Source organism: Ensifer sp. VA4 (assembly GCF_055710065.1).
Genome location: NZ_JBVQPO010000012.1, coordinates 114499 through 170814, shown reverse-complemented (window position 1 = coordinate 170814; position 56316 = coordinate 114499). Strand labels below are relative to the sequence as shown.

General features: G+C 64.1%; 51 protein-coding genes and 1 other RNA gene (1 of these 52 only partly in view). 19 read left to right on the top strand and 33 right to left on the bottom strand.

All coding sequences use genetic code 11. The features are described 5' to 3' along the window. Positions 1-273: 273 nt before the first annotated feature. Positions 274-1551 carry an MgtC/SapB family protein gene (locus tag AC0C6X_RS21690; protein ID WP_472955063.1) on the top strand — a complete coding sequence of 426 codons (1278 nt, stop codon included), beginning with the start codon at positions 274-276 and terminating at the stop codon, positions 1549-1551. A gap of 123 nt (positions 1552-1674) precedes the next feature. On the opposite strand, the gene AC0C6X_RS21685 is transcribed toward AC0C6X_RS21690, so the two are convergent. The 7 genes from AC0C6X_RS21685 to AC0C6X_RS21655 form a co-directional block, all read right to left on the bottom strand. Further along, positions 1675-2061 (bottom strand): ACT domain-containing protein, encoded by a 387-nt coding sequence (locus tag AC0C6X_RS21685; RefSeq protein WP_173517138.1) that lies wholly within the window; start codon positions 2059-2061, stop codon positions 1675-1677. 6 nt (positions 2062-2067) lie between these two features. Beyond that, a complete protein-coding gene (locus AC0C6X_RS21680) occupies positions 2068-2253 on the bottom strand; it encodes a DUF2065 domain-containing protein (RefSeq protein ID WP_173517139.1) in 186 nt (61 codons plus the stop codon). A 7-nt stretch (positions 2254-2260) separates the two neighbouring features. Next, positions 2261-3184 carry a protease modulator HflC gene (hflC, locus tag AC0C6X_RS21675; RefSeq protein ID WP_173517140.1) on the bottom strand — a complete coding sequence of 308 codons (924 nt, stop codon included), beginning with the start codon at positions 3182-3184 and terminating at the stop codon, positions 2261-2263. Next, positions 3181-4284, bottom strand: a complete 1104-nt coding sequence (hflK, locus tag AC0C6X_RS21670) for an FtsH protease activity modulator HflK (protein ID WP_173517141.1) — start codon at positions 4282-4284, stop codon at positions 3181-3183. The genes hflC and hflK overlap by 4 nt, the downstream gene beginning before the upstream one ends. Before the next feature lie 155 nt (positions 4285-4439). Next, complete coding sequence (locus AC0C6X_RS21665; protein ID WP_472955060.1) at positions 4440-4976, bottom strand: dihydrofolate reductase; 537 nt, start codon at positions 4974-4976, stop codon at positions 4440-4442. After that, positions 4969-5574, bottom strand: coding sequence for a glutathione S-transferase (locus AC0C6X_RS21660; protein WP_173517143.1), 606 nt, complete (start codon positions 5572-5574; stop codon positions 4969-4971). Before AC0C6X_RS21660 ends, AC0C6X_RS21665 begins: the two co-directional genes overlap by 8 nt. Positions 5575-5733: 159 nt before the next feature. Next, positions 5734-6528, bottom strand: coding sequence for a thymidylate synthase (locus AC0C6X_RS21655; protein WP_472955056.1), 795 nt, complete (start codon positions 6526-6528; stop codon positions 5734-5736). Between the two features lie 331 nt (positions 6529-6859). On the opposite strand from AC0C6X_RS21655, the gene AC0C6X_RS21650 reads away from it, so the two are divergent. Continuing rightward, positions 6860-7303, top strand: a complete 444-nt coding sequence (locus AC0C6X_RS21650; RefSeq protein ID WP_247958705.1) for a DUF2267 domain-containing protein — start codon at positions 6860-6862, stop codon at positions 7301-7303. Positions 7304-7368: 65 nt separating this feature from the next. On the opposite strand, the gene AC0C6X_RS21645 is transcribed toward AC0C6X_RS21650, so the two are convergent. Continuing rightward, complete coding sequence (locus AC0C6X_RS21645; protein WP_173517145.1) at positions 7369-7677, bottom strand: DUF2853 family protein; 309 nt, start codon at positions 7675-7677, stop codon at positions 7369-7371. A 144-nt stretch (positions 7678-7821) separates the two neighbouring features. Between AC0C6X_RS21645 and ssrA the strand changes: the two genes are divergently transcribed. From ssrA to AC0C6X_RS21620, 5 genes are all read left to right on the top strand, one after another. Beyond that, positions 7822-8181: a transfer-messenger RNA gene (ssrA, locus tag AC0C6X_RS21640) on the top strand. A 134-nt stretch (positions 8182-8315) separates the two neighbouring features. Then, a complete protein-coding gene (locus tag AC0C6X_RS21635) occupies positions 8316-8828 on the top strand; it encodes an SspB family protein (RefSeq protein ID WP_472955053.1) in 513 nt (170 codons plus the stop codon). A gap of 121 nt (positions 8829-8949) precedes the next feature. After that, positions 8950-9162 carry a DUF4169 family protein gene (locus AC0C6X_RS21630; RefSeq protein ID WP_472955052.1) on the top strand — a complete coding sequence of 71 codons (213 nt, stop codon included), beginning with the start codon at positions 8950-8952 and terminating at the stop codon, positions 9160-9162. A gap of 221 nt (positions 9163-9383) precedes the next feature. Then, positions 9384-9620: a ribbon-helix-helix domain-containing protein gene (locus AC0C6X_RS21625; protein WP_472955050.1), complete on the top strand. Its 237-nt coding sequence runs from the start codon at positions 9384-9386 to the stop codon at positions 9618-9620. 187 nt (positions 9621-9807) lie between these two features. Further along, complete coding sequence (locus AC0C6X_RS21620; protein ID WP_173517149.1) at positions 9808-10596, top strand: hypothetical protein; 789 nt, start codon at positions 9808-9810, stop codon at positions 10594-10596. A gap of 80 nt (positions 10597-10676) precedes the next feature. Here AC0C6X_RS21620 and AC0C6X_RS21615 read toward each other — a convergent pair whose 3' ends face one another. The 3 genes from AC0C6X_RS21615 to AC0C6X_RS21605 form a co-directional block, all read right to left on the bottom strand. Beyond that, positions 10677-12014 (bottom strand): TadE/TadG family type IV pilus assembly protein, encoded by a 1338-nt coding sequence (locus AC0C6X_RS21615; protein ID WP_173517150.1) that lies wholly within the window; start codon positions 12012-12014, stop codon positions 10677-10679. Between the two features lie 370 nt (positions 12015-12384). Continuing rightward, complete coding sequence (locus tag AC0C6X_RS21610; protein WP_472955048.1) at positions 12385-16140, bottom strand: AsmA family protein; 3756 nt, start codon at positions 16138-16140, stop codon at positions 12385-12387. Between the two features lie 208 nt (positions 16141-16348). Next, on the bottom strand, positions 16349-17755 hold the full coding sequence (locus tag AC0C6X_RS21605) for an FAD-binding oxidoreductase (protein WP_472955046.1): 1407 nt from the start codon (positions 17753-17755) through the stop codon (positions 16349-16351). A 514-nt stretch (positions 17756-18269) separates the two neighbouring features. Between AC0C6X_RS21605 and AC0C6X_RS21600 the strand changes: the two genes are divergently transcribed. Beyond that, positions 18270-18704, top strand: coding sequence for an anthrone oxygenase family protein (locus tag AC0C6X_RS21600; protein ID WP_173517153.1), 435 nt, complete (start codon positions 18270-18272; stop codon positions 18702-18704). 95 nt (positions 18705-18799) lie between these two features. Here AC0C6X_RS21600 and AC0C6X_RS21595 read toward each other — a convergent pair whose 3' ends face one another. Then, complete coding sequence (locus AC0C6X_RS21595) at positions 18800-21937, bottom strand: efflux RND transporter permease subunit (RefSeq protein WP_472955044.1); 3138 nt, start codon at positions 21935-21937, stop codon at positions 18800-18802. Further along, positions 21934-23115: an efflux RND transporter periplasmic adaptor subunit gene (locus AC0C6X_RS21590; RefSeq protein ID WP_472955042.1), complete on the bottom strand. Its 1182-nt coding sequence runs from the start codon at positions 23113-23115 to the stop codon at positions 21934-21936. Before AC0C6X_RS21590 ends, AC0C6X_RS21595 begins: the two co-directional genes overlap by 4 nt. A 308-nt stretch (positions 23116-23423) precedes the next feature. On the opposite strand from AC0C6X_RS21590, the gene AC0C6X_RS21585 reads away from it, so the two are divergent. From AC0C6X_RS21585 to AC0C6X_RS21575, 3 genes are all read left to right on the top strand, one after another. Continuing rightward, a complete protein-coding gene (locus tag AC0C6X_RS21585) occupies positions 23424-24245 on the top strand; it encodes a cyclase family protein (RefSeq protein ID WP_173517156.1) in 822 nt (273 codons plus the stop codon). Positions 24246-24302: 57 nt separating this feature from the next. Further along, complete coding sequence (locus tag AC0C6X_RS21580) at positions 24303-24710, top strand: carboxymuconolactone decarboxylase family protein (protein ID WP_247958365.1); 408 nt, start codon at positions 24303-24305, stop codon at positions 24708-24710. Between the two features lie 188 nt (positions 24711-24898). Further along, on the top strand, positions 24899-27505 hold the full coding sequence (locus tag AC0C6X_RS21575) for an ATP-dependent helicase (RefSeq protein ID WP_472955192.1): 2607 nt from the start codon (positions 24899-24901) through the stop codon (positions 27503-27505). 55 nt (positions 27506-27560) lie between these two features. On the opposite strand, the gene AC0C6X_RS21570 is transcribed toward AC0C6X_RS21575, so the two are convergent. The 4 genes from AC0C6X_RS21570 to AC0C6X_RS21555 form a co-directional block, all read right to left on the bottom strand. Next, entirely contained in the window at positions 27561-27902 is a 342-nt protein-coding gene (locus tag AC0C6X_RS21570; protein WP_472955040.1) for a hypothetical protein, read from the bottom strand. A gap of 319 nt (positions 27903-28221) precedes the next feature. Continuing rightward, a complete protein-coding gene (locus tag AC0C6X_RS21565) occupies positions 28222-28683 on the bottom strand; it encodes a GNAT family N-acetyltransferase (protein WP_173517160.1) in 462 nt (153 codons plus the stop codon). 41 nt (positions 28684-28724) lie between these two features. Then, positions 28725-29360 carry a cysteine hydrolase family protein gene (locus AC0C6X_RS21560; RefSeq protein ID WP_247958368.1) on the bottom strand — a complete coding sequence of 212 codons (636 nt, stop codon included), beginning with the start codon at positions 29358-29360 and terminating at the stop codon, positions 28725-28727. 170 nt (positions 29361-29530) lie between these two features. Continuing rightward, positions 29531-30199, bottom strand: a complete 669-nt coding sequence (locus AC0C6X_RS21555) for a phosphoribosyltransferase (RefSeq protein ID WP_472955038.1) — start codon at positions 30197-30199, stop codon at positions 29531-29533. Positions 30200-30598: 399 nt separating this feature from the next. Here AC0C6X_RS21555 and AC0C6X_RS21550 point away from each other — a divergent pair, with 399 nt between their 5' ends. Both AC0C6X_RS21550 and AC0C6X_RS21545 read left to right on the top strand, forming a co-directional pair. Beyond that, positions 30599-31843, top strand: a complete 1245-nt coding sequence (locus AC0C6X_RS21550) for a GGDEF domain-containing protein (protein WP_173517163.1) — start codon at positions 30599-30601, stop codon at positions 31841-31843. A 164-nt stretch (positions 31844-32007) separates the two neighbouring features. Next, positions 32008-32505 (top strand): CreA family protein, encoded by a 498-nt coding sequence (locus AC0C6X_RS21545; RefSeq protein ID WP_472955036.1) that lies wholly within the window; start codon positions 32008-32010, stop codon positions 32503-32505. A gap of 138 nt (positions 32506-32643) precedes the next feature. On the opposite strand, the gene AC0C6X_RS21540 is transcribed toward AC0C6X_RS21545, so the two are convergent. From AC0C6X_RS21540 to AC0C6X_RS21530, 3 genes are all read right to left on the bottom strand, one after another. Beyond that, a complete protein-coding gene (locus AC0C6X_RS21540) occupies positions 32644-32943 on the bottom strand; it encodes a hypothetical protein (RefSeq protein ID WP_173517165.1) in 300 nt (99 codons plus the stop codon). A gap of 346 nt (positions 32944-33289) precedes the next feature. Then, the gene (locus AC0C6X_RS21535; protein WP_113540693.1) at positions 33290-33754 is read right to left on the bottom strand and encodes a chemotaxis protein CheW; all 465 of its coding nucleotides are present in this window, start codon (positions 33752-33754) and stop codon (positions 33290-33292) included. 2 nt (positions 33755-33756) lie between these two features. Beyond that, complete coding sequence (locus AC0C6X_RS21530; protein ID WP_472955032.1) at positions 33757-35859, bottom strand: methyl-accepting chemotaxis protein; 2103 nt, start codon at positions 35857-35859, stop codon at positions 33757-33759. A gap of 363 nt (positions 35860-36222) precedes the next feature. Here AC0C6X_RS21530 and AC0C6X_RS21525 point away from each other — a divergent pair, with 363 nt between their 5' ends. The 4 genes from AC0C6X_RS21525 (at position 36223) to AC0C6X_RS21510 (ending at position 41063) form a co-directional block, all read left to right on the top strand. Next, positions 36223-36381: a hypothetical protein gene (locus tag AC0C6X_RS21525; RefSeq protein ID WP_472955029.1), complete on the top strand. Its 159-nt coding sequence runs from the start codon at positions 36223-36225 to the stop codon at positions 36379-36381. 445 nt (positions 36382-36826) lie between these two features. Continuing rightward, positions 36827-37426: an SCO family protein gene (locus tag AC0C6X_RS21520; RefSeq protein WP_247958372.1), complete on the top strand. Its 600-nt coding sequence runs from the start codon at positions 36827-36829 to the stop codon at positions 37424-37426. A 175-nt stretch (positions 37427-37601) separates the two neighbouring features. Then, complete coding sequence (locus tag AC0C6X_RS21515; protein ID WP_173517169.1) at positions 37602-38477, top strand: 50S ribosomal protein L11 methyltransferase; 876 nt, start codon at positions 37602-37604, stop codon at positions 38475-38477. A gap of 750 nt (positions 38478-39227) precedes the next feature. Further along, positions 39228-41063, top strand: a complete 1836-nt coding sequence (locus AC0C6X_RS21510; protein WP_173517170.1) for an aminopeptidase P family protein — start codon at positions 39228-39230, stop codon at positions 41061-41063. Between the two features lie 243 nt (positions 41064-41306). On the opposite strand, the gene AC0C6X_RS21505 is transcribed toward AC0C6X_RS21510, so the two are convergent. From AC0C6X_RS21505 to AC0C6X_RS21470, 8 genes are all read right to left on the bottom strand, one after another. Beyond that, positions 41307-41546 carry a hypothetical protein gene (locus tag AC0C6X_RS21505; RefSeq protein ID WP_173517171.1) on the bottom strand — a complete coding sequence of 80 codons (240 nt, stop codon included), beginning with the start codon at positions 41544-41546 and terminating at the stop codon, positions 41307-41309. Between the two features lie 184 nt (positions 41547-41730). Then, entirely contained in the window at positions 41731-42045 is a 315-nt protein-coding gene (locus AC0C6X_RS21500; RefSeq protein WP_173517172.1) for an AzlD family protein, read from the bottom strand. 2 nt (positions 42046-42047) lie between these two features. Continuing rightward, a complete protein-coding gene (locus tag AC0C6X_RS21495) occupies positions 42048-42764 on the bottom strand; it encodes an AzlC family ABC transporter permease (RefSeq protein WP_173517173.1) in 717 nt (238 codons plus the stop codon). 213 nt (positions 42765-42977) lie between these two features. Further along, the gene (gene panB / locus AC0C6X_RS21490) at positions 42978-43799 is read right to left on the bottom strand and encodes a 3-methyl-2-oxobutanoate hydroxymethyltransferase (protein ID WP_472955026.1); all 822 of its coding nucleotides are present in this window, start codon (positions 43797-43799) and stop codon (positions 42978-42980) included. A 1-nt stretch (position 43800) separates the two neighbouring features. Next, positions 43801-44676, bottom strand: a complete 876-nt coding sequence (gene panC / locus AC0C6X_RS21485; protein WP_472955024.1) for a pantoate--beta-alanine ligase — start codon at positions 44674-44676, stop codon at positions 43801-43803. 256 nt (positions 44677-44932) lie between these two features. Then, complete coding sequence (locus tag AC0C6X_RS21480) at positions 44933-45316, bottom strand: VOC family protein (RefSeq protein ID WP_472955021.1); 384 nt, start codon at positions 45314-45316, stop codon at positions 44933-44935. Positions 45317-45393: 77 nt separating this feature from the next. Further along, positions 45394-45993: an NADPH-dependent F420 reductase gene (locus AC0C6X_RS21475; protein ID WP_173517177.1), complete on the bottom strand. Its 600-nt coding sequence runs from the start codon at positions 45991-45993 to the stop codon at positions 45394-45396. Between the two features lie 122 nt (positions 45994-46115). Continuing rightward, a complete protein-coding gene (locus AC0C6X_RS21470; RefSeq protein WP_173517178.1) occupies positions 46116-46865 on the bottom strand; it encodes a 3-oxoacyl-ACP reductase family protein in 750 nt (249 codons plus the stop codon). 110 nt (positions 46866-46975) lie between these two features. Between AC0C6X_RS21470 and AC0C6X_RS21465 the strand changes: the two genes are divergently transcribed. Both AC0C6X_RS21465 and AC0C6X_RS21460 read left to right on the top strand, forming a co-directional pair. Continuing rightward, a complete protein-coding gene (locus tag AC0C6X_RS21465; RefSeq protein WP_173517179.1) occupies positions 46976-47905 on the top strand; it encodes a LysR family transcriptional regulator in 930 nt (309 codons plus the stop codon). A gap of 235 nt (positions 47906-48140) precedes the next feature. Further along, positions 48141-48548, top strand: coding sequence for a VOC family protein (locus AC0C6X_RS21460; RefSeq protein WP_173517180.1), 408 nt, complete (start codon positions 48141-48143; stop codon positions 48546-48548). A 150-nt stretch (positions 48549-48698) separates the two neighbouring features. On the opposite strand, the gene ligA is transcribed toward AC0C6X_RS21460, so the two are convergent. The 5 genes from ligA to ftsZ all read right to left on the bottom strand — a co-directional run. Then, positions 48699-50852, bottom strand: a complete 2154-nt coding sequence (ligA, locus tag AC0C6X_RS21455; protein ID WP_472955018.1) for an NAD-dependent DNA ligase LigA — start codon at positions 50850-50852, stop codon at positions 48699-48701. 72 nt (positions 50853-50924) lie between these two features. Further along, positions 50925-52598 (bottom strand): DNA repair protein RecN, encoded by a 1674-nt coding sequence (gene recN, locus AC0C6X_RS21450; protein ID WP_173517182.1) that lies wholly within the window; start codon positions 52596-52598, stop codon positions 50925-50927. Positions 52599-52635: 37 nt separating this feature from the next. Continuing rightward, positions 52636-53502, bottom strand: a complete 867-nt coding sequence (locus AC0C6X_RS21445) for an outer membrane protein assembly factor BamD (RefSeq protein ID WP_472955015.1) — start codon at positions 53500-53502, stop codon at positions 52636-52638. Between the two features lie 173 nt (positions 53503-53675). Beyond that, positions 53676-54629 carry a UDP-3-O-acyl-N-acetylglucosamine deacetylase gene (gene lpxC, locus AC0C6X_RS21440; protein ID WP_173517184.1) on the bottom strand — a complete coding sequence of 318 codons (954 nt, stop codon included), beginning with the start codon at positions 54627-54629 and terminating at the stop codon, positions 53676-53678. 334 nt (positions 54630-54963) lie between these two features. Continuing rightward, positions 54964-56316, bottom strand: partial view of a cell division protein FtsZ gene (gene ftsZ / locus AC0C6X_RS21435; protein WP_247958380.1) — the 3' portion only. 432 nt of this gene lie beyond the right edge of the window; 1353 of the gene's 1785 nt are visible here — the last part of the coding sequence; the start codon falls outside the window, past its right edge; it ends in the stop codon at positions 54964-54966.

Genomic DNA, 56316 nt, shown 5'->3' with positions numbered 1-56316 from the left:
CGCCTACGGCGTTGAGACGCCATAGGACTTTGATTCTTCGCATAATTCTGCGTCGATCGGAACCGGCAGGAACGCTTATGCGGTACGAACCGTCGACGCAATCCGCAAACCGCGCGACATCCGATCTTATCTGAAGATAAGGCGGAATTCGGAAGCGTCCAAACACGATTTCCTGATCCCGGCGCAAGTGCTGCAGCAAGTCGCTGGTGGCGGAATAGATGGCCGATCTGGGGCGGACCTTGTCCAGCTGAGCAGGAAGCCTATCCTTTACGCATGGACTTTGTCGATATCTTCCCACGCCTCGGCGTGTCCCTCGCAATCGGCCTGCTCGTGGGCTGCGAGCGAGGTTGGCAGGAGCGTGACGAGCCATCCGGCGGTCGAACCGCGGGCATCCGCACGTTTGGGCTCTCGGGTTTCCTCGGCGGGCTTGCCGGCTATCTCCAGACGCTCTCCGGCCCCGTCGTGCCGGCGGTGCTGCTGTTGCTCTATGGCACTGCCTTCATCATTTTCAGACAGCGCGAGGCGAAGGAATCGGATGACTATGGCGTAACGACCGTCGTCGCGAGTTTTGTCGTTTTCGCGCTGGGTGCGCTGGCCGTTCTCGGCGACTTGCGGCTCGCCGCGGCCGGCGGGGTCGCGACCACGGCACTGCTTGCGGCCAAACGCAGCCTGCATGGTTTTCTGCGGCAATTGACCTGGCTGGAGGTCCGGGCAGCCCTCGTTCTTCTCGCCATGACCTTGGTGGCGCTGCCGCTCCTGCCAAATGAGACCGTCGACCCCTGGGATGTGCTGAACCCCTTCGAGTTGTGGCTTCTGACAATCACGATCGCCGCCATCTCGTTTGCCGGTTATGTCGCCATCCGGGTTGCCGGGCCCAGCCGCGGGATCCTGTTTGCCGGTGCCGCCGGCGGACTGGCCTCCTCCACGGCGCTGACACTTACCTTTGCCCGCTTTGCCGCCGAGGCGCCGAAGAGTGCCCGACAGCTGGCGTCCGGCGCTGCGATCGCCGGGGCCCTGTCGCTTATCCGTGTCGGCGTCATTGCGGCCGCGTTGGCACCCGTCCTCCTCCTACCGCTGGCGATTGCATTGACGCCGGCCGTGCTGGTCTTTCTGGCAGCCAGTGCCATGATCGTCTTCCGCAGCGATGAAAAGCAGGACGCGCCGGATCTTCAGCTGGAAAATCCATTCGAACTTGGCGAAGTGCTGCGCTTCGGCGCCCTGCTCGGTGGCGTGATCGTGGTGTCGAAGGTATTGGTCGACAGGATCGGCCAGACCATGCTCTTTGTCGTCGCCGCGGTATCTGGCCTGATGGATCTCGACGCTATCACGCTCTCAACGGCGCAGCTTACTGGGACGACCGTCGACATCGCCACTGCTGTGACCGCGATCCTGATCGCGGTGGTCGTCAATCTGTTGACGAAAGTCGTCCTGGCCTTCACCGCTGGCGGCAAAGGCCCCTACGCGATCACGCTCGCCCTGGCGACGCTGGTTGCAATCGCGGCGGGCGCGCTCGCCCATTTCATCCTGGGTTCCATCTTGCCGGTAACCTGAGCACTTTTCTGACAGCGCCGCGCGCCTTATCAGACGCGCAAAGGTCTTATCCTTAAATCGGCAACGATTTAAGAAAACATGCAAGCAGAGCGTCCTTTGTACGAACGCACGCCGCTCTCTCGCTCAGGTGGTGAGGTCGTGCCCGTGTTCCTTCAAGGCCTGGACCGCCTTGTCGAGATCGGAACCGGCAACAAAGACGTAGTCGGTGCTGAAGGTCGAGTTGGCGAAGACGCCGACGCCGGCGGCCGAAAGCGGCCGGAGCACGGAAGACAACACGCCGGGTACATCGAAGGCAAAATGCTGTTCGACACGGAAGCAGCGCCAGCCGAGCGAACTCTGGACGTTGGAAGGCACGCGGGCGGCACGGCAGACCAGCGTCATTTCTTCGCGCGAGCTCGATACGGTCCAGAAGCCTGGCCCCGGCAACCATTCGGGTATGCTGGAGCCGATATTGAGGCGGGTGATGGCGTATTCGGCATCGACCAGCCGGATCAGCAGTTTATGTGGCATTTCGCATTATCCTCGAAGCAACCATACAAGTCCGACCCCGGCAGCCACGGAAACGACCCCCGCCAGTCGAAGCTGATGTTCGGGGACATACGGCAAACGCTTCGCCATTTCCACCAAAACCAAAGGGGCCAGTGCGTACACTAGCCCCTCGATGATCAGGAAGAACGCGATTCCCATCAGGAAATCTGACATCTCTCGCCTAGTTCCCAGTCGTTGGTTGCGGCGCGGGACCGGCCGGTGCAGCGCCCGTGGACTCGTTGAAATAACGGAAGAATTCCGAATGCGGCGAAAGCACGAGCGTCGTGTCCGCGCTACCGATCGACTGGGTATAGGCCGCCATAGAGCGGTAGAATTCGAAGAACTGCGGGTCGCGCGCAAAGGCGTCGGCAAAGGTCTTCGTGCGTTCGGCTTCGCCCTCACCGCGCAGGATTTCCGAATCGCGCTGTGCGTCGGCGACGATCTCGACGACCTGGCGGTCGGCGATGGCGCGGCGGCGCTGGCCCTCTTCGTTGCCGCGGGCGCGGATCAGTTCGGCTTCCGCCAGACGCTCCGCCTTCATGCGGTCGTAGGTCTGCTGCGAGACCTCCTGCGTCAGGTCGGTGCGACGGATGCGAACGTCCGCGATGCTGAGCCCAAGCGATTCGGCGTCGGTCTTCAGATCGGCGCGAACCTCCCGCATCATCGATGCGCGCTCGTCGGACAGCGCCGCTTCGAAGCCACGCAGACCGTAGACGCGACGCAGCGATGCGTCGAGACGGGTGCGCAACCGGGCTTCGGCCGAGTCGCGGTCGCCCGAAACGGTTTCGCGGAAGCGGCGGGGATCGGCGATCTTGTAGATCACGAAGGCGTCGACCTCGTAGAACTTGCCGCCCGAGACCTGGACACGGATGTTGTCGAGGTCGAAGCGCAGAGCCTGGTCTTCGACATATTGGACACGATCGGCATCCATGAAGGCGAAGGGCAGCTTGAAGTAGAGGCCCGGCTCGCGCTTGACGTCCTGGATCTCGCCGAAGCGCACGACGATCGCCTGCTGGCGCTCGTTGACCACGAAGATCGAGGAATAGAGACCGACAAAGACGAAGGCGAGCAGGATCAGGATGATTGAGGTACGATTGTTGATCACTGTGCTGCTCCCGACTGTGCTGCTGCTCCCGACTGGGCAGGACGGCCGATTTCGTTCAGCGGCAGATAGGGTAGAACGCCCTGCCCGTTCTTCTCGTCGATGATCACCTTCTTCGACTTGCCGAGAACGCCCTGCATCGTTTCGAGATAAAGGCGCTTGCGGGTGACGTCGGGCGCCTTGGAATATTCGTCGTAAACGGAGATGAAGCGCTGCGCCTCACCCTGTGCTTCCTTGACGACGCGGCCCTTGTAGGCGGCTGCCTCTTCGCGGATCTGCGCGCCCTGACCGCGGGCCTTGCCGAGTACCTGGTTGGCATACTGGTTGGCTTCTTCGACGAAGCGGTCCTCGTCCTGTTCGGCGCGCTGCACCTCGTCGAAGGCGTCGGCCACTTCGCGCGGTGGCGCCGCATCCTCGATCGCGACCGTGTTGACGGAAACGCCGGCACCGTAGGTGTCCATCGTCGCCTGGATCGTGCTCTTCACGTCGGCGGCGATCGCCTGACGGTTGTCACGGAAGATGTCCTGCGCCGGACGGCGGCCGACGACCTCGCGCATGGCGCTTTCGGCCACCCGCTGCAGCGTGTCGGACGGGTTCTCGACGTTGAACAAATAGGCCTTCGGGTCGGTGACCGAGAACAGCACCGAGAACTGCACGTTGACGATGTTCTGGTCGCCGGTCAGCATCAGGCCGGAATTCGACTGGCCGCTGCCGCGCCCGCCGATGTTCTGCTGCTGCTCGGTGATCTTCACGAACTCGACGGTCTCGAACGGCCAGAAGTGGTAGTGAAGCCCAGGCATCGAGATCTCGTCCTTCGGCTTGCCGAAGCGCATCTCGACGCCGCGCTCGTCCGGCTGGACGGTGTAGATCGAATTGATCAGGATGAAGCCGACGATCAGCAGGCCGACAATGGCAAAGACGCCGCCGTTGAAGCCGCCGGGAACGACGTTCTTAAGCTGATCCTGGCCGCGGCGAATGATCTCTTCCAGATCCGGCGGGCCGCCCTTGCCGCGCGGCCGGTTTGGCCCCTGGCCCCATGGCCCCTGATTGCCGCCGCCGCCGCCCCACGGGCCGCCGCCGCCATTCTGATTGCTCCAGGGCATCAAAACCTCTCTATTGAAACTTCCCACGCCAAACGGCCGCGCCACCGCACGGTCGTCTACGATGTCAAACCGTTATAGGTATCACCCGCACCGCTTTCAACGCGATAGGACCGAGTTCACCGTAAATGGTTCAAAATAGTTGACGATCCGGCGCATCAGGCCGTCACACGCCGCCTAAAGGTGACGAAATGCATGGCGTGGCTGTCCTTTTCGCCCTGCGGCAGGTCTTCCTCGAACACCTTTTCGAAGACTTGCGCGTCGATATCCGGGAAGCGCGTGTCGCCCTCCACCGTCGCCTGGACCTCGGTCACATGCAGGATATCGGCCACGCCGATCGACTGGCGATAGATCTCGCCGCCGCCGATCACACAGATCTCGTCGGCGCCCGTCGCCTGAGCCTCACGCTTCGCGAGCGCGATCGCAGCCTCGAGCGACGGCACGACGCTCGCTCCCTCCGCGACAAAATCCGCGTTGCGGGTGATGACGATATTTGCGCGCCCGGGCAGCGGTCGCCCCAGGGAAGCCCAGGTCTTGCGCCCCATGATCACGGGCTTGCCCATCGTCAGCGCCTTGAAGCGCTTGAGGTCGGTCGAAAGCCGCCAGGGCAGATCGCCGTCGCGGCCGATGACGCCGTTGGCGGCAACCGCCACGACGATCGATATCTTCGGGTGTGTGCTCTTCGTCTCAGTCATGGAATCCGTTCGGTTTGCTGTCGATTTCCCGTGCCCGGTCATAGGCCGCCCGGTCCGTCACCACGCGAATGTAGCGGTCGACCACGGTGCTCTCGGGCAGGATCTTGCGCATCCATTGCAGCGCGCTTGCCAAGAGCAGGTCGGCCGCGCTCATCGTCTCGCCGAGCAGATAGGTCTGGCGGGTGAGCACGTCGATCACATGCGCGCACATGTCGTTGTAGAGCCGTGCCTGGGCCGGATTGTTGATGGTGGCGCCGGAAATATGGGCGAGCGCCGTCGGCTCGATCACGCCGGCATAATAGGCAAGCCAGGAGAGGTAGGCGCCGCGATCCTTGTGGCCCGGCGGGCGGCCGAGGCTGCAATCGGGATAGAGGTCGGTGAGATATTGCACGACGGCCGCCGACTCCCAGATCAGCGCGCCGTTGTGCAGCAGCGCCGGCACCTGCTTGTGCGGATGCGGATTGTTGTCGTCTGGCGCGCCGGAGCCATCCCAGCGGCGGATCGAGACGTAACGGATCTCGTATTCGGCGCCCAGTTCCTCGAGCAGCCAGACGATGCGCGACGACCGCGACAGGGGCGCATGGATCAGTGTGAGCACATCATACCTCCCTTGGACGGCGAGCCCTCCCCGGCCACTCGTCGCCGCTGCCATGACCGACGAGGCTTCACGGCCGCTCCGGTGCCTGCCGCCGCGACGACGCCGAACTGAACATGCAGACATATCTGTGCGGACAGGGTACCGCCGCGCTCGATTGCCTTAGACCGCGATCGGCGCCTTGATCGTTGAATCAGCTTCGTAGCCGACGAGCGTAAAGTCTTCGAAGCGGAAAGAAAACAGGTCCTTCACGTCAGGATTGATCTCCATCCGCGGCAGTGCCTTCGGCGTGCGGGCGAGCTGCAGCCGGGCCTGTTCGAAATGGTTGTGGTAGATGTGCGCGTCGCCGAGCGTGTGGACGAAATCGGCTGGTTTGAGGCCGGTCACCTGCGCCACCATCATCGTCAAAAGCGCGTAGGAGGCGATGTTGAAGGGCACGCCCAGGAAGATATCGGCGGAGCGCTGATAGAGCTGGCAGGAAAGCTTGCCATCCGCCACGTAGAACTGGAACAGGCAATGGCAGGGCGGCAGCGCCATCTCGTCCACCAATGCTGGGTTCCAAGCCGAAACGATGTGGCGGCGCGAATTCGGATTGGTCTTGAGGCTTTCGACGAGCCCGGCGATCTGGTCGATATGGCGTCCATCCGGCGCCGGCCATGAGCGCCACTGGTAGCCGTAGACCGGGCCGAGGTCGCCGTTCTCGTCGGCCCATTCGTCCCAGATGGTGACGCCGTTTTCCTTGAGGTAGGCGATATTGGTATCGCCCTTCAGGAACCAGAGCAGCTCATGGATGATCGAGCGCAGGTGCAGCTTCTTGGTGGTCAGCACCGGGAAGCCCTCGGCGAGATCGAAGCGCATCTGGTGGCCGAAGACCGAGCGCGTGCCCGTTCCCGTCCGGTCGCCCCGGTCGGTTCCGTTGGTCATCACATGATCGAGAAGGTCGAGATATTGCCGCATGGTTCTTCGCTGCCGATTCGTCACGATCCTGAAAATAGAACGAACCGCGCGCCGAACCAATGCTTGGCTGCCTGTTTCCCCGCGATTTGCCGAGATGAGGAGCGTTGTCCGCCGGGCAGAGGCCGATCAGCACCCGCTCATTTGGCCGGGCGGCGATTGGCGGCGTGATCCTCAAATCAAAGTGCTACAGCGATCTTTGCGCGTCTCAGAAGACGCGCGGCGCTGTAGGCGCCTCGTTTTGTTCGGCGAGGAGGAAACAATCTCGGAGGACGGTTGTTGGGCACTCGGAAGCGAATCGAATGTTCAGAAAAAAACGGAAAGGGAAGCGGCCATGAGCGCAACAGGTCTCGACGTCTTCGACAAGACCCTGCAAACGACTCATATCTGGCTCAGCGAAATCATGGAGCGGCACGGGCCCGATCGGAAAGAGGCATGGCACATATTGAGTGCCGTGTTGCATGCCTTGCGCGACAGGCTCCCGCCAGAATTGGCCGCCCATCTCGGCGCAGAACTGCCGCTGCTCATCCGCGGCGCCTATTACGATCAATACCGCCCCTCTCTGCCGGACAAGTCCGCGCGTTCGCTCGATGACTTTCTCCACAAAGTCGAGGAAGGATTGAAAGGCAGCCGCCCTGTCAACCCGGCTGCGGTCACGCAATCGGTGTTCCGGGTGCTCGCGCGCCATGTCGATCTCGGCCAGACGGCAAAGATCCGCGATGCCTTGCCGAAGGACATCCGCGCACTCTGGCCGGAAAGCCTCGGCGCCAAGGAGTAGAACCGCAGTCGCGCGGCTAAAGGCGCGCGCCGCTGCGGCGCGAACCACTGGCCGAAGCCAGGGAATCAGAGCGCCTGCAGCTTTCCGAGTTCCTTGGCCACCAGATAATAGAAGGTCACGCGCGATTTCGAGCGGTCGGCGGCCATCGTCTTGGCCGTGGCGGCAATGGCCGCATCCGCTGCCGCGCCCTCGACCCCGAACTTCTTCTCGCACCAGTTTTGCTTGATGCGCTCGAGCTCCTTCGGGTCGGTCACCGACACGAGCGAGGAGTCCTTGTTGCGCAACGCAATGCCGAGGTGGCGCACGATCTTGTTCACGATCGCCTCGTCGGCACCGCCGTCGTATTTCAGCACATCTGCGAGGTAGTCCGCCATGATGCCTCCAGGTTGCTCTTGCTTCAGAAACCGCGGCCGGAATTGGCCGGCCCCGTACAGCCGCGGGAGTCTTTCATGGCCGTCGGGCAAGTCAACCCGGTCGAGGGAAAGCGATCGAAGAGAAAGTCATATATCCGACACATCCCCCTTTTCTTGGAGGCCGGAAAGACCTATATGAACGGTGCCGTCTTCGGGCGGCTATGGCAATAAACGGGCGATGAAATAAACCCATTGGACCCGGGGGCGGTACCCGGCGCCTCCACCAAAAACCGATCTTTCGAGGATCGGCTTTTGATGGGGGCGAAATAGGATCGACAAGGGCGTAAAGATCGACTTTTTGCTCGGCATTGTACCACCGTTATCGGGCTAAACTTATAGTTGCAAACGACAACTATGCTGAAGCACGTCTCGCTGCCTAACGGCGGTGCGGCACTTCAAATCAAGCCCTTCCGGGTAGCACCGTAAGGCGGGGTCCGAAGGCACCTGGCAACAGAAGCCTTCACCTTCTCCCCCGGCTCGAAATGGTCTATAGATGCTCAAATAATTGACTCGTTCCTTGTGGATGGGCAATGAAAAGTCGACGGCGGATCGCCGACGGAAAAGCAGTAAGATTGAGTTCGAGGAAAGACGGGACACCCATGGGCCAGGACCACATCCGCTACGACATTCTGGCACAGGACGCGCTCCGCAGCGTCATCCGCAAGGTCCTGACCGAGGTCGCCACGACAGGCCATCTGCCCGGAGAGCACCACTTCTTCATCACCTTCCTGACCGGCGCGCCGGGCGTGCGCATCTCGCAGCACCTCAAGGCGAAGTATCCCGAGCAGATGACCATCGTGGTCCAGCATCAGTTCTGGGAACTGAAGGTAACCGAGACCGGCTTCGAGATCGGGCTTTCCTTCTCCGATACGCCGGAACGGCTGGTCATCCCGTTCAACGCCATCCGCGGCTTCTACGACCCCTCGGTCAATTTCGAGCTGGAGTTCGATGTCGCCGCCGGCGAGGAGGAAGAAGTGGAATCGGCCGAAATCACCGCCTATCCGGTCCCGGAGGAAAACGGCGAGGCCGCGGCCAAGGAAGACAAGCCGACCGAACCGAAAAACGGCGGCGGCTCCGTCGTTTCGCTCGATTCCTTCCGCAAGAAGAACTGATCACCACCGACTGCATGTTTCCTTTGATCGCAGCCGGCTGAAGGACAAACATGCAGCCACTCAAAGAGCTACAGCGACCCTTGCGCGTGCAAGACGCGTGGCGCTGAAGGAGCCTCGGGTCATGACCGGCGACGTCGTCAATCTGCGCCAGTTCCGCAAGCGCCGTGAGCGCACGGAAAAGGAAAAGCAGGCCGAGCAGAACCGCATCTCCTTCGGCCGCACCAAGGCCGAAAAGTCCCTGACAAAGGCGCTGAACGACAAGGCGGACGCCCGCCTCGACCAGGGCCGCCTGGAGCGGCCGGTCGAGGGCGAAGGCGGCGACGGCAAGGACTGAGCCGCCCTCCTCGAAGAAAAACGATTCCGGAACAAGGAGTTGCGGCCGTTTTCCGAATCGAAATGCCAACCGACGCATGTCGCGCAAAGGCGCGCGGCGGCTTGCGATAACGACATGCGATTTGGGAGCGCCGCGGGTGGCGGTTTTCCGCCGGCGTCCCGCTCCAACTCATAGGGCGTGCGCAATCCGCCCCAAAGTCATTCTGATCCAGAGACCGGACGATGATCCGTAAGCACTCCGCGACCCTGCACGGCCACCGCACCAGCTTCTCGCTCGAGGATGCCTTCTGGCAGGAGCTGAAGGAAATCGCCGTGGCAAGGGGGATGCCGCTTGCGCAGCTCATCGCCGAGATCGACGACCAGCGCGGCCCCGACAGCAATCTTTCCTCGGCTCTGCGTGTCTATGTGCTCGAATGGTTGAAGGCGAAGATCCTGGCGTCTTCGCCGGGCGAGGCCTGACAGCGATAAATCGCCTGCGCGCACGGCCTGCCCGCACGGCCTGATTGTGTGCGCCCTGCAACAGCCCGGCGGGTTTTGTCCTTCACGACCCCCATCGTCGATCGAAATCAGTTGTTTTCGGGCAGGCTTATATAAAAATGTCCCATAGAGAGACGGCTTGTGCTGCCGTCTCAGAGGGGAGCGTTTCATGAGTATCTCTACGCGACTGGGCCTTGCGGCCTGCCTGAGCCTGGTGCCCTTTCTGTCGGCCAATGCGGCAGACATCACACCGCTGATGGCCCCTTCGGCACCGGTCCAGGAAACCGAGAGCGGCTGGCAATTCACTTTCGCCCCCTATTTCTGGATTGCCGGGCTCTCCGGCGACACGGCACAGTTCGGCCTGCCGACCGTCCACATCGATTCCGACTTCGGCGACATCTGGAGCAATCTCGATTTCGCCGCCATGGCGATCGGCGAAGCGCGGAACGATCGCTTCAGCATCTTCACCGATCTGATCTACTCAAAGCTTTCCGGCGACGGTAAGGCGCGCGGGATTTTCACCGACACGGTGGATGTCGACTCGGAGACCTTCGTCGGCCTCGCCGCCGTCGGCTACACGGTGTTCCAGGATCAGCAATCAAACCTGGACGTGATCGGCGGCGTGAAGGTCTGGTCGGTCGATACCACCATCTCCTTCCATGGCGGTCCGCTTGACGGTGTCAGCCGCGAAGACGGCAAGACCTGGGTCGACGGCATGGTGGGCCTGCGCGGCGCCTATTATCTGACGCCGGAAATCTACCTGACCGGCTGGGGCCTCGTCGGCGGCGGCGGTGCCGACATCGACTGGGATGTGGCCCTCGGCCTCGGCTACCGCTTCAACGACACGATCTCGGCGATTGCCGGCTACCGTGCACTCGGCGTCGACTACGACAATGACGGCTTTATCTTCGACGTGGTTCAACAGGGCCCGATCCTCGGCCTTTCCATACGCTTCTGAAACGGCTTGAGCCTTCGCGCAAAAAGAACCCGGTTGCCATGCAACCGGGTTTAACGTCGTATGGCGAGATTGGTCGCGACCTATCTGACCAGACGAATGGCACCGGGGTTGTTGATGGTGTTGTTCGCGAGCTCCGCCTTGCAATCCAGCTTGAAGCTGCTGTTGCCGATCATGGTGATCTCCTGCGCGACGATGCGCACGCATTCGCCGCCGGTGGAGCCACTGCCGGCATACTGGATCTCGCGTGATGCCGGCATGTAGATGATGCCCGCAAGCGACGAGGCGCTGTTGCCGTTGATTGTCGCGGTCGCCGTATTGTTCCGGGCGGCGACGATCGCGAAACCTGCCCAGTCCCCCGTCAGGGATGGCGTGATGTTGAAGGTCGAGCCGCCGTGAATGTCGAGCTGGGCGCCGTTCATCAGGAAGAAGGTGACGCCCTCACCCGTGAGCACCGACTGGCTGGCAAGTTTCAGGACACCACCGTCGATGATGTAGGAGCCCGGCCGCAAGAGGACCTTGCCCTTGATCTCCAGACCGCCATAGGTGCCCGGCTTCAATTCGACGGTGTAGCCGACGGGTGCGTTGTTCGGCGTTTTGCTGGTGCCATTGCAGTCGCCATTGCCGCCACCGCCGGCCACGAAGTTCTGTCCGCATCCGGCGAGGTTCACCCAGCTCCCCGTCGTCGGCATTTTCCTGAACCGGAACGGGTCGAGGATCGGCGGAACATCCTCCACCGCCTTGCCGCAGGCGAGCTCGAGATGGGCCAGTGTCGCCGATACCTTGCCGGTGGCATAAAGACACTCGGCCTTCAAGCTGGCCGAACCACTGAGATAGATCGACTGGGCATCGCTCGAATTCGACGTGATGGTACAGCCGGACGTATCGACGCTGGCACTGCCGCTCACTTCGAACGCCCGGGTTGCGGTCGGATGAAGCGCCAGAATGCACGCTTCCCTTCCCGGCATGCGCGCCGCGACGCTTGCGCGGTCGATCGTATAGGGTTGCAGGCCCCAGAAGAGCGGAGCGTATGTGAGCTCATAGGTGGCCGTAGCCGTGCTCTCCACGCCGGCCGTGCCGAAAGCGACCGTGATTGCCTGTGCCGCCGCCGGTGTCGAACTTTCCCCCGACCCGATCTCGTCGACGATCTCCGGCATGCCGAAATTGGCAAAGAAGGTGTTGTTCGCCAGATCCTTCGCCTGGGCTTCATCTTCCCCTTCTCCATAGGACTTGACCGCGGAGAAGGCGGCCGCATCGAGCGCGTCCTGCATCTTGGCGGACTCGAGATTGATGCGGGCGAGATTGATGGCGATGGAAGCAGCCGTAAACAGCGGTATCATCACCAGGGCTGTCATGACGGCGAAGTTGCCGCTTTCGTCCTCGAGCATGCGGACGAGCTTGTTCTTCCGTTTGTTTAGCATCTTGCTTCGTTGCCCCTCAACAGATCACGACGACTTCGGAGCCACATGGCCCCAAAGCAAGAGACGTCATCGATTCCAATGAGTTGAAGCTAGAAGCGGCCAATCGGCCGCGCCCCTCCCTGCGCTCCAAAACATCTTGCTAATTTAGCGAGAAAACGTAGCGAAATGGCTTCAGAAATCGTTAAACTTTGTCGAAATCGCTGCTGTGAGGGCCTTAATCCCCAGCGGCGTCCGAAAGCATCGACGAAATTCATCCGCAAGCGCATGTCCGGACATAGGAGGCCCGCCACGCAACGCCGGATTGGCGCGCGCGCAGGGGCGTGAAAGGCGCCGCCGAGGGCGCGCAGATCGGTTCGGATTTGAGCGCCGGTTACTGCACCGTGATGTCGGGCAGCACTTCGAAGTTCAGCTTCTGGCCGGCTGGCCGCCCGGCGCTGCCGCCTTGGGTATCGTCGGGCCCACTTTGCGGCGCGATCGGTTGCTGCTCCCCGCCGGCACCGCGCATGCCCCACGGCGCCTGTTGCGCCCGGCGTGCCGCTTCGGCCTGCCGTTCGGCTTCGGCCTTTCGCTCAGCCGCGGCGCGCGCTTCCAGTTCGGCTTTGACGCGGGCAGCTTCCGCAGCCCCCGCGGCACGCCGGCGTTCTTCGGCAACGGCACGTCGCCGTTCGAGGTCGCGTGCCTCCGCCTTTGCCTTGTAAAGCGCCACTTCACGGCGCAGCCGCTGTTTCTCCAGCACGTTCGCCTGCAGGATCTCGACCCGCCGGCGCTCGCGCTCGAAGGCGCGCAGCGAAAGGAAATTGGCCAGATCGGCGACGTCGAGGCTGACGCCCGGCGCCTCCATGAGGCCGGCATAGCCGATCCGCACACGCGGTTCGGCACCGGCAAGCGCCTCCTCGCCCGGGCGGAAGGTCAGGTCGATCCCGCCATCGATCCGGCCGGCCGCAAGGTCGAGCGCTGCTGCCCCCATGAAGGCGGCATTGCCATCGCCGGCCGTGACGTTCTGCACCCTCAGCACGCCGCCGGCGACGCTGAAGGGAGCCTTGACGACGCCGACCACGGATTGACCGGAGAACACGGCTGCTTCCGCCGCGCTGCGGATGCTATCGGCCGAAATCTGCGTCTTCTGGCCATCGGCGGCGGCAATCAATTGCGGCAGGGCCGCACTGTTGATGCCGTTCAGCGTCAGGCCGTTGAAGGTCGCCGTACCGGAGCCGCTGGCCGAATGCGCCATCGCCTCCGGTGTCGCGCCGGATGCTTCCAGCGCGACGGAGAGATCGAACGTTCCGGTCGCCACCGGAGCGTCGGAACGGGTCCAACCCGCCTGCGTCAGGTCACCGCCCTTGACGTCCAGGCGCGAGCGCAGGAAGCCGGAGCCGTTGGCGTTCCCGACCTGCACGCGCCCGGCGAGCTTGCCGCCCAGCCAGTCGCCGGTGGCATCGGTCAGGGAAATCTCGTCGCCCTTCCATTCCATCTTGCCGGCAAAGCTGGTGACCGCACCATAGACGCCCGGCCAGAATTTTCCCGCCTGCACGTCGAGCGCGACGTTGAGACCCGTCCAGGCCGGCTGCGCCAGGGCGCTCTTCGAGAATGCGCCGTTCGCATCCTCGACCGGGCCGAGGATCCCCTCGCCCAGCCAGGCGAGGTCGAGCGTGTCGACGGTGAGCTGACCGGTGGCAGCCCCAGGTGCCTTGCGGTCCACCGTCAAGGTGCCGGTAAAGCCGTTGTTGTCCGCCTTGCCCTCGACCGCCGTCAGCGCGATCGCCTCCGGGCTTGCCGCGACGTCGGCCGATATCGTCAGCGGCAGGCCACTGCCCATCTGCGGCAGCGCCACGCCCTGCTGCAGCAGATAGGGCTCGATGTCCTGCGTCTCGAGCGTGATCTTCGCCTGGCCTTCGAGGAAGTGGTCGCGCGAAAGATCGACATTGCCCTTGGCAGCCAGCGACGACTTCTCAGTGGTGAAGGTCACCGTGCCGTTTGCCTTCGAACCATCGGTGCTTTGCAGCTTGACCGAGAGAATGCCGTTGGCGTCCGCATCGAAAGGCAAGGGATCGAAACCGGTCTGGCCGAGAAGCAGGCGGGTTTCGGGGTTTTCGAGCGTCGCTTCCAGCAGCATCGCCTTGCCGGTCAGCGCCTGCGCCATGTCCGGCGCCTGGTAGCTGGCCGCGATCTTGGTGCCGTTCGCCGCGCCGAAGATGCCGAAGGTTGCCGGCGCATTGCCTTCCTTGTTGCCGGCCGTCAGCGTCACGTCGAAGGCCGTGTCGCTGTAATAGGGGCCGGCCTTGATCAATTGCCTGAGCGCCGGATGGTCGACCGCGTGCCGGCCAATCATTTCCAGGAACGGCGTGAGGTTCTTGGCGGCGAGTTTCATCTTGGCCGAGACGACGGGCTTTTCCAGATCGCCGCTGGCCCGGCCGGAGAAGGCGAGCTGGGCGCCGGCGAGCGAGCCGATCGCCACGCGCTCGGCCTGGAGCTGGCCGTTCTTCAGCGTCAGCACCGCCTGCACGTCCTTGGCTTCTTCGCCGAAGGCGGAGAACTCGTCGGCCGAAAGGTCGGCAGCGATGGCGTGCTGCAGCAGCGTATCGGTGGAGGCGTCGCCCGCCACCAGTCCGGTCAGCGCCTGAAGCGCCTCGAAATCGATGCGGTTGCCCTTGAGCTGCAGCGAGAGGTTCGGCTGCTGCTCGGCAAAGGACTGCCGTTCGAGCCGGCCCTTCAGGCTCGCCTCGCCCGCCGCCACTTCGAGGTTTTCGAACTGCTGCAGCGTATCGGTGAGGTTCACCTTGGCCGAAAAGCCGGCGGTCTTCAGCTTGCGGATCGCCGGATCGACCGAGCCCGCCAGCCAGTTCGCCAGACCGGACGGCTGGTTGGAGGCGAGCAGCAGGTCGCCGCGGAAGCTGCGCTGGCCCTTGAGGTTCAACCGCCCCTTGGCCTCGAGCTGCGTGCGGCCCGGCAGGAGCGCGACGACGTTGTCGATCACCCAGCCCGCGCCATCGGGCTGGACGTCGATGCGCACGTCGCGAACCGTCGTGTCACCGACGACGATCGCCGGCAGCTTCAGGCTGGCGCGGCCCGGCACCTGCGGAATGGGAATTTCGGCCGCAATCGTCAGCATCGCCTCCAGCCGCTGGCGCATGGAGATCGCCGGATCACGGCCGGTCTTGGCGTTGCGATTGGGACCGATCCGGCTGACGTCGATCTGCTGGCCGTCGGCGATCAGCAGGAACTTCTGATCCTTGCCGGTATCGAGCGTCGCCTCGCCGGTGACCACATAGGGATCATCCGTCGAACCGACCTCGAAGCGATAATCCGGAACGCGGATGCTTTCATTGGTAAGCTGGAAGTCACCGTTGATGCGCAACGGCGCCCGATCGTCCTCCTTGCTTTCGCCCTGCCGGTTTTCCGTCAGGGTGAAGCGGCCGCTGTAGACCGGCTTGAAATCGACGATCTTCAATGCGCCGTCGGTCTCGACGCCGAAGGGGCGCTTGTCGGGCGTTACCCGGGCCTTGAGGCTCAGCGCACCTGCTGCGTCCACTTCGTTGCTGGTGAGGGAGAAGCTGCCGGCTTCGCCGTCGAGCGCCGCCCGCCCCTCCACTTTCCACGGACCGGCGAGCGAACGGGCGGAAACATCGGCGGCAAGCCCGCTCACGCGGCGGGTGCGGCCGGTCTGCTCGTCGATGAACTCGATCTGGCCATTGCTGATCTCGACGTTTTCAAGCACGACGGTCTTGGCAGGGATCGAGGTGCGGCGGCCGCGCGCCCAGTCGAGCGTACCGTCAGGCAGCAGCCGCACCTTGGCCTTCGGCCGGTCCAGCCGCATGTCGAAGATCAGCGCCTCGCCGCTCAGGAACGGCGCCAGTTCCGCGCTCATGGAAAACTGCGCCACCTGGATCAGCGGCTCACCGTCCTGGCTGGCGCCGACGCGCACATCGTTGAGCGTCACGGTGGGGAACGGGATCAGCCGCGCATCGACGCTGCCATGCACGACCACCGGCTTGCCCATGATGCGGCTCGCCTCGCGCTCGAACTCCTTGCGAAAACCCGTCCAGTCAATGAACCACGGGGCGATCAGCGCCGCGAAGAGCGCAACGACCACAAGTCCACCGACGGCAAGCAGAATTCGCGAAAGCACCGTGCCTACATTCCCATTCAGTTCATCGGCGCGTCCGCGCGCCGCACGTCAGTTGAGCGCCAGTGGCTCGCGCCCTGGCACTCTGGTTTGCCGCATAATTCGTTCGGGGTCGATTCCGACTTCGGAACTATGCAGTACCACACTTTGGCGCCGGCGCATTGCCCGAAAAATTGGGCCAAAACCTGACGCCCTCGCGCGGGGGGCCGCCTCAGGCGAAGATCTTGCCCGGATTGAAGATATTGTCCGGATCGAGCGAACGCTTGACCTGCCGCATCAGATCCAGCGCGTCGCCGAGCTCGGCCTCGAGAAACGGCATCTTTCCCTGGCCGATGCCGTGCTCGCCGGTACAGGTTCCATCCATTTCGAGCGCCCGGGCATTCAGCCGCTCGACGAAAGCCTCGGCCCGCGCCACGTCGGCCGCGTCCGTGTCGTCAAACAGCAAGCCGACGTGGAAGTTCCCGTCGCCCGCATGCCCGACGATCGGCGCGGTCAGGCCATGGGCGACGCTATCCTCCTGCGTCGCCGCGACGCAATCGGCCAGCCGCGATATCGGCACGCAGACATCGGTCGACAGGATCGCCGCACCCGGGATCAGGCTCTTCTGCGCCCAATAGGCATTGTGCCTGGCCTTCCAGAGCCGCGCCCGCTCCTCCGGATTGGTCGTCCACTGGAAGCCGGTCGAGCCGAACTCCGACGCGATCTCGCCGAACTGGCGTGACTGCAGCTCGACGCTTTCGGCGCTGCCGTGAAACTCGACGAAGAGCGTCGGCGTCTCGGCATAGGAGAGGCCGGAATAGCCGTTGCAGGCCTTCATCTGCAGCGCATCGAGAAGCTCGATGCGCGCCACCGGAATGCCCGACTGGATGGTGAGGATCACCGCGTTGCAGGCGTCTTCGATCGTCGGGAACGGGCAGACGCCGCCGGAAATCACCTCCGGGATACCCTGCAGCCGGAGCGTGATCGAGGTGATGATGCCGAGCGTGCCTTCCGCGCCAACGAAAAGCCGCGTCAGGTCGTAGCCCGCCGAAGACTTGCGTGCCCGGTGGGCGGTGCGGATCTCGCGTCCGTCGGCCGTCACCACCGTCAGCGCCAGCACGTTGTCCTTCATCGTGCCGTAGCGCACCGCATTGGTGCCCGAAGCCCGCGTCGAGGCCATGCCGCCGATCGAGGCGTTGGCGCCGGGGTCGATCGGGAAGAACAGGCCGGTGTCGCGCAGATAGGTGTTGAGCTCCTCGCGGGTGATGCCCGGCTCGACCCGGCAGTCGAGATCCTCGGCATTGACCTCCAGCACCCTGTTCATGCGGGCGAGATCGACCGAGATGCCGCCATGCGGCGCATTGATATGGCCCTCGAGCGACGACCCGGTGCCGAAGGGGATCAGCGGCGCCTTGTGCCGGGCGGCGATCTGAACGATCTCGCGCACCTCTTCGGCGCTTTCGGCAAACACCACCGCATCGGGAAGCTGCGCCGGAATGTAGGTGGTGGTGTGGGCATGCTGGGCGCGGATCGCCTCGCCCGTCTGCAGCCGGTCGCCGAAGCGGGCGGCCAATTCCTGCTTCGCCGCCGTAATGCCGGCCTCGTTCCTCACGCCAGCCCTGATTGCCTTCAATGCCACGGAAAACGCCCTTCCTGTTGCATACGCTGCCCTCCCGAAGCGATGCCTCGGAAGCGCAGTCATTTCAAGGCGCTACTGTGCAAATCGGAATCACTTTGTCCAGACGCTCGCGCCCTTGACCGTCAGGCTAACGCAGGAAAACGCCTGACGTGAGACCGGAGCGTCACAAGACCGTATCAGAGCGGGGAAAACAGCCGATTTTTCAACGCGGCAGATGCCTCAGCGCCGCCACGCAAAGGAGGTAGAGCGCGATGCCTGCAATCCACACCCAGCCGTCCCAGGCGGCGAGCGTCGGCGAATAGAGGTCGATGGGAGCAGCGGGCCGACAATTGACGCCAGGCTGGCGTTCGACCCGGCGCAACAGAACCGAAAGCGATTCGATTTCAAGGCGCTGCCAGCGAAATCGGAATCAGTTTCAAAGCGTCTGGGTCCACCTATGAGGGCGAGAGCGCAGAAAACACCTGCTCAAATTGCCGGCGTTGGATTATCATGTTGGCGTGAAGGGAGAGAGGCAATGCTGGGTCTGCTCGCTTTGCTTACCGCGTCGATCTTTTTCGGCGCCGCCATCTACATCAATCTCGCCGAACAGCCCGCAAGGCTCCATCTCGACGATCGCGCCGCATTGGCGCAATGGGTTCCTTCCTACCGCCGCGCCTTCGAGATGCAGGCGACACTCGCCCTCATCTCGGGCCTGCTCGGCGCCGCCGCCTGGGGAAGAACCGGCCATGTGCTCTGGGGCCTGGGTGCCGCCATCATCATCCTGAACTGGCCCTATACGCTGTTCTTCGTGATGCCGGTCAATCGCAAGCTGGAGGCAACGCGGCCGGATGAGACCGGCGAGGAAAGCCGCAGCCTGCTCAAGCGCTGGGGCAGGCTCCATGCCGGACGAAGCGCGCTCGGTGGCCTGGCGGCAGCGATCTTTCTCATTGCCGCCGGGCTCGAAATGTAGCGTGGAAGAGGCCAACGGCGTTCGCTGGCCTCTACAGTCCCGCGCGTCCTATCGGACGCACAAGGTCGCCGTAGCACCTTGTATTTTGCAGTAGCTCAGTGCGCCTCGAGCGCCGCTGCAGCTTCCATTTCCTCATGCAGTTTCCGCTCCTCGTCCGCATGCGGCTTGGTGAAGCGGGCGATCACCAGGTAGGCGACCGGCGTCAGGTAGAGCGTGACGATCACCGCCAGCCCGAGCCCACCGACCAGCACCCAGCCGAGCGCGATGCGCGCTTCCGCGCCCGCGCCGCTCGCCAGCACCAGCGGCACCGCGCCGACGATGGTGGCGATCATCGTCATCATCACGGGGCGGAGGCGAATATTGGCGGCGTTCTCGATCGCCGAGCGCACGTCCTGGCCGCGATCGCGCAACTGGTTGGCAAATTCGACGATCAGGATGCCGTTCTTCGCCATGATGCCGACGAGCATGACCAGGCCGATCTGGCTGTAGATGTTCAGCGTGTTGCCGGTCATGATCATCGCGAAGACCGCGCAGGCGAGCCCAAGCGGCACCGTCGACATGATGATGAGGCCGCTGACGAAGCTTTCGAACTGCGCCGCCAGCACCAGGAAGATGATGACGAGGGCGAAGCCGAAGGTGACGAAGAGGCCATTGGCGTTTTCGTTGAGCGTCGCCGCTTCCGCGAGCGGCATGATGCGCGACCCCGGCGGCAAGAGCGGCTCGGCCATCTGCTCGACCATGGTCAGCGCCTCGCCGAGCGCCAGGTCCGATTTGAGGCCGGCCGAGAGCGACACGGCGCGAAGCTGCGATTCCCGCGAGAGCTGCGGCGCCACCGCCATTTCCTCGACGCTGGCGATCGTCGACATCGGCACGATCTTGCCGTCTCCGGCCTTCAGGAAGATGTTCTGCAGATCCGTCGGGTCGTTGACCGGATTGGTCGAGGATAAGAGCTTCACCGGATAGGATTCGCCATCGACATAGACGTCGACGACACTGTTTCCGTCGAGCATCGCCTGCAGCGCCCAGGCGAGGCCACCGATGTCGACGCCCATGTCGGAGGCGCGCTCGCGGTCGATGGTGATCGAGAGCTGCGCCTGGTTGGCCTCGTAATTGAGGCGGACGTTCTCGAAGCGGCCGCTGTCCTCCATCTGGCGCACCAGTTTCGCCGCCGCGTCGCCGAGCTTGTTGTAGTCATTGCCGACCAGCGCCACCTGCAGGCCGCTGCCGGCGCCGCGAATGCCGAGACTGTTCGGCTGCATGGCGAAGACGCGGACCGAGGGGATGCGCGCCGTCACCTTGTTGATGTCGGCGACGATCTCCTGCTGGGTGCGGTCACGCTTCTCCCAGGAGGCGAGCGTCAGCACCATGAAGCCGCTGTTGACCGAGCCGCCCTGGCCCGAGATCGAAAAGATGTTGTCGATCTCGCCGGATTTGACCAGCGGCTGCAGGCCGTCCTCGATGCGGCGCATCTGGGATTGTGCGTATTCGAGCGAGACGCCCTGCGGCGCGTTGATCCGCATCATCACCTGCGAGCGGTCCTCGCTCGGCGTCAGTTCCGATTTCAGCGTCAGGAAGCCGGCAGCACCCATGGCGGTGAAGAAGGCGGCAACGACGAAGACGATCAGCGGCGAGTTGAGGCAGGCGCGCAGCGTCACCCGGTAGAAACCGGCAGCGCGTGCCCCGAACCGCGCCATCGGCCCCGGCACCGTATGCGCTTCCTTCGTCAGCATGCGCGAGGCAAGCATCGGGCAGAGCGTCAGCGAGACGAAGGAGGAAAGCAGGATCGAGAAGGCCAGCACGAAGCCGAATTCACGGAAGAGACCGCCGGTCTGCCCCGGCAGGAAGGAGAGCGGCACGAAGACTGCGGCAAGCGTCGCCGTCGTCGCCAGCACCGCGAAGAACACCTCGAGCGTGCCGTGCACCGCAGCCGCCCGTGGGCCGAGCCCTTCGGCGCGCCGCCGCACGATGTTTTCGAGCACCACGATCGCGTCGTCGACGACGAGCCCCGTTGCCAGCACGATCGCCAGCAGCGTCAGGATGTTGATCGAGAAGCCGGCGAGATAGATCGCCGCCACCGTGCCGATCAGCGCGATCGGCATGCTGATCGTCGGGATCAGCGTCGCCCGCCAGTCGAGCAGGAACAGGTAGATGACCAGCGTCACGATGAAGACGGCGACAACCAGCGCAATCTCCACCTCGTGGATGGCGCCGTTGATGAAGACGGCATCGTCGCTGGTGATCCGGAACTGCGTGCCCTCGGGCAGGATCTCACTCTGGATCGTATCGACGACCTTGCGGACGCCCTCGGAGATATCGACGGTGTTCGACTGCGCCTGGCGGACGATGCCGAGTCCGATGCCCTGACGGCCGTTGGAGCGCAGCGCCGTCGTGCCCGTGTCCGGACCGAGGGTCACGGTGGCGACGTCGCGCAGCCGCACATTGTTGACGAGGATCAGGTTCTCGAACTGCTCCGGCGTCTGCAGGTCGGCGGTGGCGCGCACCGAGAGGTCCTGGCTGGCGCTGGTCAGCTTGCCGGCCGGCACGTCATAGGAGGCGTTGGCGAGCGCGGTCCTGAGGTTTGCCACCGTCACCCCGCGCCCGGCGAGCTTCGCCTGGTCGAGGTCGATGCGGAAGATCTTCTCCTGGTCGCCATAGACCGCGACGTCGGCAACGCCTTCCACCGCCGCCAGCCGGTCGCTGATTTCGTTTTCGACGAGCAGCGTCATGTCTTCCATGCTCATCGTGTCGGAGGTCAGCGCCAGTCGCATGATCGGCTGGCTGTCGGCGTCGGCCTTCACGATGCTCGGCTCGTCGACATCATCGGGCAACTGGTTGCGCACCCGGCCGAGCGCATCGCGAATGTCGTTGGCGGCCTGGCCGATATCGGTGGTGTCAGAGAACTGCAGCGTCACGCGGCTGCGGCCGAAGGTCGAGGTCGAGGAGATGTCGCGGATGCCCTGCACGCGCGAGACCGCCCCCTCGACGACCGACGTCACCTCGCGGTCCATGGTTTCCGGTGCCGCACCGTCGAGCGTCGTGGTCACCGAGATAACCGGCTGGTCGACCTGCGGCAATTCGCGGATCTCGATGCCGTTCCAGGCGGCAAGGCCGGCCACGACGATCAGGGTATTCACCACCAGCGCAAAGATCGGCCGGCGGATGAAAAGCGCGGTGAAGCCGGTCTTGCCGCGTTCGCGGGCGGACGCTTTGCTGTGCCCTTCGCCGCCGCTCACTTCGTTTCCTCCGCAACCTTCTGAGCGGCATCCTGCTTGCGCTCGCGGCCGGCGATGCGGACTTCGCCGCCATTGCGCAGGCGCTGCACGCCTTCGGTCACGATCTCGTCGCCCTCGGAAAGCGCGGCATCGACCAGCACCTTGTCCGGATTGCGCTGGATGATCTTCACCGGCACCTTCTCGCTCCTGTCGCCGACAACGCGCCAGATGTAGGAGCCTTCCGAGCTCCACTGGATCGCCAGCGGATCGACTGTCGGATAGGTGTCGCCGTCAAAGGCCATGGTGACGGAGAAGGACATGCCGGCCCGAAGCGTATCCTCGGGGTTTTCGAGCCGTGCGCGCACGCGCAGCGTCCGGCTTGCCTGGTCCAGCCGGTTGTCGATCGCGTGGATCGCGCCGTCGAGCTGATTGCCCGGCTGGGCGATGGCAAAGGCGGTGACCGGCTGGCCGACGGTGATCTTGTTGGCGAAGCGCTCCGGCACCCAGAAATCGACGAGGATCTCCGAGCGATCGTCGACAACGGCGATCGGCGTCGTCGTGGTGACGTAGTCGCCGACATTGACGGTGATGATGCCGACGACACCCTTGGAGGGAGCGACGATATCGCGGCGCTTGAGGTCAAGCTCGGCAGTCTTCAGCGCCAGTTCCGCCGCCTGCAGCGCGATTTCGGCATCGCGCACGTCGACCGCGGTCACCGCCCGCGCGGTGCTGAGATTGCGATAGCGTTCCATCTTTTCACGCGCGCTGTCGCGCGTCAGCCGCGCCTGGTCGGCGGCGATCTTCTGGTCGTCGCTGTCGAGCCGGGCAATCACCTGGCCCTCCGCTACCTTGTCGCCCGAGCGCACGAGGATTTCGGTGAGATTGCCGGTCGCCGTCGGCGTGACGCTGACGGAATGGATTGCCTCGCCGTTGCCGATGGCGTTCAGCCGGTCGTTGACGACAGCGGTTGCCGACGGGCGAACCATCACCAGGATCGCGCCGCCGCCCTGGCCGCGCCCGCCATTGCGTTCGCCACCCTGGCCGCCGCCCGTCTGTGGCTTGGACAGGGCATCGATTAGCGGATGAGAAACGCCGATGGCGGCGAGCGTTTCACCCGCGCCAGGCACGAACCGCACCCAGACGGCCACGCCCACGAGAAGCACAGCGGCGCTCACCGCAAGCTGTTTCCAAACCCGCATTCAAATCTCCAGATAAAGCAAAAAACACGCCCCAGCGCGGCACGTCCGGCGGTTCGTTCCGATTGCGCGGAGTATCCCTGTTCGCGCGCGTCGGGGCAATGACGGAATGGCATCATTACGCAATTGTAATAAAAGCGAATTTGGTGGCGGCATGATGACGCGCGAGTGGTCTCCACCGTGAAGCGCAATTTGCTGCATGAGCCGGCATTTACAGCGGCTTCGACTGCGCTATCCTGCAACCGCCGGCCGCTTTTTCCGAGCGGTTTCGCCCGCTGGTTTTTTCAGTTTCTTGAAGGGGAGCTAGAACGATGTGCGATGCCTGTGTGATGGAAACGGTGAAGGAGCGCATGCTCTCGCGCCGCAGCTTCTTCAAAGCCGCTGCCGTTGGAACCGCCGGCCTCGCCGCCGCGAGCACCGGCATTGCGCCCCCGGCCTTGGCGCAGGGACATGCAAGCGTCACCGATCTCACCCATGAACTGCATGAGGATTTCCCGACCTTCTTCGGCCAGCAGCAGTTCTTCCGCGAACAGAAGTTCAACTACGCCAAGGACAAGTTCAACCTGTTCGAACTGCGGGTGAACGAACATACGGGCACCCATGTCGACGCGCCCCTGCACTTTTCCGCCGACGGCCTTTCCGTCGCCGAACTGCCGGTGGAGAAGCTCGTCGTGCCGCTTTGCATCATCGATATCCGCGAAAAGGCATCCGGCGACGCAGACGCGCAGGTGACGCCCGACGATCTCAAGACCTGGATCGCCGCCAATGGCGAGATCCCGGAAAACGCCTGCGTCGCCATGCTCTCGGGCTGGGGCGCGCATGTGGGCACGGAGAAATTCCGCAATGCCGATGGCGGCGGCAAGCTGCATTTTCCCGGCTTTCACGTCGAGGCCGCGAAATATCTCATCGAAGAGAGCAAGGCCGCCGGCATCGCCGTCGATACGCTTTCGCTGGACCACGGCCCCTCGCCCGATTTCGCCACGCATTATGCCTGGCTGCCCGAGGGCCGCTGGGGCCTCGAGGCCGCCGCCAATCTCGACAAGCTGCCGGCGAAGGGCGCGACGCTCATCCTCGGTGCGCCGAAGCACCGCGGCGGCACCGGCGGCCCGGCGCGCGTCTTTGCCCTTGCCTGACCCCACTCATCAATCCGGCGGCGCAAGGCCGCCGGCAACCACCACGCAGGAAAGCCCATGAGCACCGTTACTCCGCCGAAGAACCCGGAAGAGAACCCGCGCGTCAAGGCGGTGTTCGACGATATCCGCGCCACGCGCAAATCCGATTTCATCAACAATATGTGGCTGTGGCTCGCCTTCGACCCGGATCTGCTGGAGCAGACCTGGCGCGACGTCAAGGCGGTGATGGCGGAACCTTCTGCGCTCGATCCGCTGGTAAAGGAGATGCTCTATATCGCCGTCTCCGTCACCAATGGCTGCGGCTACTGCGCCCATTCCCATACGGCCGCAGCGAAGGCGAAAGGCATGAGCGATGCCCAGCACGCGGACCTGCTCCGGGTGATCTCGCTCGCCGCCCGCACCAACCAGCTTGCCACCGCGCTCCAGGTGCCTGTTGATGCCGTCTTCGATAAAACGGCCGACTAAAAGGATGTCGCGCAAAAGTTTGCAGCGGTTTTGCGATAACGACATGCGAGAAACGAAACAGCGTCCGAGAATAAGCGGTCTCGAAATCGCCTGTCTTTCCACAGGCTTGGTGCGCCCGGCGCAGAAAACGGAATAAAAGAAGAACATCCTTTCTGGCCTTTCCCCACCGAATCACTACATTGAGCCGCATGATGAGTGGTTTCGACGACATTCCTTTCTTCGACGAGGAGCCGGCGCCGCGCAAGCAGCCGCCAGCCCCTGGAGGTATCCCGGCCACGGGCGGCATCGCCGCGCGCGCCATGGCGGCGCGTGATCGCGCCCAGCCGCGCCCGGATTATCTCTCAGGTCTCAATCCGGAACAGTCGGAAGCGGTCGAAACCCTTGATGGTCCGGTGCTCGTGCTCGCCGGTGCCGGCACCGGCAAGACCCGCGTGCTCACCACCCGCATTGCCCATATCCTTTCCACCGGCCGCGCCTTCCCCTCGCAGATCCTGGCCGTGACCTTCACCAACAAGGCGGCGCGCGAGATGAAGGAGCGTATCGGCGTGCTCGTTGGCCATGCGGTCGAAGGCATGCCCTGGCTCGGCACCTTCCACTCGATCGGCGTCAAGCTGCTCCGCCGCCACGCCGAGCTCGTTGGCCTGCGTTCCGATTTCACCATTCTCGACACCGACGACGTGGTGCGGCTGATCAAGCAGCTCATCCAGGCCGAAGGCATCGACGACAAGCGCTGGCCGGCCAAGCAATTCGCCGGCATGATCGACGGCTGGAAGAACAAGGGGCTCGATCCCGCCCAGATCCCCGAGGGTGACGCTCGCGCCTTTGCCAACGGCAAGGGCCGCGAGCTCTACGCCGCCTACCAGAACCGGCTGTTGACGCTGAACGCCTGCGACTTCGGCGACCTTCTCCTGCACCCGATCCGCATCTTCCGCATGCATGCGGATGTGCTGAAGGACTATCACGACAAGTTCCGCTATATCCTCGTCGACGAGTACCAGGACACCAACACGGCACAGTACATGTGGCTGCGGCTCTTGGCGCAGCGGCCAGGCCGCAAGCCGGTCTCCCCTGCGGGTTCCCCCTCATCCGGCCTGCCGGCCACCTTCTCCCCGCAAGACGGGGAGAAGGGACAAGCGGCACGCTCTACGGTCCCCCTCTCCCCGTCAGAACGGGGAGAGGGCCGGGGTGAGGGGCAATCCAGCGTCAACATCTGCTGCGTCGGCGACGACGACCAGTCGATCTATGGCTGGCGCGGCGCCGAGGTGGACAACATCCTGCGCTTCGAGAAGGATTTCCCGGGCGCCAAGGTCATCAAGCTCGAGCGCAACTATCGCTCGACCGAGCATATCCTCGGTGCCGCCGGTCACCTGATCGCCCACAATGAGGGCCGCCTTGGCAAGACGCTCTTCACCGACCGCACCAATCCGGATGACGAGAAGGTGCAGGTGCATGCAGCCTGGGATTCCGAAGAGGAAGCCCGCGCCGTCGGCGAGGAGATCGAGCAGCTTCAGCGTCAGAAGCACAATCTGAACGACATGGCGATCCTGGTGCGCGCCTCGTTCCAGATGCGCGAATTCGAAGACCGCTTCGTCACGCTCGGCCTCAACTACCGCGTCATCGGCGGTCCGCGCTTCTACGAGCGCCTCGAAATCCGCGACGCCATGGCCTATTTCCGCCTCGTCTGCCAGCCGGCCGACGACCTCGCCTTCGAGCGCATCATCAACACGCCGAAGCGCGGCCTGGGCGATACCACCGTGCGCACGCTGCACGACTATGCCCGCGCCCGCGATATCCCGATGCTCGCGGCGGCCTCCGAGATCATCGAGACCGACGAGCTGAAGCCGAAGGCGCGCAAGGCCCTCTTCGATGTCGTCACCGATTTTCGCCGCTGGCAGAGCCTGCTGGAAACGACTGTGCATACCGAGCTTGCCGAGCAGATCCTCGACGAGAGCGGCTACACCGCCATGTGGCAGGCCGACAAGACGGCCGAAGCCCCGGGACGGCTGGAAAACCTGAAGGAACTCATCCGCTCGATGGAAGCCTTCGAGTCGATGCGCGGCTTCCTCGAGCATGTCGCCCTCGTCATGGACGCCGAGCAGAACGAGAACCTCGACGCCGTCTCGATCATGACGCTGCACTCGGCCAAGGGTCTGGAGTTCGACACGGTCTTCCTGCCCGGCTGGGAGGAAGGCCTCTTCCCGCACCAGCGCGCGCTCGACGAAGGCGGCCGCGCCGGCCTGGAGGAAGAGCGCCGCCTCGCCTATGTCGGCATCACCCGCGCCAAGCACCGCTGCCACATCTGGTTCGTCTCCAACCGCCGCATACACGGCCTCTGGCAGTCAACCATGCCCTCGCGCTTCCTCGACGAGCTGCCGCTCGCCCATGTCGACGTGGCCGAGAACGAGCAGTCCTATGGCGGCTATGGCCGCGGCGGTTACGGCCAGTCGCGCTTCGACAAGGCCGATCCGTTCCAGAACTCCTACGCGACCCCCGGCTGGAAGCGCGCCCAGCAGCACCGCTCCGACGCCACCCGCGACAACTGGGGCACCCGCTCCGGCCACGCGGTCGAGCGCATCGGCTACGGCGAAAGCGGCCCGCGCGGCCGCACCATCGACGGCGAGCTGGTGGCGAAATCGACGACTGCCGAACCCTCCCGCTTCTCGGTCGGTGACCGCGTCTTCCACATGAAGTTCGGCAACGGCAACATCGCCGCGATCGAAGGCAACAAACTCACCATCGACTTCGACCGCGCCGGCCAGAAGCGCGTGCTGGATGGGTTTGTGGAGAAGGTGTGAGGCGGGCTCGGCCAGGGGCATGGCCCTTCACCACGCCAGCCGACCACCGGGTACCTCAATCGCGAGAGGCAAGACAGGGGTCGAGCACCACGTGCCTTTCGTCCTCGATCCGCATGGCGCCGCGAATTGTCGCCTGTTCGCCCACCTTCAAACCGTTGTCGGAATAGGTAACACACATCACCCGGATACCCGGGTCGGAGCAGATGGCGAGATACCAGAGCACCTGATCCGTCTCGACGAGGGTGAGCGGCCCGGTAGCCCAAAGGTCTACGCGCCCATCAGGTAGTTTGAAATCGCGGAGCGTTTCGGCAAGCTGTTCGCAGCTTGCGACCTCGGCCGGCGTCTCCTCCGCCCCGGCAAGGCCGCGCCGTCCGGTAAAGCCATCCTCTGCTGCCATCGCCGGCATAACCAGGCCCCCGACGAGTAGAATGATCGAGCAGAGGACAGAGGCTTTTTCGCGCAAGCTCCTGGCACCGCGAAGATGGATTGCAGAAGCGGCGCTACCTCGTCGTTCTTCGTTCATCGGGAGCCCCTCTTCGTTCCCAACGGCCGGAAGGGCACGTTGCGCGCTACGAAAGCCGGAAACTGACAGACCGGCAGTTGCACTTCAAACAACGAATTCAATGGCGAGGCATGAGAAAATTTCGCATCGGACTATACGCGTGGCGACGCAATCGAATCCTGCGGGCTCGGCAAACGATGGTCGTGCGAGGCCGTCAAACCGCCTTGCGATACACCAGAAACCCCGACTTCTCCGCCACCTTGTCATAGAGCGCCATCGCCGTCTCGTTGGTCTCGTGCGTCATCCAGTAGACGCGCGGCGCGCCGACGGCCCGTGCCGCCTCGTAGACACCTTCGATCAGCGCCCGGCCGACACCCTTGCCGCGCGCCTCGGCGTTGGTGAAGAGATCCTGCAGGTAGCAGTTCGGCTGGATCATCGTCGTGCTGCGGTGAAAGAGGTAATGGGTAAGCCCGATCAGCCGCCCCTCCCTCTCGGCCACCAGCGCATGCACAGGCTCATAGGCGTCGAAGAAGCGCGACCAGGTCATGGCGGTAATCGCGGGATCGAGCGCGGTTTCGCCGGAGCGACCGTAAAAGGCGTTGTAGCCGTCCCAGAGCGGCAGCCATTGGGGGTAGTCGGTCTTTTCAAGCGGGCGGATGTGAAGATTGTGGGTCATTATCGGTCCTGTGATCGATTGGATGGACGGGTATTGCCGCCCTAACGCTTGCTCATCGCTGATGTAATCGCCTGAACGTCGGTCATGATCGCATCGCCCATGAAGACGATGTTCTCCATCGAGCGTTCGCCCGCTTCGTGGTGCCCCGCCCCGCAGGCGTCGCGCACGACGATGGGCACGAGGCCGAGATCGGTGGCATGGCGCACGGTCGGGTCGATGCCGATCTCGGTGGCAATGCCGCAGATCGCAAAGGAGGTGAGCCCGAGATCGCGCAGGATCATGGCGAGCGGCGTGCCCTCGAAGGCCGAGAAGGTGATCTTGTCGAGGATCGCCTCGTCCTCGCGCGGCTGAAGCTCCGGCACGAGTTCGAAGCCCGGCGTGCCGCGCAGAAACCAGGGATGCACCGCATCCGGGTCATCCGTCCGCTGCCATGCCATCGCCTGGCGCATTTGGAAGGCGCCCATCAGCGGCTTCGGCATCGACAGGTGTCGCATGAAGATCACCGGAAAGCCGCCGGCCCGTGCCGCCTCCAGCACCTTCAGCACCTTTTCGGTGATTTCGGCGCCGTTTTTCATCTGCCTGGTGATGCCCACCTGCATGTCGTAAACGACCAGCGCCATGCGCTCAGGACGACAGAAATCCTCGAGCGTCTTTCCAATTTCCAGCTTCGCGGCCATTGCCTCTCCTCGGGGTCGCCTCCTCCGGCGCCCACTCCGCCAACATCTCGCGCCGGGAATGTGGCGCTTGAGGCCCGCCGTTGCAATATGGCCGAGTGCGCTTCATGCAACTATTCGGACGGGTTGCAGCAATTGCAACAACCGACCCGCCATGAGCTCCGGCGGCCGCTTCACCCCTCGTCCTCCCGCCGTGCCTTCTTCATCAAGGCGATCACCTCCTCGTCGCTCGTCTGCTCGAAGTCGTGATAGTGCAGGCCGACGGCGCGAAATGCGGAAGGGGTGGCGAGGCAGATGACGCGGTCGACCGACTTGCGGAGATCTGCGAGTTCGCCTTTCGGCGCCACCGGAACGGCAAGGATGAGGCGGCGTGGGTTTGCCCGGCGCAATGCCCTGATCGCCGCACGCACGGTGCCCCCGGTCGCAATCCCGTCGTCGACGAGGATCACGTCGCGATCCCTGGGCGAGATCGGTGCGCGATCGCCGAAATAGAGCGCGCGGCGCCGCAGGATTTCGGCACGCTGGCGCTCGGTTTCCGCCTCCACATAGCCCCTTGCCGGGCGCACGAGCCGCATCGCCTGACGGTTGAGAACCAATTCCGGCTCCTCGCCGTCGACCAGCGCGCCGAGCCCGAATTCCTCGTGCCCGGGCGCGCCGATCTTGCGCACGATCAGGACGTCGAGCGGTGCGCCGATGCGACTTGCGATCTCATAGGCGACCGGCACGCCGCCCCGCGGCAGCGCCATCACCAGCGGATCGGTAAGCGTCTCGTCTGCGATCGCCTCGGCGAGCTGCCGTCCGGCATCCGCCCTGTTCTCGAAGAGCCATGTTCCCTTAAACACCTCATCTCTCCCAGGTTCGCCGTCGCCGCGGTGGATCCGGTCCACCGCCCGCGGAGGGATTGGCCCGCAGACACGGAATGAGGAAGGGCCCGGTCGGGTTCCGCCCACCTCCAGCGTTTCCGTCAGCCCGGCCTTTCCGTCGCTTCGCGTGGCCCGTGCGCCGGCCGGAGGAAATCTTTGCATCCATCCATCTGGCGCGGCCCGAAGACCCCGCACAATCCACCATCTGCCGGTTGCCCGAGCGCTGATGTGAACAACCGTGCCAATACCGGCCAATCGGTAAAATTGCATCGGAATTCGCCGGCTTTCGTTAAGGCGCCCTCGCTACCAATTGGCCTTGCATATCTGGCTGAGACGCAAGCCGCCTTTGTTGATTTTAGCACGACAGGCCGTTTCGAAATGAGCTTTCTCCCTGCCATATCGATCATCGCCCTCCTGGCGATGCTCCCGGTCCTGATTTCGCTGCGGGCCTCGATGGTCGAGGGCGGCACGGACTTCGCCGCGGCGAGTGCGGTGGCAAGCATCTCGACCGTGTTCATGATGCTCTCCGAGTTTCCGGCACTCCAGCAGCTGTCCGTGATCGGCCTCGTGTTCCTGGCCGGCGCCTGCCTCTTCGTGCTTTCCGGCTTTCACCGCGCGCTCGGCGTTCACAGACGCACTTCGACGTCCCTTGTCGCGGCTGCGTCGATGGCGTTCGTCGCGCTGTCTACTGCCGCATTCGGCGCGCAGAGCACGACCTTGCATGCCCTTTCCGTCATCGGCATCGCCGCCGCCTTCGTGCTGATCATCGCCGTCTGCTCGCAGCACCGGCGCCAGGCACCGGGGCCGGTGGAGCGGCTCTGCGTCATCGCCTGCGCGGCCACCGGCTGCTCGACCCTGCTTGCAGTCGTCGTGCTCTCGCCCGCCGCCCACGCGGCCGCAGCGGTCCCGCCTGCACCCGCCGGCTGGGATTTCGCCTGTGCCGTCATGCGCTACTTCTATCTGCCGGTGCTGTTCCTGGGCGTGATCCTGATGATCCAGAACCGGGTGATCACCGATCTCAAGACGGCGATCGCGCGCGACGAGCTGACGGGGGTTCTGTCACGGCGCGCCCTGCTCGATCTTGGCCAGCGCGCCTTGACCGCCAGCCTTGCACGGCAACAGCCGCTGTCCTTCCTGCTGCTCGATCTCGATTACTTCAAGAAGATCAACGATCGCTATGGCCACGCGGTCGGCGATGCCGCCCTCGGCCACTTCGCCGGCACCGTCGCCACCTGTCTCACCGGCCGCGGCATGCTGGGGCGCATCGGCGGCGAAGAATTCGGCATTGTGCTGCCCAACCACACGGAAGATGCGGCCTTTACGCTCGCCGAGGAGATCGGCCGCGTGGTGCGCGACACGCCGATCGGCCGCTTCGATCGGCCGATCCGGCTGACGGTGAGCATCGGCCTCGCCGAAGCCGTTCCCGGCGACACGATCAGCGACATCATGATCCGCGCCGACATGGCGCTCTACGACGCCAAGGCCGACGGGCGCGACCGCTGCACGATCGCCGGCCGCTTCCAGCCCGACGCAAGCGCGCGGGCGCTCGCGGCCGCAGCCGCGCAACTGCGCGCCGCCGACAGCAGAAGCTTCGAGCCGAGGCTGCTGCGCGATACCGGCTGACCGGCAGGACAATCGTCTTGTAAAGCCGCGTCCCGAACCTATGTGAGCTTGGCCAAGTGCATGTCCCGTTGAACTCGACCGGTTCATGGAGGAACGTGCAGCCAGTCAAAAACGCCACGGCGGTCTCGCGTCTCAATGACGTGCGCCGCTGCAGGAGGACATCCATGTCGCGTACTGTTCGCGCTCTTTTCGTTGCCGGTCTCGCCGCCTTTACAGCGACCGCCCTGCCCGTCCACGCCGAAACGGTCGGCGAGGTCGGCGTCGACTGGCTCGGAAACGACATCATGATCGATGCCGTCACCGATCCGAAGATCAAGGGCGTCACCTGCCACGTCACCTATTTCGACCGCAGCGTCATCGACCGGCTGAAGAACGGCAACTGGTTCGAGGACCCGTCGAACAATTCCATCGCCTGCCGCCAGACCGGCCCGATCGAGATCGGCGACATCGATCTTTCAAAGGACGGCGAGGAAGTGTTTCGCGCCGGGCTGTCGCTTGTCTGGAAGAACCTGCTGGTCACACGGATTTACGATCGCAAGAACGATACGCTGATCTATCTTGCGCATTCGCGTGAGTTGACCGACGGCTCGGCGAAGATGTCGATCACCACCATTCCGCTCTACGGCCAGACGGTGACCTGGACGAACGGCCGGCCCGAGTGAAGCATCGCGCGTGACGCGAGGACTCCAAAGCGCGCCCGGGCAAAGCCAGCCCCGGGGTATCTCATGTCGTCAAAGTGGGAAGCGCCCGCCCCTCCGCGGACGCTTCCGGAGCCTACTGCATAACGCGCGGCGCTGTAGTCAGTGTGCCCCTGTCGGCGGGACGATGCCCTGATAATAGTCGCCGTCGCCACCCTGATAGCCACCGAACGGAGCCCGTTCGCGATAGACGGGAGCAGGCGCCGCGTCTCTGACGATGCTGCCGGTCGACATCGTGTCAACCGGCGCTGTGGATCGGTTCATCAGCGGCATGACCTTCATGCGGTTCTGTGTTCCGGGAGGATTGTTCGGGTCAATGCCCTGATAATAGCTGTCGGCCAGCGCCGGTCCAGCGACCAGCATGCTTACGGAGAGCGCTGCAATGAGTTTCCTTACAAACATAGGTCCAACTCCTGTTTGACGATAGATACCCGGCCTCCGATCGGGCACCCTGCAACACCGGTAAGTTAGTACAAGTATTCCGGCTCGCCACATGACGTTTTGTCACAATGGTCTCGCCCAGGCGTGAAAATCATTGCGGAAGTTTAACTTGACCGAAGGGTTCAACTGCCCGGCGAGAGCAGTTCCGGCCGGCCTCGAAACGAGGCCCTGCGTCCAGAACGGCGTATTTTCAGGAACTTAGAGCATTTCCCAGCTTCACGAAACAGCAGAGAACAATCCTGCCGGAACGCCGAACGCCCCGGTGACAGTCCCACCGGGGCGTTTGGTAAGCGTGCGTCGATTGGTCTTAGGCGGCCTGGGCCAGTTCGTCGGCAATGACCGTATCGAGGTTGAGGAAGCAGACCATCGTCTTTTCCAGCGCGACGATGCCGCGGCAGAAGGCGCGCTGCGCTTCCGGAATGATCTCCGGCGCCGGTTGCAGCGCTTCGCTCTTGATCGTCATCATGTCGGAGACCTGCTCGACCAGCAGGCCGACGAGCTTGCCGGCAATGTCGGTGACGATGATTGCCGAGCGCTCCGACGGCTCGGTCATCTTCATGCCGAGGCGGGCAGCCATGTCGATGACCGGGATCACCGCACCGCGCAGGTTGATGAGGCCGAGCACGTAGGGCGGCGTGTGCGGCATCGGCGTCACCGGTGCCCAGCCGCGGATTTCGCGGATCGCCATGATGTCGATGCAGAATTCCTGGTCGCCGAGATGGAACGACACGATTTCGAGATAGGCACCGGACTGCTTGATTGCGTTGGTCATGATCAGAATTCTTCCCAGTTTTCACCGGAGGCCGTAATGGACGGCACGGAGCCCGGTTTGTTGCCGAATGCGCCCGCCAGCTTGCCCATCAGGGCCTTCGCGGGAGATGGAGTTGGAAACGAGGCCATTTTGGCCGAGCCGATCTTGCGCAGCGGCACCGGCTCGCCGGTACCCTTGGCGGCCGTCCGCTGAGCGGTCGGGGCCGAAGGTGTTTTCGTCTGCACCGGAGCAACGGCCGCCCTTGCCGCTGGCGCCACCGGCGCCGGCGCCGACGTCGGCATGGCGCGCTGCATCGTGTGGCCCTCGCGGAACTGGCCGACGAGGCCGGTCAGGCGCTCGGCGTCCTGCGCCAGCGTGTGGCTCGACGCATTGGTCTGCTCGACCATGGCGGCATTCTGCTGCGTCATCTGATCGAGTTGGCCGACGGCGGTGCTGATCTCGTTGAGGCCGGTCGACTGTTCGCGCGCGGCCATGACGATCGAGGTCATGTGTTCGTTGATGCGCGCCACGTCGGCGCCGATCCGGCCGAGCGCCTCGCCGGTCGCCTGGACGAGCTTGACGCCGCTGCCGACCTCGTTGCCCGAGCGGCTGACCAGCGCCTTGATGTCCTTGGCGGCGCCGGCGGCGCGCTGCGCCAGTTCGCGCACCTCCTGCGCCACGACCGCAAAGCCCTTGCCGGCTTCACCGGCACGCGCCGCCTCGACGCCGGCATTCAGCGCCAGGAGATTGGTCTGGAAGGCGATCTCGTCGATGACGTTGATGATCTTGCCGATTTCGTTCGAGGCACTTTCGATGCGCGCCATGGCGGCGATCGCCTCGCCGACGATGCGACCGGATTCCTCCGCATTGGTGCGCGTCTCGCCGACCATGCGGCTTGCCTCTTCGGCGCGCTGGGTTGCGGTGCGAACCGTGACGGTGATTTCATCGAGCGCTGCCGAGGTCTGCTCCAGCGAGGCGGCCTGCCGTTCGGTGCGGCGGGCCAGATCGTCGGCGGCCGAACGCATCTGGCGACCGTTCGATTCGATCGAAAGCGCATTCTCCTTGACGCTCGAAAGCGTCACGCGCAGCCGCTCGACCGTCTGGTTGAAGTTCTGGCGAAGCTGGTCGAGATTGCCGTCGAATGGCCGATCGATGGCAACGGCAAGGTCGCCGTCGGCAAGCTGGGTCAAGGCGCGGCCGAGGCTGTCGATCGCCGTCTGGATGCGACGCACCGCCTCCTCGCGCTCGTTCTGCTGCTGCTCGCGTTCCTTCTCGATTTCGCGCCGGCTGAGTGCAGCACTCTGCTCCAGCGACTGCTTCTCGATGGCCGAAAGCCGGAAAAGATCGACAGAGCGCGCCATGGCGCCGATTTCGTCGCCGCGGTCGAGCGCCTCGACCTTGGTTGCCAGGTCACCATTCTGGACCCGCTGCATGGCATTGCGCAGGCCAAGGATGCCGGTGCGCAGCGTGCTGCCGTGGAACCAGAGAAGATAAAGCAATGTGGCCATTGCGAGCAGTCCCGCGGCCACCTGAAGCTGGAATGCCCGGTCGGAGGCGGCACGCGCCTCGGCAACGCGCGTCTGTACCAGCCCGCTTGCCGCTTCGGAGAGCGACGCCAGCGCCGTGGCGACCCGTTCGCCGGCGCCATCGATCGCGTCGTCGATCCTGCCGAAGTCGTCGACGGAAGCCTTGCCTTCGATCAGCGTCTTCAGCTCGGTGCCGATCGCCTTGCGCAGTTCCGCGACATCCGCATCGAAGGTCGAAAGCGCGTCACTCCGACCGAGCAGCCCGGCAAGCGCCTTGATGTCGGCCGATTTCGCTTCGAGCAGCTTCAGGATCCCGGCAATGCTGGCGGCGCGCGCCGGCTGGATCGCGCCCTCTTCCCGGTCGATGATGCTATCCATCGCGTTGAGCACGAGATTGGTCGTCGCCAGCCGGACCTCATCGACGGTCGTCAGCCCATTCTGTGCTGCGACCGCGCCCTGCAAGGCGTCGTTGGCTTGGCTGCCCTGGTACCAGCCAACCCCGAGCACGGAGCCAAAGCCGACGATGGCGGCGCCGGCAAGTGTTGCCAGCCGCTGGCTCACGGAAAGATTGCGCTTCAGGGAAGGAGATGTGGCAGTCATAGGGAGTCCATGGTCACGGATGCGCTTGGAAGCGCATCCTCCTACGATCGATACGGAAAACCGGGGCCGAGAAAATCGGCTGACCTCATGTCATATCGGAGCACGAACGCTCCTCCCGCGTGGAAAAAACACTGGCAAACAGACCTTAAACATTCGCTAAGGCAGGCCGCCGCTCCCCAGGGAGATGAGCTATTTGCATGTTTTCGCATATGCGCTGCAAGCCCCGGTTTTTCCGGCATTTGGGGACACAATCCATCAGGGTGTTCCGCCCCGTTTTTCCACCGTTTTCCGGTGCCGACCGGAAGGGCGCCGCAGCCGCGCCCAGCGCCTTCCCCTCGCCGCGCCAGATGCTATGATGGCGCCATGAACACGAAGACCCAGCGCTCGATCCGCCTCCCCCTCGTCGCAAGCCTTGCGGCGGCGATCGCGCTTGCGCTCCTGCTCGCCTTCCGCGGCTGGATGGAGAACGGCGCGGAGATGTTCCTGGCGCTCGCCCAGTCCGGCCTTTCCTGGTGTCTTTAGAACCGCCAGGTTCCTTTACGTCTTTTCAGACACGCAAAGGTCGCTGGAGCACTTTGAATCGCTGCACTTTTTGTCCTCCTATCGGCTAAACATGCAGTCGACTCATGGCTGGAGCGAAAGGTCGCCACACGGCCCCTTCTCCCCGCCTGCGGGGAGAAGGTCGCGGCAGCGGGATGAGAAGGCGGTCGAGGCCCCAGCTCATCCACGGTTTAGGCTCCTGAGGGCGACGGGCTCTCGGCCGCCACCACGAACGCCAGGCGATCACCTCGCGTCCGTGGTGGCGACACAATCGCTGATTCGCTACACACAAGGGGCAGCTCCTGATCTGAACGCACCACCACAACCTGCGGCAATTGTCCCATTTGCACGGTCCCGGTGAAGGCGGTATCAAGGGCCGATCAACCGGACATGGCCGTCTTCGGCCGCAACAAAATCGGTAGCACGCATGAAAACCATCCGCATCGTCCTCTGGGCCGCCGTCGTCGTCATGGCTGGCATCCTCGGCTGGCTGACCTATGAAATGACCCAGTCGAAGCAGCAGGCCGCCACTGGTCCTTTCGGCGTGCCCTTCACGCTCACCGCCCAGGACGGCAAGGAAATCACCGAGAAGGCCTTCACCGGCAAACCGACCGCGCTCTTCTTTGGCTTCACCCATTGCCCGGAGGTCTGCCCGACGACGCTGTTCGAGCTGAACGGCTGGCTGGAAAAGGTCGACCCGGAAGGCAACAAGCTGCAGGCCTATTTCATCACCGTCGATCCCGAGCGCGACACGCCGGAGGTCCTCGGCCAGTACGTCTCCAACGTCTCGAAACGCATCACCGGCATTTCCGGCCCGCCCGACAAGGTGATGGAGATGGTCAAGGGCTTCCGCGTCTATGCCAAGAAGGTGCCGGTCGATGCCGCCAAACCCGATGGCGACTACACCATGGACCACACGGCCTCGGTCTTCCTGCTCGACGCAAACGGCCGTTTCTCCGGCACGATCGCCTATGAGGAAAACCCGGAAACGGCGGTCAAGAAACTGGAAAACCTCACCAAGGGCTAACCCCCTACGATCGTGACGCGACGTTGCAAGCGCCGGCCCCGCCCGGCGCTTTGCGTTTGTGGAGCAATCGTGATAGCGCACTGCACACGATTGCCACCGCCCCGCGCGCCGCCCTAACGGCATGGCTCGATGCGGGGCGCGCGCGCGCGGATTTGCCAGCCCGAAGGACAGAGCCTTGAGCGAGATCAGACTTTTCGTCACCACCACCGAGAAGCAGGCGGAAGCCGTGCTCGACCGCATGAGCGAGGTCTTCGGCGAAGAGGACTATGCCATCGGCACGACGGAGGTCGATGAAAAGCGCGACGTGTGGGAAGCCTCGATCTACATGATGGCCGTCGACGAGGAGAGCGTGAACGAACGGCTCGCCGAGGCACTCGCCGAGGACTTCGCCCATCTTCCGATCGAGCGCGAAGTGCTGCCGGATATCGACTGGATCGCCAAGTCGCTCGAGGGCCTTGCTCCGGTGCGCGCCGGCCGCTTCGTGGTGCACGGCTCGCACGACCGCGACAAGGTGAAGACCGGCGAGATCGCCATCGAGATCGACGCCGGCCAGGCCTTCGGCACCGGCCATCACGGCACCACCGCCGGCTGCCTCGAAGTGCTTGCTTCGGTTGCCCGCACGCGTAACGTGCGTAACGTGCTCGATCTCGGCACCGGCAGCGGCGTGCTGGCGATCGCCGCCTGGAAGCTGATGCACGTGCCGGTGCTCGCAACCGACATCGACCCGATTGCAACCCGCGTCGCCGCAGACAACGCCCGGGTCAACGGCGTCGTCACCGGCATGACCTTTGCCACCGCGCCGGGCTTTCACTCGACTGCCTTCAGCGCCAACGGCCCCTTCGATCTCATCATCGCCAACATCCTCGCCCGCCCGCTGATGAAGATGGCGCCGCAGCTCGTCGCCAACCTCGCCCCCGGCGGCTCGGTCATTCTCTCAGGGATCCTCGCCGAACAACGCTGGAAGGTGCTCGCCCATTACAACGGCCAGCACCTGCGCCACGTGCGCACCATCTGGCGCAACGGCTGGGTGACGATTCATCTGGAGAAGTAATCTAGGGCGCCGCGGAGGCGGTCGTGACTGCCCCTCATCCGCCTGCCGGCACCTTCTCCCCGCAAGCGGGGCGAAGGGACACGCGGCACCGCCCCAACCACAGATCAAGCTCCGACTCGCGACGGCCGCTTTCAGGCACGTCCCCTCGCCCCGCCTGCGGGGAGAGGGTTAGGGTGAGGGGCAATTTCAGAAATTAGGTTACCGGAGCGAACGAGAGCGCCTCAGCGTGCCGCCATTTCTTGCCGAAACCAAAACACATCGAAAAAAACGAAAAGGCCGCCTCGTCCATCAGACGGGCGGCCTTTCGAAACAAAGGCGATGCCAGGGGCATCGCCTGCTGGCTGGCTTTTGGCCAACCATGCCCGCGAGCCTGAGGAGGAGGAGCGCTCGAGCGGGCGTCTACCGTTCCGAAGCTGGCCACCCTTGAGGGAGGAGGAGAACAGAATGACCAACTATTCTCGGAACCGCAGTCTTTTGAACCACCGGATGTTCGTCCGTGTTCGTTGAGCGGGCTTATAAACTATTATTCCGATAGAGAAAGGGACTTCTTGGCATGGGTGCCATGCGCTGAGCGCATATGTATGATCAATGGGCAATTGCCCTCGAAGCTCAACACAACCGGAAGCACTGCGAGAACCGTGGGGTTCACCGCCGCTTACAGGATATCGCCTCTTTCCCGGCAAGGGCGATTTCCGCTAACATGGCCCCATCTTTCCCGCGGTTTACCGCTCAATCTACCGGAAATCCCCCATGTTTCAGTCTTTTGAAGTCACCTCCACGCCGCAATTCGGCAAGGAGCGCACCGAAGCCCTGCGCGCGTCCTTCGCGGCCCTCGGCATCGACGGCTTTCTCGTGCCGCGCGCCGACGAGTTCCAGGGCGAATATGTACCCGCCTCCTCCGAGCGCCTGTCCTGGCTGACGGGCTTCACCGGTTCCGCCGGCGTCGCCCTCATCACGCGGCGTGAAGCGGTCATTTTCGTCGACGGCCGTTACGTCACGCAGTTGAAGGAGCAGGTCGACGGCAGCGTATTCACCGGCGGCGACCTCATCGGCGAGCCGCCGCATCTGTGGCTGGAAAACCATGGTTCCAAGGGCTTCAAGCTCGGCATCGACCCCTGGCTGCACACCGGCGCCGAAGTGCGCCGGCTGGAGAAGGCGCTTGCCACCCTCGGCGGCTCGCTGGTCTTCCTCGATCACAATCCGCTGGACAAGATCTGGACGAACCGCCCCGCGGCCCCGCTCGGCAAGGTCAGCATCCAGCCGATCGAGCACGCCGGCGAACTCGCCAAGGACAAGATCGCAAAAATCGCCGCCGGCCTCGACAAGGCGGGCGCCAGCGCCGTGGTGCTGACCGACCCCTCCTCCGTCGCCTGGACCTTCAACATCCGCGGCAGCGACGTGCCGCACACGCCGCATCCGCTGGCCCGCGCGATCATCCACGCCGACGGCCGCGCCGAGCTTTTCCTCGACAAGCGCAAGACCGGCATCGAGCAGGAGGCCTATCTCACCCAGATCGCCGAGATCGTCGCGCCGTCTACCTTTGACGATCGCCTGAGGGCGCTGGGCGCTGCCGGTGCCGCCGTGATGATCGACCCGGATCTCGCCTCCTTTGCCATCTCCGAACTGATCCGCTTCAAGGGCGGCAAGGTGGTGGAAGCGGTCGATCCCGCCCGCCTGCCGCGCGCCCAGAAAAACAAGGCCGAAATCGACGGCTCGACCCGCGCCCACCTGCAGGATGGCGCCGCCATGGTCGAGTTCCTCGCCTGGCTGGATAACCAGCAGCCCGGTACCGTTACCGAGATCGGCGCCACCAACCAGCTCGAAGCCGCCCGCGCGACCGTCGGCGAGCGCATGCAGAACCCGCTGAAGGACATCTCCTTCGACACGATCTCCGGCGCCGGTTCGCATGCGGCGATCATGCATTACCGCGTCACCACCGCCACCGACCGGCCGATCGAAGCCGGCACCATGTTCCTGATCGATTCCGGCGCCCAATACATCAACGGCACCACAGACATCACCCGCACGGTCGCCATCGGCGCCGTGCCGGAGGAGCAGAAGCGCTTCTTCACCCTGGTGCTGAAGGGCATGATCGCGATCAGCGTCGCGCGCTTCCCCAAGGGTTCGCGCGGCGTCGATCTCGATCCGTTGGCCCGCATCGCGCTCTGGAAGGCCGGCGCCGACTACGCCCACGGCACCGGCCACGGCGTCGGCTCCTATCTCTCGGTGCATGAGGGCCCGCAGCGCATCGCCCGGCTTTCCACCCAGGAACTGCTGCCCGGCATGATCCTTTCCAACGAGCCCGGCTACTACCGCCCCGGCGCCTTCGGCATTCGCATCGAAAACCTCGTGGTGGTGCAGCCGGCAACGATGGTCGACGGTGGCGACCTGCCGATGCTCGGCTTCGACACCCTCACCTTTTGCCCGATCGACCGCCGCCTGATCTTGCCCGCACTCCTGACGGACGAAGAGCTGGACTGGCTCAACGCCTACCACGCCGAGACCCGGCAGAAGCTGATGCCGCTGCTCGCCAGCGACGAGACCCGCGACTGGCTGAGGGCCGCAACGGAAGCGCTCGCACGCTGAGTCAGGCGTCGAGCGATACAAGGGAAAACGTCGCGCTCTCAGGGCGCGGCCTTTGACGTTGGACAAGTCTCGAAGCGCTTGTCTGGCGGATGAGAATCCCCCTTCTCTCACATCCCCGCATTGTGGCGGGGATGTGGGCGACCCGACGTCCGTCGAGTCGGGCGGCAGGCGTTGCACGCCGCAGCCGCTTGCTTGCTTCGAGGTTCAGGGCGGCAACAGGCCGGGAAATCCCGGCCTCTCCGTTCAGATTCCCAAGAGCTTCTTCGCTTCTCCGAGCGTCGCCTCCGAAGCGGCGTGATCGCCCGCCTTGTGCTGCTCCTCACCCTTCGCGCGCAGTTCCTTGACCTTGGCCATGTCGGCCTCGGAAAGTTTCGCAGTCGGCATGGCCGCGTCGATCGCAGCCATGATGGTCGGGCATTGATTGGCAAAGGCCGTTGCCGGCGCGAGCGCCAGCAAGAGGGCAATCGAGATCCTGGTCAACATGGTTGTTCCTCCACCGCCGGGGGCTCTGCATTGTTGCAGCGACGTCGCGCGTCCGACAGCACCTGCGGTGCTGCCGTACCTCCGGCAACCAAGGGATGATAATCCACGAGAGATGCGTCGCCAATGCCGGTCGCCGCCCTGCCCGGTGTGGCTTTCGATGTCTGCCGGAACGGAGGCGAATAACCTACATCACCACGTGCCGGATCAGCATCACCACCACCCAGCCGATGACGAGCATGCGCAGCGTCGAGAGGCTGAGCCCGAGCGCAATGGCGAAGGCGACGAACATGGCGATGGTCACATCGAACCCGCCATAGACGAAAGCGGGGGCGACCAGCGTCGTCAGTACCGCTGCAGGCACGGCGTTCAGCGCCGCCTCCAGCCGCGGCGGGATCTGCTTCATCTGGGTGATGAGGATATAGCCGCCGACGCGCGTCAAGAAGGTCGCGACCGCGGCGGCTATGATCAGGTAGATGAGGTTGAGGTGTTGCGGATCCATCGTCACGCCTCCTTCTCGACCGCGCGCGGCGCCGGAGTCCGCTCGTTCTGCGGCAGACAGGCTGCAAGCACGATACCGGCGAGCGCCCCGATGCTGACGTGCCAGGGCGAGCCGACGAAATGCATGCCGGCGATCGAAGCGAGCGCCGAGACGGCAACGATCGGCAGGAACCGGTCGCGCTTGCGGAAGCCCATGACCAGCCCCATGAAATAGACCGGCAGCAGGATGTCGAGGCCGATCGCCTTAGGATCGCCGATCATCTGCCCGAAGATCGCGCCGACCAGCGTGTTGAAGATCCAGGGAATGTAGATGACGAGGCCGAAGCCGAGATACCAGGCGAAGGTGATCGGCAGGCCGCGCTCGCCGCGCTTCTCGGTCTCGGCATATTGCGGATCGACCAGCAGGAAGAAGGCCAGGAACTTCTGCCCGAAGGTGAAGTGCCGGACATATTTGGCGATCGAGGCCGAATAGAGTACGTGGCGGAAGTTCACGGCGAAGACCGAAAGCACGACCAGCCAGGGCTGGACGTGGTTGCCGAAGAGCTCGATGCCGACCATCTGGCTGGCGCCGGCATAGACGCTCGCGCTCATGAACACGGCATCGGCAATGGTAAAACCGTTGTCGACCGCAAGCGCCCCGAACAGTGCACCGAAGGGCGACGCCGCCAGCATGATGGGAAAGCCGCCGCGTACGCCTTCCCAGAATTCGTCTTTTGTCATGGAAACCTCCGCCGGCCGAGGCGAACAAGTGCGCCCTGCGTCCGGTGCCGGACAGATAGGCGCTTGCGCCCCCGGCAACAATTCAAATCAACTGATACAATGATTGAATTTTATGATGCCTTGCCCGAACGAGGCTTGAACAAAATGCGCACCGATCGCGAAACCGATGCGCGTTCGATACCCGTTTCCGCAGCCCGCCATGCGGGCCGCGTCTTACTTCTTGACCTGGAACGTATGCTCGATGCCGGGGAAAGTGCGTGCCTTCACCTCGTTTGCATAGTCCTCGGCGGCCTTGGAGATTGCCGGCGCGAGCTCGGCGAAGTGCTTGACGAAGCGCGGCTTGAAATCGTTGAAGAGGCCGAGCATGTCGTCGGAGACGAGGATCTGGCCGTCACAGGCGGGCGACGCGCCGATGCCGATGGTCGGCGAGCGCAGTTCCGCGGTGATGTCGCGGGCGACCGGCTCGACCGTGCCCTCGATGACGATCGCAAAGGCGCCGGCGTCGTCGATCGCCTTGGCGTCGCGGCGGATCTTCGTGACTTCCTTGTCGTTGCGCCCGACCGAGCGATAGCCGCCGGTCGTGTTGACAAGCTGCGGCATCAGCCCGACGTGACCGAGCACCGGAATGCCGCGGCTGACGAGGAACTCGACCGTCTCGGCCATCTCCGCCCCGCCTTCGAGCTTCACTGCGCTGCAGCCGGTTTCCTTGAGGATGCGCGCGGCGCTGCGGAACGCCTGTTCCTTCGATTCCTGGTAGGAGCCGAAAGGCATGTCGATGACGACGCAGGCGCGCTCTGCGCCGCGCATGACTGCCTGGCCGTGGGCGATCATCATCTCGAGCGTCACGCCGACGGTCGTATCGAGACCATAGAGTACCATGCCGACGGAATCGCCGACGAGCAGGAAATCCACATGCGGATCGAGCAGCCTTGCGATCGGCGTGGTGTAGGCCGTGAGGCTGACGATCGGGCGCTCGCCCTTCAGCGCTTCGATATTGGCGGGGCTGAGCCGGCGCTTGGCGGTCTGGACGCTCATGTCAGGCAACCCTTGCAAATAACGCGGATTTCGGGGCGATCACGCGGTTGTCGAGCAGCTTCGTCGTGCCGAAGCGGACGAAGAGCAGCAGCAGCACCGGCCGGTCGCCGATCGTTTCGAGCGTTTCGAGCGTCTCGGGATCGCGCACGGCGACGACCTCGGGCCGCGCCAGCGGCTCGCTCGCCAAAAATTCGGTGACGGCCTTTTCCAGTGCCGCCACATCGCTGACCCCGGACGCGACCAGACGCTCTGCCTCTTCCAGCGCCTTCGGCACGATTGCCGCGGCCCGGCGCTCCTCGGCCGTCAGATAGACATTGCGCGACGAGCAGGCGAGCCCATCGGCCTCGCGCACCGTCGGCACGCCGATGATGGTGACCGGTTGCGCCAGGTCTTCGACCATGCGGCGGATGATCTGCAACTGCTGGAAATCCTTCTCGCCGAAATAGGCGCGGTCGGGCTGGACGATGTTGAAGAGCTTGGTGACCACGGTGGCAACACCGGCGAAGTGGCCGGGACGGACCGACCCTTCGAGCTCGCTGCCAAGCGTCGGCACGTCGACCACCGTTTCCATCGGCCGCGGATACATGTCGGCGACACCGGGGGCGAAGAGATAGTCGACGCGCCCCTCCTCCAGCATCGCCTGGTCGCGGGCGAGATCGCGCGGATATTTGGAAAGATCCTCGTTTGCGCCGAACTGCAGCGGATTGACGAAGATGCTGGCGACGACGACGTCGTTTTCTTCCCGCGCGCGCCGCATCAGCTCCATATGGCCGACATGCAGATAGCCCATGGTCGGCGCGAAGCCGACCGTCTTGCCCGCCCGCCGTTCTTCGGCGAGCGCTGAACGCAGTTCGGCGATGGTGGTGAAAGTCTTCATCTCCGGACCCTCCAATCCGCGACGGGCCACCCCTCCAGGACGGTGGCTCCCTGCCCCTTGGGATGATGACGACCTGCTTCGCCAAGGGGCATTTGCACAAAATTCGGCTGCAAACCTCTATCTTGTGCAGCGCAAAAAAACAATCGGATTGATGACAGCCTGATGACGCACGGCCGTGTTTGACGTCCATCGACAGCCCGTCACGGTTGGAGAGCGATGCCACTCGCAACCCACGCTGGAGAGCGGAGTAAACGCTTTACTCGGGCGCCCGGTCCAGCCTCCAGGGCGGATCGGTGCGGTTCGCACCTGCGAAGTAGAGCACGATGCGGTTGCCGCCCGGGTCGAAAAGCTCGGCCTCGCGCCACCGCCAGCTCTTGTCCTCAGGGGCGCTGGCAAAGAGAACGCCGCCCTCGATCAGCCGGCTGACGGTTTGGTCCAGATCGTCGCATTCGAAATAGACAGTCGTGCCGCCGCCGTTCACATCTCCTTGATGCAACGAGAAAGTGCTGCCGCCGTCCGGGCAGAGGAAGCGCACATAACGCGGGCGGGCATCGACGATCGGCGTGAGCCCGAGCCGGCGATAGAAGGCCCAGCCGGCATCGAGGTCCGGCATGGTCACTGTCACCTGGTTCAAGCGCATCCGATCCTCCCATCAAGCGGTTGTCGCTTCCGATCTTAACGACTGCAGACGTCGGGGGAAGCGCATCCGCGCCGCCCTCACCCGAAGTTGACGAGGTTCAGTGCCGGCAGCGGACCGCCGGGGAATTGTACCAGCCGGCCGCCGACGGAGAGCGGACCGAGGTCGATGCCGAAGAATCCGAGGCGGTCGATCAGCCGTGCCACCTCGCCTTTCGCCGCGGCGTCGTCACCGGAGAAGAACAGCACGCGGCGGCCGCCTTCCGCCCGCGGGTCGCCGGAGACGAGGTGCGGCTGTAGGTGGTTGAACGCCTTGACGACGCGGGCGCCCGGCACGAGATCGGCGACGACCTCGCTCGACAGCCGGCCGTTGAGGTCCGCCGGCTTGAACAGCGGCGCCTCGATCGGGTTGTTGGCGTCGATGACGATCCGGCCGTTCCACGCGGGCAAGCCCGCCAGCGCCTGCGGCAGCTTCGACCAGTTGACCGCGACGAGCACGATGTCGGCGCTCGCCGCCTCTTCGCGCGTGCCGGCGGTGATGAAGGGAGCAAGCTCGTCGGTGAGCGCCTGCAGGCTTTCCGGTCCGCGGCTGTTGGCGATGGTGGCGGGAATCGATGCCCTGGCGAGCGCCCGGGCGAAGGCTGCTCCAATATTGCCGGAACCGATGATACCGATGGACATGATGGATCTCCTTCGTCGTCACGCCAGCCCCGCGGTCTTAGCGATGGCTCTGGCGCCAATTGAGGTTTGGGGCGTCGCGAGCCGCCGGTGAGCGGATCACGACGCCCATCGGTCGTGCTCGATCAGGCGGTGAAGCCACCGTCGGCGACGATGTCGGCGCCGGTAACGAAGGCGGCTTCCGGGCTTGCGAGGTAGGAGACGACGCTTGCGATCTCCTCCGGCTTGCCATAACGGCCGATCGCCATGCCGGGACCGACGATCTTCGAGACCGGCCCGCCATCCGGGTTCATGTCGGTATCGGTCGGGCCGGGATGAACCGTATTGACGGTGATGCCGCGCGGGCCGAGGTCTCGCACCAGGCTGCGGTTGAAACCGGCGACTGCCCCCTTGGTCAGCGTGTAGAGCGATGCGGTCGGGAAAGCAGCATAGCGCACCATGGACGAGCCGATATGGATGACGCGGCCGCCCGGTTTCATGTTGCGCACCGCTTCTTGTGTCGCGACGAAGACGCCGGTGACGTTGACGGCGATCATCCTGTTGTAGTCGGTCTCGGTAATTTCCTCGATCGGGCCGCCGAGCGCGATGCCGGCATTGTTGACGAGGATGTCGATACCGCCGAATGCCTTGAAGGTTTCGGTAACGGCGGCGCGCACGGCGGCGGCATCGCCGGCATCCGCCTTGATCGCCAGGGCCCGGCCACCCGCAGCTTCGATATCGGCAACGACCGCACCCGCCTTTTCCGGTGAGCCGTGATAGGTGATGGCGACGGCGGCACCGTCACTTGCGAGGCGCTTCGCGACCGCAGCACCGATCGAGCGCGAGCCGCCGGTTACGAGGGCGACCTTGCCTGTGAGGGATTTGTTCTCAGACATGACGTTCACTCCATTCCAGGTTTCGATGGAGTGGATATTGCCATTTCATTCCGCTAATATAAGTCGGCAATCGCTTTCATCATCTTCAATGATCACTTGAATATCACAGAATGGAAACTCTCGCCAATCTCGAGTCCTTCGCCCGCAGCGCCGAGCATGGCGGCTTTTCCGGCGCGGCGCGGCGGCTCGGCCTCACACCGGCGGCCGTCAGCCGCAATGTCGCGATGCTCGAGCGCAATCTCGGCGTCAGGCTGTTTCACCGCTCGACCCGCAAGCTGACGTTGACGGAGGAAGGCGAGCGTTTCCTCGCGGCGATCCGCGACAATCTCGACGGTCTGCAAAGCGCCATTACCGGCATATCCGGCGAGAAAGGCGAGCCGGCCGGCATACTTAAGGTCAGTCTCAGCCCCACCTTCGGCACCGCTCATATCTTGCCGCTGCTGCCGGCCTTTCTCGAAAAATATCCGGCGATCCGCATCGACTGGCAGTTCGACAACCGCCAGGTGGACCTCGTCGCCGAAGGCTTCGACGCGGCGATTGGCGGCGGCTTCGAGCTTTCGCCCGGCATCGTCTCGCGCGTGCTCGCGCCGGCGCATATCATCGCCGTCGCCTCCCCTACCTATATGGCAAGCCGGACGATGCCCTTCGATCCCGCTGGCCTTGCCGCACTCGATGGCATCGTCATGCGGTCGAGTCGCACCGGGCGCATCCGCTGCTGGACGATGCGCAACGCCGCCGGCGAGGAGATGGCCGCGGCCCCGAAGGAGACGATCGTCGTCAACGACCCCGCCGCCATGCGCGAGGCCGCAATCCTCGGTCTTGGCGTGACGCTGATAACCGTGCCCGATGCGCTGCCGCATCTTGCCTCCGGTGCCCTCCTCCGCCTGGCACCGAAATGGTACGCCGATGCAGGGCCGATCTCGATCTACTATTCGAGCCGCACGCTGCTTCCGGCCAAGACGCGCGTCTTCGTGGACTTCGTCGCCGAGCATTTCCGCCGCCATAAACTGGCGGAGCGCTTCGCCGGCAGCCTCGGCTGAGGGCGCTTGAAAGCCCAAGGCTGCACCCGATATCCGCCAGCCCCGAAAAAAGTTTCGAGCCGATGTCGGGATCGTCGACCGGCATTCGTCCTTAGGGCAGTTCCGGAAGAAGCGTGAACCGGTTCTTTCGTTCGGAATTGCGTAATTTCAAAGTGTTAGGTCTTTTCGTGGTTTCACGGAAACAATGAAGTGATCTAATCCGTCAAACACAAAATCCATTCCCAAGGAGCATTTCATGCGCATGATTTTCGTAAACCTGCCCGTCAAGGATCTGAAGGCCTCGCGTGCGTTCTTCGCCGCGCTCGGCTTCACCTTCAACGAGCAGTTCTCCGACGACACCGCCGCCTGCACGGTGATCTCGGACAACATCTTCGTCATGCTCCTGACCGAGCCGAAGTTCCGCGACTTCATCACCGGCGAGATCAGCGACGCGAAGAAGGGCACCGAAGTCATCACCGCCCTTTCTGCATCGAGCCGCGCCGAGTGCGACGACATGCTCGCCAAGGCGCTCGCCGCCGGCGCCAAGCCCTGGAAACCGGCGCTCGACTACGGCTTCATGTACGGCATCTCCTTCCAGGACCTCGACGGCCACGTCTGGGAATTCATGTGGATGGACCAGGAAGCGGCTCAGCAGCAGGGCTGATCGCCATATCACTGCAGATAAGAGACCGCCCGGCGCCACCGGGCGGATTTTTTGTGCGACAGCAACGTCAGAAGTCAAACCCGGAACATCTATGATGTCTTCCGCGCGGCGCATCCGCGCCGCGAAAAAAACTCAATCCAGAAGCGCCGCCTACCCGCCAATCAGCGCCAGCCACTCCTCCTCGTCCATGGTCTGGACGCCGAGCTCGCGGGCCTTGTCGAGCTTGGAGCCGGCGCCCGGCCCTGCGACGACGATGTCGGTCTTCTTCGACACCGAACCGGCGACCTTGGCGCCGAGGCTTTCGGCCTTCGCCTTGGCCTCGTCGCGCGTCATCTTTTCGAGCGAGCCGGTGAAGACCACGGTCTTGCCGGCAACCGGGCTGTCGGACGCAACCGGCGCTTCCGCCGCCTCCGGCGTCACTTCCGACAGCAGGCGGGTCACCACTTCGAGGTTGCGCGGCTCCTTGTAGAACTCGACGATCGCGCGGGCGACGACTTCGCCGATGCCGTCGATGCTGTTGAGTTCGTTCCAGGCGTCGCCCGAGTAGTTCGCCGCCTCGCTCATCGCCGCACGAAAGTGCTCGTAGCTGCCGTAGGAGCGCGCCAACAGCTTCGCCGTCGTCTCGCCCACATGGCGGATGCCGAGCGCGTAGATGAAGCGGTGAAGCGCGATCGAGCGGCGCGTATTGATCGCCTCGTAGAGCTTGCGCACGCTGACCTTGCCGAAACCCTCGATGTTTTCGAGCTTGGTCAGCGAACCCGCCTGGCGCTTTTCCAGCGTGAAGATATCGGGCGCGGTGCGGATCGACAGCGTCGGATCCTCGCTTTCAAAGAAGAACTCGATCTGCTTGGAACCGAGGCCCTCGATGTCGTAGGCGTTGCGCGAGACGAAATGCTTCAGGTGCTCGACCGCCTGCGCGCGGCAGACGAAACCGCCGGTGCAGCGGCGCACCGCATCGATCTTGCCGGTCTTCTCGTTGATGTCGCGCACCGCATGGCTGCCGCAGACCGGGCACGTGGTCGGGAAGCGATAGGGCTCGGCGCCTTCCTTGCGCTCGTCCATGACGACGTCGACGATCTGCGGGATGACGTCGCCGGCGCGCTGCACGATCACCATGTCGCCGATGCGGATGTCCCTGCCCTCACGGATCGGCTCGCCGCTGTTGCCGAGCCCCTTGATATAGTCCTCGTTGTGCAGCGTCGCGTTTGTGACGACGACGCCGCCGACCGTAATCGGCTCCAGCCGTGCGACCGGCGTCAGCGCGCCGGTGCGCCCCACCTGGATATCGATCGCCGTCAGTCGGGTGAAGGCCTGCTCGGCCGGGAACTTGTGCGCCGTCGCCCAGCGCGGCGAGCGCGAGCGGAAGCCGAGGCGGGCCTGCAGGTCGAGCCGGTCGACCTTGTAGACAACGCCGTCGATATCATAGTCGAGATCCGGCCGCTCGCGCTCGATGTGGTGATAGTGTTCGAGCAGCGCATCGGCCGAGGAGAGCCGCTGCATCAGCGGGTTGACGGGGAAGCCCCAGGACTTGAACACCTCGACCATGCCCATTTGCGTATCGGCCGGCATCGCCGACATCTCACCCCAGGCATAGGCGAAGAAGCGCAGCTTGCGGCTGGCGGTCACCTTGGCGTCGAGCTGGCGCAGCGAGCCGGAGGCGGTGTTGCGCGGATTGACATAGAGCGGCTTGCCGAGCGCCGCCATCTCGGCGTTGAGCGCGGCAAAGTCCGATTTCGCCATGTAGACCTCGCCGCGCACCTCGACGATATCGGGGGCGCCCGCCGGCAGCGTCTGCGGGATCATGGCGATGGTGCGAATATTGGCGGTGACGTTTTCGCCGGTCGTGCCGTCGCCGCGGGTCGCAGCCGTTACCAGCCGGCGGTTCTCGTAGCGCAGCGACATGGAGAGGCCGTCGATCTTCGGCTCCGCGGTAAACGCGATCGAATGGTCCGGAAGCTGCCCGAGGAAGCGATAGACCGACGCCACGAAATCGCGCGCGTCCTCATCCGAAAAGGTATTGTCGAGCGACAGCATCGGCCGGGCGTGCACGACCGGCTGGAAGGTGAGCGAAGGCGCCGCCCCCACCTTCTTCGACGGGCTGTCCTCGCGGACGAGCGCCGGAAAACGCGCCTCGATCGCATCGTTGCGCCGCTTCAGCGCATCATAGTCCGCATCCGAAATCTCCGGCGCGTCCTCACCGTGATAGAGCGCATCGTGACGGGCGAGCTCGGCGGCGAGAAAAGCGAGCTCTTCGGCCGCTTCCGTTTCGTTGAGATTCTCGACGGGTTTCAATTCTTTGGACATGCGCGACGACTCCGGATTCGGAGTCGTTTTGTAGAGCAACTATCGGGAAAGAAAAGAGCAACGCCGCTGGCGCTAACCGTTCCCCGAGAGCAGGCGCGCCGCTGCCGCCCTCGCCTCTTCGGTGATCGAGGCGCCGGCCAGCATGCGGGCGATCTCCTCGGTGCGTGCCTTGTCGTCCATGCGGGCGACGCGGGTGGAGATCGTCTCGGCCTTCTCGGCCGACGGACCCTTGGAGATCAGGAGATGCGTCGCGGCGCGCGCGGCCACCTGCGGCGCGTGGGTGACGGAGAGCACCTGGACGGTGCTCGAAAGCCGCTTCAGCCGCTGGCCGATGGCATCGGCCACCGCACCGCCGACACCGGTGTCGATTTCGTCGAAGACGAGCGTCGGCGCCGAGCCGCGATCGGCAAGCGCCACCTTCAGCGCCAGCAGGAAGCGCGAGAGCTCGCCGCCCGAGGCGACCTTCATGATCGGCCCCGGCCGCGTACCCGGATTGGTCTGCACGTGGAACTCGACGAGATCGATGCCTTCGGCCGTCGCCTGCGCCGGATCGCTTGCGACTTCCACCATGAAGCGTGCGCGTTCGAGCTTCAGCGCCGGCAGCTCGGCCATGACCGCGGCGGAAAGCGCCGACGCCGTGCGGTGGCGCTTTTCCGAGAGCGAGCGCGCCGACGCGTCGAAAGCCGCCTTGGCGACGCCGACCTGGCCTTCGAGCTGTTTCAGCCTTTCCTCGCCGGCATCGAGATCGGCAAGATCGGAAATCATGCGCACGGCGAGTGCCGGCAGCTCGGTCACCGGAACCGAGTATTTGCGGCTGGCGGCACGCAGCGCGAACAGCCGCTCCTCCACCCGCTCCAGCTCCTTCGGGTCGAATTCGGTGTTGCGAAGCGCACGCTCGACAGCCATCTGCGCATCGGAGAGCTGGTTCAGCGCACCGTCGAGCAGCTCCACCGTCTCTTCGAGCAGGCCCGGCGCCTCGTGGCTCTTGCGCTCCAGGCGACGCACCAGCGACGCGATCAGCGGAACCGGGGACGCATTGCCGTTCAGGAACTCCGAGGCCTCGCTGATGTCGCCGGCGATGCGCTCGGATTTCATCATCCGCGCCCGCTTCTCGGCAAGTTCGTCCTCTTCGCCGTCGCGGGGATTGAGCTTTTCCAGCTCCTCGACCGAGGAACGCAGGAAATCCGCCTCGCGCGCGGCAGCCTCGACGCGTTCGCGATGCTTCTTCAAGCCGCGCTCGGCGTCCTTCCAGGCCCGGAAGAGATTGCCGACATGTTGCGCCTCGTCGGAGGTGCCGCCGAAGGCGTCGAGCAATGTACGGTGCGCGTCGATGTCGACAAGCGCACGGTCGTCGTGCTGCCCGTGTATCTCGACGAGCGTCTGCCCGAGCTGGCGCATGAGCTGGACACTGATCGGCTGGTCGTTGACATAGGCCTTGGTGCGGCCGTCCGCCGATTGGACGCGACGGAAGATCAGGTCGCCATCATCGTCGATGCCGTTCTCGTTGAGCATCAGCCGCGCCGAATGGCCGGCGGGCACGTCGAAGACCGCCGTCACTTGTCCCTTGTCCGAGCCGTGGCGCACCAGCGAACCGTCGCCGCGGCCGCCAAGGGCCAGCGACAGGCTGTCGAGCAGGATGGATTTGCCGGCACCGGTTTCACCGGTCAGCACCGAGAGCCCGGCGTCGAAAGCCAGATCAAGCCGTTCAATCAGGACGATATCGCGGATCGAAAGCTGGGCGAGCATCCGGGTTCGTATCTTCCTTGACGGGCGCCGATAAGGATCAGGCGCCGATGAGGTTCTTGGCAGCGCGCGAAATCCAGGAGTTGCCGCTTTCACGCGGCTCCAAACCGCCGGACTGCAGCAGCTTGAAGGAATCGGCGTACCACTGGCTGTCGGGATAGTTGTGGCCGAGAACGGCGGCAGCGGTCTGCGCCTCCTGGGTCACGCCCATCGCGAAATAGGCCTCGGTCAGACGCGCCAGCGCCTCTTCCACCTGGTTGGTGTTCGGGTACTGCTCGATGACGACGCGGAAGCGCGATACCGCCGCGAGATATTCCTTGCGCTCGAGATAGTAGCGGCCGACCTGCATTTCCTTGCCGGCGAGCTGGTCGCGGGCAAAGCGGATCTTCGACTTGGCGTCGTCGACATATTCGGAGTCCGGGTAACGATCAACGACCGCCTGCATGGCCTCGATCGCCTTCAGCGCCGGCTTCTGGTCCTGCGTCACCGCGGGGATCTGCTTGGTATAGGCCAGCCCCTGGATGTACTGCGCATAGGCCGCGTCTTCCGACTGCGGATAGAGATTGAGGTAACGGCCGGTGGCGTTGATCGCGTCCTGGTATTGGCCGTTTCGGTAGGAAACGAAGGCGTTCATGACCAGCGCCTTGCGGGCATATTCCGAGAACGGATGCTGGCGATCGAGCGCTTCGAACTTGCGCGACGCTTCCGTCGTCTTGCCCGCATTGAGGTTGGCAAGGCCCTGATTGTAGAGCACTTCCGGCGGATCCGTCTCCGCCGTCAGCTTGGTGATGTCGATATACGGATCGTTCTGGCAGGCGGTAATCAGGGCGCTGCCGGCAATGGCCGCGACGATCACGGCGACGACGCGCGCTGATTTTCTCAGATCAACAGAAACTGCAAGAACCATCGGATATTCCCGTTCCACTCTGGGGGCATGGACCCCGCCAGACATGCGCTTTTAGAGCAAGTTACCTTGAGACCGCAACGTCATGATCGGTGATTCATGCAAATTTGTGGCGGCCCTATCATGAAAATGCCGGCCTTTCGGCCGGCGACTGGAGGAGATGATGACTTTTTTTGTTATGCGGACCAAGGCGCGAAGCCCGGAACTGCAACTGCAACCATATCGCGCGCGCGGGTGCGCTGGCGCGGGGTCGCGGTCTCGACGACTTCATAGGCCGTCGGGTCGCTGAGGAGCGCCTTCAGGGCGTTGGCGTTCATCTTGTGGCCGCCGCGATAGGAGCGGTAGCAGCCGATGAACGGCGCGCCGGCGAGCGAGAGATCGCCGACCGCGTCGAGCGTCTTGTGACGAACGAATTCGTCGGTGTAACGCAGGCCCTCGACGTTGATCACCGTGTTGTCGTCGGAAATGACGACCGAGTTTTCGAGCGAGGAGCCGAGCGCAAAACCGGCGGCCCAGAGCCGCTCGACGTCACGCATGAAGCCGAAGGTGCGGGCGCGCGACAGTTCGCGCTTGAAGACCGACGGCGTCATGTCGCCCTTCCAGGACTGGCGGCCGATCAGCGGGGAATCGAAGTCGATTTCGACCTCGAAGCGCATGCCGTCATACGGCGTGAACTCCGACCAGGAGGCGCCCGATTCGATGCGCACCGGCTTGATGATGCGGATGTAGCGGCGCTTGACCGCAAGGGCGCGAACGCCCACCTGCTCGATCGCGTCGATGAAGGGTTCGGAGCTGCCGTCCATGATCGGCATTTCGGCGCCGTGCACTTCGATCGTCAGGTTGTCGAGGCCGAGGGCGTAGATCGCAGCCATCACGTGTTCGATCGTGGCGATCGACGCTGCCGGCGACATGCCGAGAACGGTGCAGAGATCGGTGTTGCCGACCTGCGAGGAAACCGCCTTGTATTCGCAGACCCGGCCATTGGCCAGAACGCGCTGGAAAACGATGCCCGCATCCGCTTCCGCCGGATGGAAGGTGATCGACACTTCCGCACCGGAGTGAACGCCAATTCCCTTGAGCGTTACCGGGCTTGCAATCGTCGTCTGAAACCCGAGCAATTCGATTCCCATTCTCGTCACTTTCAATACCTGTGGCCGATGGCCAAAACCCGCTGGCGGACGCAGCAAACTTCAGGGCACAAACAAGGCGTCCGAGAGTCTCGGCACAAAGTCCGATCCTCTGCGTTCCGAACAGACAGCGCTTGATCGAATCGCATGCGTCCCCAATTCCAAGTCTGAAAATAAGAGTTTGGAGGCACCATTCCAAATCACTGTTCGTTTCGCTTTGTTACGCATTTGCGACGGTCCGTAACATTGATTCAAACATCTGAAATGATGAAGAAAATGCAAAAATGCCCGGGCAGTTGCCCGGGCATTCGGCAAGGTGAAGGTACGGGCCTTCCAATCAGTTCGACTGACGGCGCAGGAACGCCGGGATTTCGAGCTGATCATCTTCGTGCGGGCGCGCCTGCGGCGAAACGCGACCGTGATCGTCAAGCTGGCCGCGACGCGGCGCATAGAGGCTCGCTTCCGGCGAGAGCGGCCGGCGCTGCTGGGAAGCAGCACTCGGTGCGGAAGCCGTCATGTCGGCTGCCGCGGGGGTCTGCTCGCGCTCACGCAGGCCGAGCGAGCTGGTGATGCGGTTGAGGAGACCCATCGGGCCACGCTCTTCCGCAATCGGCGCTGCCGGCTGGGCGCGGCGGTCCATCTCGGCCTTCACGACCGGCGGAAAGTCTTCGACCTTCGGCATGCGAACCTGTTCCGGCTGCTGGCGCATGACCGGAGCAACGGGCTCCTGGCGCATCACCGGCTGCGGCTGGGGCTGAGGCTGAGCCGGCTGCATCTGCGGCTGCGGCTGGCGCATCACCGGAGCGGCCTCTACCGGTGCTGCACCGGCGAAAAGCTTGCTCTGGGGACGGAAGTTTTCCTCATGCGCCGGCTGAACCGGAGCCGGAGCCTGTGCGGCGCGGGTCGCGATGTCCAGCTCCCGCTCCATTTCGGCTTCGCGGATGGCAGCGGCGATGTGATCGACGGACGGCTGCTGCTGCACCGGCTGCTGCGCCGGCTGGGCGACGGGCTGCTGCATGACCGGCTGGTGAACCGGGGCCGGCTGGTGCTGGGCAACCGGCTGCGGCTGCTGGGCAGGAATGGCGGCGGACGGACGAACGGCCGGCTTGGACGCTACCGGACGAAAGTCGGCGGAACGGCCCGCCACCTCCGCGGCCGTGCGGTCGATGCCGGTGGCGACGACCGAGACGCGGATCAGGCCTTCGAGTTCTTCGTCGAACGTCGCGCCGAGGATGATGTTGGCATCCGGGTCGACTTCTTCGCGAATACGGGTTGCAGCTTCGTCGAGTTCGAACAGCGTCAGGTCGCGGCCGCCGGTGATCGAGATCAGCAGGCCCTGGGCGCCCTTCATCGAGGTCTCGTCGAGCAGCGGGTTGGCGATCGCGGCTTCGGCAGCGGCCAGTGCGCGGCCTTCACCCGAAGCTTCGCCGGTACCCATCATCGCGCGGCCCATTTCACGCATCACCGAGCGGACGTCGGCGAAGTCGAGGTTGATGAGGCCTTCCTTGACCATGAGGTCGGTGATGCAGGCAACGCCCGAATAGAGAACCTGGTCGGCCATCGCGAAGGCGTCCGCGAAGGTCGTGCGGTCGTTGGCGATACGGAAGAGATTCTGGTTCGGGATGACGATCAGGGTGTCGACCGACTTTTGCAGTTCGGCAATGCCCTGGTCGGCAAGCCGCATGCGGCG

What these genes read in the sequence shown, in the direction of transcription:
- AC0C6X_RS21600 (WP_173517153.1), top strand. Translation starts at nt 18,270, where the DNA reads ATGCTGGGTCTGCTCGCTTTGCTTACCGCGTCGATCTTTTTCGGCGCC.
- AC0C6X_RS21480 (WP_472955021.1), bottom strand. Translation starts at nt 45,316, where the DNA reads ATGCGCTTGAACCAGGTGACAGTGACCATGCCGGACCTCGATGCCGGC.
- AC0C6X_RS21590 (WP_472955042.1), bottom strand. Translation starts at nt 23,115, where the DNA reads ATGCGGGTTTGGAAACAGCTTGCGGTGAGCGCCGCTGTGCTTCTCGTG.
- AC0C6X_RS21540 (WP_173517165.1), bottom strand. Translation starts at nt 32,943, where the DNA reads ATGTTTGTAAGGAAACTCATTGCAGCGCTCTCCGTAAGCATGCTGGTC.
- AC0C6X_RS21520 (WP_247958372.1), top strand. Translation starts at nt 36,827, where the DNA reads ATGAAAACCATCCGCATCGTCCTCTGGGCCGCCGTCGTCGTCATGGCT.
- AC0C6X_RS21655 (WP_472955056.1), bottom strand. Translation starts at nt 6,528, where the DNA reads ATGCGGCAATATCTCGACCTTCTCGATCATGTGATGACCAACGGAACC.
- AC0C6X_RS21550 (WP_173517163.1), top strand. Translation starts at nt 30,599, where the DNA reads ATGAGCTTTCTCCCTGCCATATCGATCATCGCCCTCCTGGCGATGCTC.
- AC0C6X_RS21475 (WP_173517177.1), bottom strand. Translation starts at nt 45,993, where the DNA reads ATGTCCATCGGTATCATCGGTTCCGGCAATATTGGAGCAGCCTTCGCC.
- AC0C6X_RS21685 (WP_173517138.1), bottom strand. Translation starts at nt 2,061, where the DNA reads ATGCCACATAAACTGCTGATCCGGCTGGTCGATGCCGAATACGCCATC.
- AC0C6X_RS21680 (WP_173517139.1), bottom strand. Translation starts at nt 2,253, where the DNA reads ATGTCAGATTTCCTGATGGGAATCGCGTTCTTCCTGATCATCGAGGGG.
- AC0C6X_RS21620 (WP_173517149.1), top strand. Translation starts at nt 9,808, where the DNA reads ATGAGTATCTCTACGCGACTGGGCCTTGCGGCCTGCCTGAGCCTGGTG.
- lpxC (WP_173517184.1), bottom strand. Translation starts at nt 54,629, where the DNA reads ATGGGAATCGAATTGCTCGGGTTTCAGACGACGATTGCAAGCCCGGTA.
- AC0C6X_RS21565 (WP_173517160.1), bottom strand. Translation starts at nt 28,683, where the DNA reads ATGACCCACAATCTTCACATCCGCCCGCTTGAAAAGACCGACTACCCC.
- ligA (WP_472955018.1), bottom strand. Translation starts at nt 50,852, where the DNA reads ATGTCCAAAGAATTGAAACCCGTCGAGAATCTCAACGAAACGGAAGCG.
- AC0C6X_RS21645 (WP_173517145.1), bottom strand. Translation starts at nt 7,677, where the DNA reads ATGGCGGACTACCTCGCAGATGTGCTGAAATACGACGGCGGTGCCGAC.
- AC0C6X_RS21625 (WP_472955050.1), top strand. Translation starts at nt 9,384, where the DNA reads ATGATCCGTAAGCACTCCGCGACCCTGCACGGCCACCGCACCAGCTTC.
- AC0C6X_RS21460 (WP_173517180.1), top strand. Translation starts at nt 48,141, where the DNA reads ATGCGCATGATTTTCGTAAACCTGCCCGTCAAGGATCTGAAGGCCTCG.
- AC0C6X_RS21665 (WP_472955060.1), bottom strand. Translation starts at nt 4,976, where the DNA reads ATGACTGAGACGAAGAGCACACACCCGAAGATATCGATCGTCGTGGCG.
- panC (WP_472955024.1), bottom strand. Translation starts at nt 44,676, where the DNA reads ATGAAGACTTTCACCACCATCGCCGAACTGCGTTCAGCGCTCGCCGAA.
- AC0C6X_RS21635 (WP_472955053.1), top strand. Translation starts at nt 8,316, where the DNA reads ATGGGCCAGGACCACATCCGCTACGACATTCTGGCACAGGACGCGCTC.
- recN (WP_173517182.1), bottom strand. Translation starts at nt 52,598, where the DNA reads ATGCTCGCCCAGCTTTCGATCCGCGATATCGTCCTGATTGAACGGCTT.
- AC0C6X_RS21615 (WP_173517150.1), bottom strand. Translation starts at nt 12,014, where the DNA reads ATGCTAAACAAACGGAAGAACAAGCTCGTCCGCATGCTCGAGGACGAA.
- AC0C6X_RS21580 (WP_247958365.1), top strand. Translation starts at nt 24,303, where the DNA reads ATGAGCACCGTTACTCCGCCGAAGAACCCGGAAGAGAACCCGCGCGTC.
- AC0C6X_RS21535 (WP_113540693.1), bottom strand. Translation starts at nt 33,754, where the DNA reads ATGACCAACGCAATCAAGCAGTCCGGTGCCTATCTCGAAATCGTGTCG.
- AC0C6X_RS21510 (WP_173517170.1), top strand. Translation starts at nt 39,228, where the DNA reads ATGTTTCAGTCTTTTGAAGTCACCTCCACGCCGCAATTCGGCAAGGAG.
- AC0C6X_RS21560 (WP_247958368.1), bottom strand. Translation starts at nt 29,360, where the DNA reads ATGGCCGCGAAGCTGGAAATTGGAAAGACGCTCGAGGATTTCTGTCGT.
- AC0C6X_RS21445 (WP_472955015.1), bottom strand. Translation starts at nt 53,502, where the DNA reads ATGGTTCTTGCAGTTTCTGTTGATCTGAGAAAATCAGCGCGCGTCGTC.
- panB (WP_472955026.1), bottom strand. Translation starts at nt 43,799, where the DNA reads ATGAGCGTCCAGACCGCCAAGCGCCGGCTCAGCCCCGCCAATATCGAA.
- AC0C6X_RS21545 (WP_472955036.1), top strand. Translation starts at nt 32,008, where the DNA reads ATGTCGCGTACTGTTCGCGCTCTTTTCGTTGCCGGTCTCGCCGCCTTT.
- AC0C6X_RS21465 (WP_173517179.1), top strand. Translation starts at nt 46,976, where the DNA reads ATGGAAACTCTCGCCAATCTCGAGTCCTTCGCCCGCAGCGCCGAGCAT.
- AC0C6X_RS21630 (WP_472955052.1), top strand. Translation starts at nt 8,950, where the DNA reads ATGACCGGCGACGTCGTCAATCTGCGCCAGTTCCGCAAGCGCCGTGAG.
- AC0C6X_RS21650 (WP_247958705.1), top strand. Translation starts at nt 6,860, where the DNA reads ATGAGCGCAACAGGTCTCGACGTCTTCGACAAGACCCTGCAAACGACT.
- AC0C6X_RS21575 (WP_472955192.1), top strand. Translation starts at nt 24,899, where the DNA reads ATGATGAGTGGTTTCGACGACATTCCTTTCTTCGACGAGGAGCCGGCG.
- AC0C6X_RS21585 (WP_173517156.1), top strand. Translation starts at nt 23,424, where the DNA reads ATGTGCGATGCCTGTGTGATGGAAACGGTGAAGGAGCGCATGCTCTCG.
- AC0C6X_RS21470 (WP_173517178.1), bottom strand. Translation starts at nt 46,865, where the DNA reads ATGTCTGAGAACAAATCCCTCACAGGCAAGGTCGCCCTCGTAACCGGC.
- AC0C6X_RS21500 (WP_173517172.1), bottom strand. Translation starts at nt 42,045, where the DNA reads ATGGATCCGCAACACCTCAACCTCATCTACCTGATCATAGCCGCCGCG.
- AC0C6X_RS21570 (WP_472955040.1), bottom strand. Translation starts at nt 27,902, where the DNA reads ATGGCAGCAGAGGATGGCTTTACCGGACGGCGCGGCCTTGCCGGGGCG.
- AC0C6X_RS21505 (WP_173517171.1), bottom strand. Translation starts at nt 41,546, where the DNA reads ATGTTGACCAGGATCTCGATTGCCCTCTTGCTGGCGCTCGCGCCGGCA.
- AC0C6X_RS21495 (WP_173517173.1), bottom strand. Translation starts at nt 42,764, where the DNA reads ATGACAAAAGACGAATTCTGGGAAGGCGTACGCGGCGGCTTTCCCATC.
- AC0C6X_RS21690 (WP_472955063.1), top strand. Translation starts at nt 274, where the DNA reads ATGGACTTTGTCGATATCTTCCCACGCCTCGGCGTGTCCCTCGCAATC.
- AC0C6X_RS21525 (WP_472955029.1), top strand. Translation starts at nt 36,223, where the DNA reads ATGAACACGAAGACCCAGCGCTCGATCCGCCTCCCCCTCGTCGCAAGC.
- hflK (WP_173517141.1), bottom strand. Translation starts at nt 4,284, where the DNA reads ATGCCCTGGAGCAATCAGAATGGCGGCGGCGGCCCGTGGGGCGGCGGC.
- AC0C6X_RS21530 (WP_472955032.1), bottom strand. Translation starts at nt 35,859, where the DNA reads ATGACTGCCACATCTCCTTCCCTGAAGCGCAATCTTTCCGTGAGCCAG.